The organism is Brevibacterium sp., assembly GCF_022712115.1.
Taxonomy (GTDB): domain Bacteria; phylum Actinomycetota; class Actinomycetes; order Actinomycetales; family Brevibacteriaceae; genus Brevibacterium; species Brevibacterium salitolerans.
In genome coordinates this window covers 1-54350 of record NZ_JALAHB010000076.1, presented here as the reverse complement: position 1 = coordinate 54350, position 54350 = coordinate 1, and the positions used below count along the sequence as shown (strand labels likewise).

At 68.4% G+C, this 54350-nt stretch carries 60 protein-coding genes and 2 pseudogenes (1 of these 62 running past the window's edge); 31 read left to right on the top strand and 31 right to left on the bottom strand.

Translation table 11 applies throughout. The features are described from left to right. A protein-coding gene (locus Q0A33_RS04790) for an NADP-dependent oxidoreductase (RefSeq protein ID WP_291793898.1) crosses the window boundary here: on the bottom strand, positions 1-782 show its 5' portion. It extends 151 nt beyond the left edge of the window; the window shows 782 of its 933 coding nt (coding positions 1-782); the start codon lies at positions 780-782; its stop codon lies off the left edge, out of view. Positions 783-907: 125 nt separating this feature from the next. Here Q0A33_RS04790 and Q0A33_RS04785 point away from each other — a divergent pair, with 125 nt between their 5' ends. Beyond that, positions 908-1792, top strand: a complete 885-nt coding sequence (locus tag Q0A33_RS04785) for a patatin family protein (protein ID WP_291793896.1) — start codon at positions 908-910, stop codon at positions 1790-1792. A gap of 31 nt (positions 1793-1823) precedes the next feature. Here the strand turns inward: Q0A33_RS04785 and Q0A33_RS04780 are convergent, their stop codons facing one another. The 4 genes from Q0A33_RS04780 to Q0A33_RS04765 all read right to left on the bottom strand — a co-directional run bounded on the left by Q0A33_RS04780 (position 1824) and on the right by Q0A33_RS04765 (position 7144). After that, on the bottom strand, positions 1824-3242 hold the full coding sequence (locus tag Q0A33_RS04780; protein ID WP_291793893.1) for an LLM class flavin-dependent oxidoreductase: 1419 nt from the start codon (positions 3240-3242) through the stop codon (positions 1824-1826). A gap of 140 nt (positions 3243-3382) precedes the next feature. Continuing rightward, positions 3383-4684 carry a YibE/F family protein gene (locus Q0A33_RS04775; RefSeq protein WP_291793890.1) on the bottom strand — a complete coding sequence of 434 codons (1302 nt, stop codon included), beginning with the start codon at positions 4682-4684 and terminating at the stop codon, positions 3383-3385. 27 nt (positions 4685-4711) lie between these two features. Next, positions 4712-6679 (bottom strand): BCCT family transporter, encoded by a 1968-nt coding sequence (locus tag Q0A33_RS04770; RefSeq protein ID WP_291793888.1) that lies wholly within the window; start codon positions 6677-6679, stop codon positions 4712-4714. A gap of 42 nt (positions 6680-6721) precedes the next feature. Further along, entirely contained in the window at positions 6722-7144 is a 423-nt protein-coding gene (locus tag Q0A33_RS04765; RefSeq protein ID WP_291793885.1) for a glyoxalase/bleomycin resistance/extradiol dioxygenase family protein, read from the bottom strand. Positions 7145-7340: 196 nt separating this feature from the next. Here Q0A33_RS04765 and Q0A33_RS04760 point away from each other — a divergent pair, with 196 nt between their 5' ends. From Q0A33_RS04760 to Q0A33_RS04750, 3 genes are all read left to right on the top strand, one after another. Continuing rightward, complete coding sequence (locus Q0A33_RS04760; RefSeq protein ID WP_291793881.1) at positions 7341-7847, top strand: SRPBCC family protein; 507 nt, start codon at positions 7341-7343, stop codon at positions 7845-7847. Between the two features lie 128 nt (positions 7848-7975). Beyond that, the gene (locus tag Q0A33_RS04755; protein ID WP_291793878.1) at positions 7976-8398 is read left to right on the top strand and encodes a metalloregulator ArsR/SmtB family transcription factor; all 423 of its coding nucleotides are present in this window, start codon (positions 7976-7978) and stop codon (positions 8396-8398) included. Between the two features lie 74 nt (positions 8399-8472). Next, the gene (locus tag Q0A33_RS04750) at positions 8473-9480 is read left to right on the top strand and encodes an SRPBCC family protein (RefSeq protein ID WP_291793876.1); all 1008 of its coding nucleotides are present in this window, start codon (positions 8473-8475) and stop codon (positions 9478-9480) included. 157 nt (positions 9481-9637) lie between these two features. Here the strand turns inward: Q0A33_RS04750 and Q0A33_RS04745 are convergent, their stop codons facing one another. Then, a complete protein-coding gene (locus tag Q0A33_RS04745; protein WP_291793874.1) occupies positions 9638-10138 on the bottom strand; it encodes a VOC family protein in 501 nt (166 codons plus the stop codon). Then, a complete protein-coding gene (locus Q0A33_RS04740) occupies positions 10135-10797 on the bottom strand; it encodes a DinB family protein (protein WP_291793871.1) in 663 nt (220 codons plus the stop codon). Before Q0A33_RS04740 ends, Q0A33_RS04745 begins: the two co-directional genes overlap by 4 nt. Before the next feature lie 191 nt (positions 10798-10988). On the opposite strand from Q0A33_RS04740, the gene Q0A33_RS04735 reads away from it, so the two are divergent. Together Q0A33_RS04735 and Q0A33_RS04730 are read left to right on the top strand one after the other, a co-directional pair. After that, a complete protein-coding gene (locus tag Q0A33_RS04735) occupies positions 10989-11993 on the top strand; it encodes a YafY family protein (RefSeq protein ID WP_291793868.1) in 1005 nt (334 codons plus the stop codon). Between the two features lie 36 nt (positions 11994-12029). Next, positions 12030-12968 (top strand): alpha-L-glutamate ligase, encoded by a 939-nt coding sequence (locus Q0A33_RS04730; protein WP_291793865.1) that lies wholly within the window; start codon positions 12030-12032, stop codon positions 12966-12968. 137 nt (positions 12969-13105) lie between these two features. Here the strand turns inward: Q0A33_RS04730 and Q0A33_RS04725 are convergent, their stop codons facing one another. The 4 genes from Q0A33_RS04725 to Q0A33_RS04710 all read right to left on the bottom strand — a co-directional run bounded on the left by Q0A33_RS04725 (position 13106) and on the right by Q0A33_RS04710 (position 17448). Further along, positions 13106-13831, bottom strand: a complete 726-nt coding sequence (locus Q0A33_RS04725; RefSeq protein WP_291793862.1) for a hypothetical protein — start codon at positions 13829-13831, stop codon at positions 13106-13108. Positions 13832-14033: 202 nt separating this feature from the next. Then, positions 14034-15317 (bottom strand): GNAT family N-acetyltransferase, encoded by a 1284-nt coding sequence (locus tag Q0A33_RS04720; RefSeq protein WP_291793859.1) that lies wholly within the window; start codon positions 15315-15317, stop codon positions 14034-14036. Between the two features lie 190 nt (positions 15318-15507). Next, a complete protein-coding gene (locus tag Q0A33_RS04715; protein ID WP_291793910.1) occupies positions 15508-16977 on the bottom strand; it encodes an amino acid permease in 1470 nt (489 codons plus the stop codon). A gap of 273 nt (positions 16978-17250) precedes the next feature. Then, on the bottom strand, positions 17251-17448 hold the full coding sequence (locus Q0A33_RS04710; protein WP_291793856.1) for a DUF4287 domain-containing protein: 198 nt from the start codon (positions 17446-17448) through the stop codon (positions 17251-17253). 311 nt (positions 17449-17759) lie between these two features. On the opposite strand from Q0A33_RS04710, the gene phnD reads away from it, so the two are divergent. Genes phnD through Q0A33_RS04685 form a run of 5 tightly spaced genes read left to right on the top strand, consistent with a single transcriptional unit; the run spans position 17760 to position 21815 of the window. Further along, on the top strand, positions 17760-18680 hold the full coding sequence (gene phnD / locus Q0A33_RS04705) for a phosphate/phosphite/phosphonate ABC transporter substrate-binding protein (protein ID WP_291793853.1): 921 nt from the start codon (positions 17760-17762) through the stop codon (positions 18678-18680). 9 nt (positions 18681-18689) lie between these two features. Next, positions 18690-19565: a phosphonate ABC transporter ATP-binding protein gene (locus tag Q0A33_RS04700; protein WP_291793851.1), complete on the top strand. Its 876-nt coding sequence runs from the start codon at positions 18690-18692 to the stop codon at positions 19563-19565. Next, positions 19562-20404 carry a phosphonate ABC transporter, permease protein PhnE gene (gene phnE / locus Q0A33_RS04695; protein WP_291793848.1) on the top strand — a complete coding sequence of 281 codons (843 nt, stop codon included), beginning with the start codon at positions 19562-19564 and terminating at the stop codon, positions 20402-20404. Before Q0A33_RS04700 ends, phnE begins: the two co-directional genes overlap by 4 nt. Further along, positions 20401-21162: a tyrosine-protein phosphatase gene (locus Q0A33_RS04690; protein ID WP_291793846.1), complete on the top strand. Its 762-nt coding sequence runs from the start codon at positions 20401-20403 to the stop codon at positions 21160-21162. Before phnE ends, Q0A33_RS04690 begins: the two co-directional genes overlap by 4 nt. After that, on the top strand, positions 21159-21815 hold the full coding sequence (locus Q0A33_RS04685) for a TetR/AcrR family transcriptional regulator C-terminal ligand-binding domain-containing protein (RefSeq protein ID WP_291793843.1): 657 nt from the start codon (positions 21159-21161) through the stop codon (positions 21813-21815). Before Q0A33_RS04690 ends, Q0A33_RS04685 begins: the two co-directional genes overlap by 4 nt. A 16-nt stretch (positions 21816-21831) precedes the next feature. On the opposite strand, the gene Q0A33_RS04680 is transcribed toward Q0A33_RS04685, so the two are convergent. Both Q0A33_RS04680 and Q0A33_RS04675 read right to left on the bottom strand, forming a co-directional pair. Next, complete coding sequence (locus Q0A33_RS04680; protein ID WP_291793840.1) at positions 21832-22404, bottom strand: DUF664 domain-containing protein; 573 nt, start codon at positions 22402-22404, stop codon at positions 21832-21834. Positions 22405-22497: 93 nt separating this feature from the next. Continuing rightward, positions 22498-24066: an acetyltransferase gene (locus Q0A33_RS04675; protein WP_291793837.1), complete on the bottom strand. Its 1569-nt coding sequence runs from the start codon at positions 24064-24066 to the stop codon at positions 22498-22500. Between the two features lie 35 nt (positions 24067-24101). Here Q0A33_RS04675 and Q0A33_RS04670 point away from each other — a divergent pair, with 35 nt between their 5' ends. Next, positions 24102-24677: a 1-acyl-sn-glycerol-3-phosphate acyltransferase gene (locus Q0A33_RS04670; protein ID WP_291793834.1), complete on the top strand. Its 576-nt coding sequence runs from the start codon at positions 24102-24104 to the stop codon at positions 24675-24677. A 101-nt stretch (positions 24678-24778) separates the two neighbouring features. After that, on the top strand, positions 24779-25219 hold the full coding sequence (gene arfB, locus Q0A33_RS04665; RefSeq protein ID WP_291793831.1) for an alternative ribosome rescue aminoacyl-tRNA hydrolase ArfB: 441 nt from the start codon (positions 24779-24781) through the stop codon (positions 25217-25219). A gap of 13 nt (positions 25220-25232) precedes the next feature. Here the strand turns inward: arfB and Q0A33_RS04660 are convergent, their stop codons facing one another. The 4 genes from Q0A33_RS04660 to Q0A33_RS04645 form a co-directional block, all read right to left on the bottom strand. After that, the gene (locus tag Q0A33_RS04660; RefSeq protein WP_363316534.1) at positions 25233-25967 is read right to left on the bottom strand and encodes an O-methyltransferase; all 735 of its coding nucleotides are present in this window, start codon (positions 25965-25967) and stop codon (positions 25233-25235) included. Then, positions 25960-26739, bottom strand: coding sequence for a class I SAM-dependent methyltransferase (locus Q0A33_RS04655; protein ID WP_291793826.1), 780 nt, complete (start codon positions 26737-26739; stop codon positions 25960-25962). The genes Q0A33_RS04660 and Q0A33_RS04655 overlap by 8 nt, the downstream gene beginning before the upstream one ends. Next, positions 26736-27911 (bottom strand): low temperature requirement protein A, encoded by a 1176-nt coding sequence (locus Q0A33_RS04650; RefSeq protein WP_291793905.1) that lies wholly within the window; start codon positions 27909-27911, stop codon positions 26736-26738. Before Q0A33_RS04650 ends, Q0A33_RS04655 begins: the two co-directional genes overlap by 4 nt. Positions 27912-28023: 112 nt before the next feature. Continuing rightward, positions 28024-28587, bottom strand: coding sequence for a dihydrofolate reductase family protein (locus Q0A33_RS04645; RefSeq protein WP_291793824.1), 564 nt, complete (start codon positions 28585-28587; stop codon positions 28024-28026). 128 nt (positions 28588-28715) lie between these two features. Here Q0A33_RS04645 and Q0A33_RS04640 point away from each other — a divergent pair, with 128 nt between their 5' ends. Next, positions 28716-29153 (top strand): VOC family protein, encoded by a 438-nt coding sequence (locus Q0A33_RS04640; protein WP_291793821.1) that lies wholly within the window; start codon positions 28716-28718, stop codon positions 29151-29153. A gap of 54 nt (positions 29154-29207) precedes the next feature. Here the strand turns inward: Q0A33_RS04640 and Q0A33_RS04635 are convergent, their stop codons facing one another. After that, the gene (locus Q0A33_RS04635; protein ID WP_291793818.1) at positions 29208-30131 is read right to left on the bottom strand and encodes a M23 family metallopeptidase; all 924 of its coding nucleotides are present in this window, start codon (positions 30129-30131) and stop codon (positions 29208-29210) included. Between the two features lie 183 nt (positions 30132-30314). Between Q0A33_RS04635 and Q0A33_RS04630 the strand changes: the two genes are divergently transcribed. Both Q0A33_RS04630 and Q0A33_RS04625 read left to right on the top strand, forming a co-directional pair. Next, positions 30315-30707 (top strand): VOC family protein, encoded by a 393-nt coding sequence (locus tag Q0A33_RS04630; RefSeq protein WP_291793815.1) that lies wholly within the window; start codon positions 30315-30317, stop codon positions 30705-30707. A gap of 374 nt (positions 30708-31081) precedes the next feature. Then, positions 31082-32020, top strand: a complete 939-nt coding sequence (locus Q0A33_RS04625) for an NAD-dependent epimerase/dehydratase family protein (RefSeq protein WP_291793812.1) — start codon at positions 31082-31084, stop codon at positions 32018-32020. Between the two features lie 21 nt (positions 32021-32041). On the opposite strand, the gene Q0A33_RS04620 is transcribed toward Q0A33_RS04625, so the two are convergent. Both Q0A33_RS04620 and Q0A33_RS04615 read right to left on the bottom strand, forming a co-directional pair. Beyond that, the gene (locus Q0A33_RS04620; RefSeq protein WP_291793809.1) at positions 32042-32977 is read right to left on the bottom strand and encodes an alpha/beta hydrolase; all 936 of its coding nucleotides are present in this window, start codon (positions 32975-32977) and stop codon (positions 32042-32044) included. A 61-nt stretch (positions 32978-33038) separates the two neighbouring features. Then, complete coding sequence (locus Q0A33_RS04615) at positions 33039-33932, bottom strand: LysR family transcriptional regulator (protein WP_291793806.1); 894 nt, start codon at positions 33930-33932, stop codon at positions 33039-33041. Positions 33933-34004: 72 nt separating this feature from the next. Here Q0A33_RS04615 and Q0A33_RS04610 point away from each other — a divergent pair, with 72 nt between their 5' ends. Further along, positions 34005-35027: a DMT family transporter gene (locus Q0A33_RS04610; protein ID WP_291793803.1), complete on the top strand. Its 1023-nt coding sequence runs from the start codon at positions 34005-34007 to the stop codon at positions 35025-35027. A gap of 139 nt (positions 35028-35166) precedes the next feature. Continuing rightward, positions 35167-35817 (top strand): hypothetical protein, encoded by a 651-nt coding sequence (locus Q0A33_RS04605; protein ID WP_291793800.1) that lies wholly within the window; start codon positions 35167-35169, stop codon positions 35815-35817. An 80-nt stretch (positions 35818-35897) separates the two neighbouring features. Here the strand turns inward: Q0A33_RS04605 and Q0A33_RS04600 are convergent, their stop codons facing one another. Beyond that, positions 35898-36563 (bottom strand): YdeI/OmpD-associated family protein, encoded by a 666-nt coding sequence (locus Q0A33_RS04600; protein WP_291793798.1) that lies wholly within the window; start codon positions 36561-36563, stop codon positions 35898-35900. Beyond that, the gene (locus Q0A33_RS04595) at positions 36560-37534 is read right to left on the bottom strand and encodes a WYL domain-containing protein (RefSeq protein WP_291793795.1); all 975 of its coding nucleotides are present in this window, start codon (positions 37532-37534) and stop codon (positions 36560-36562) included. Before Q0A33_RS04595 ends, Q0A33_RS04600 begins: the two co-directional genes overlap by 4 nt. A gap of 103 nt (positions 37535-37637) precedes the next feature. On the opposite strand from Q0A33_RS04595, the gene Q0A33_RS04590 reads away from it, so the two are divergent. The 5 genes and pseudogenes from Q0A33_RS04590 to Q0A33_RS04570 all read left to right on the top strand — a co-directional run. After that, positions 37638-38090: a VOC family protein gene (locus Q0A33_RS04590; protein WP_291793792.1), complete on the top strand. Its 453-nt coding sequence runs from the start codon at positions 37638-37640 to the stop codon at positions 38088-38090. 192 nt (positions 38091-38282) lie between these two features. Next, positions 38283-38588 carry a transposase gene (locus Q0A33_RS04585; protein ID WP_087625650.1) on the top strand — a complete coding sequence of 102 codons (306 nt, stop codon included), beginning with the start codon at positions 38283-38285 and terminating at the stop codon, positions 38586-38588. Continuing rightward, positions 38585-39472, top strand: coding sequence for a DDE-type integrase/transposase/recombinase (locus Q0A33_RS04580; protein WP_291793786.1), 888 nt, complete (start codon positions 38585-38587; stop codon positions 39470-39472). Before Q0A33_RS04585 ends, Q0A33_RS04580 begins: the two co-directional genes overlap by 4 nt. Further along, a complete protein-coding gene (locus Q0A33_RS04575; RefSeq protein ID WP_291793783.1) occupies positions 39417-40619 on the top strand; it encodes an IS30 family transposase in 1203 nt (400 codons plus the stop codon). The genes Q0A33_RS04580 and Q0A33_RS04575 overlap by 56 nt, the downstream gene beginning before the upstream one ends. A gap of 7 nt (positions 40620-40626) precedes the next feature. Next, positions 40627-40917: pseudogene (locus tag Q0A33_RS04570) on the top strand (integrase core domain-containing protein); the annotation flags it as partial. A gap of 25 nt (positions 40918-40942) precedes the next feature. Here the strand turns inward: Q0A33_RS04570 and Q0A33_RS16560 are convergent. Then, positions 40943-41170 carry a methyltransferase domain-containing protein gene (locus Q0A33_RS16560; protein ID WP_363316535.1) on the bottom strand — a complete coding sequence of 76 codons (228 nt, stop codon included), beginning with the start codon at positions 41168-41170 and terminating at the stop codon, positions 40943-40945. A gap of 451 nt (positions 41171-41621) precedes the next feature. Between Q0A33_RS16560 and Q0A33_RS04565 the strand changes: the two genes are divergently transcribed. Further along, positions 41622-42221: a DNA alkylation repair protein gene (locus tag Q0A33_RS04565; protein ID WP_291793780.1), complete on the top strand. Its 600-nt coding sequence runs from the start codon at positions 41622-41624 to the stop codon at positions 42219-42221. Positions 42222-42424: 203 nt separating this feature from the next. Continuing rightward, complete coding sequence (locus Q0A33_RS04560; RefSeq protein WP_291793902.1) at positions 42425-43672, top strand: ISL3 family transposase; 1248 nt, start codon at positions 42425-42427, stop codon at positions 43670-43672. Between the two features lie 315 nt (positions 43673-43987). On the opposite strand, the gene Q0A33_RS04555 is transcribed toward Q0A33_RS04560, so the two are convergent. The 3 genes from Q0A33_RS04555 to Q0A33_RS04545 all read right to left on the bottom strand — a co-directional run bounded on the left by Q0A33_RS04555 (position 43988) and on the right by Q0A33_RS04545 (position 46360). After that, positions 43988-45154, bottom strand: coding sequence for a low temperature requirement protein A (locus tag Q0A33_RS04555; protein ID WP_291793777.1), 1167 nt, complete (start codon positions 45152-45154; stop codon positions 43988-43990). A 105-nt stretch (positions 45155-45259) separates the two neighbouring features. Further along, positions 45260-45589 (bottom strand): nuclear transport factor 2 family protein, encoded by a 330-nt coding sequence (locus tag Q0A33_RS04550; protein ID WP_129314012.1) that lies wholly within the window; start codon positions 45587-45589, stop codon positions 45260-45262. A 15-nt stretch (positions 45590-45604) separates the two neighbouring features. Beyond that, positions 45605-46360, bottom strand: a complete 756-nt coding sequence (locus Q0A33_RS04545; protein ID WP_291793768.1) for an SDR family oxidoreductase — start codon at positions 46358-46360, stop codon at positions 45605-45607. 64 nt (positions 46361-46424) lie between these two features. Here Q0A33_RS04545 and Q0A33_RS04540 point away from each other — a divergent pair, with 64 nt between their 5' ends. Continuing rightward, on the top strand, positions 46425-47114 hold the full coding sequence (locus tag Q0A33_RS04540) for a TetR/AcrR family transcriptional regulator (RefSeq protein ID WP_291793765.1): 690 nt from the start codon (positions 46425-46427) through the stop codon (positions 47112-47114). Between the two features lie 281 nt (positions 47115-47395). Here the strand turns inward: Q0A33_RS04540 and Q0A33_RS04535 are convergent, their stop codons facing one another. From Q0A33_RS04535 to Q0A33_RS04525, 3 genes are read right to left on the bottom strand one after another with little or no spacing between them, the layout of a single operon-like run. Continuing rightward, positions 47396-47857 (bottom strand): GNAT family N-acetyltransferase, encoded by a 462-nt coding sequence (locus Q0A33_RS04535; RefSeq protein WP_291793762.1) that lies wholly within the window; start codon positions 47855-47857, stop codon positions 47396-47398. Between the two features lie 23 nt (positions 47858-47880). Continuing rightward, a complete protein-coding gene (locus tag Q0A33_RS04530; RefSeq protein ID WP_291793759.1) occupies positions 47881-48201 on the bottom strand; it encodes a HigA family addiction module antitoxin in 321 nt (106 codons plus the stop codon). Continuing rightward, complete coding sequence (locus Q0A33_RS04525) at positions 48176-48457, bottom strand: type II toxin-antitoxin system RelE/ParE family toxin (RefSeq protein WP_291793756.1); 282 nt, start codon at positions 48455-48457, stop codon at positions 48176-48178. The genes Q0A33_RS04530 and Q0A33_RS04525 overlap by 26 nt, the downstream gene beginning before the upstream one ends. 145 nt (positions 48458-48602) lie before the next feature. On the opposite strand from Q0A33_RS04525, the gene Q0A33_RS04520 reads away from it, so the two are divergent. From Q0A33_RS04520 to Q0A33_RS04500, 5 genes and pseudogenes are all read left to right on the top strand, one after another. Beyond that, positions 48603-49511, top strand: coding sequence for a DUF2268 domain-containing putative Zn-dependent protease (locus Q0A33_RS04520; RefSeq protein ID WP_291793752.1), 909 nt, complete (start codon positions 48603-48605; stop codon positions 49509-49511). Between the two features lie 41 nt (positions 49512-49552). Further along, complete coding sequence (locus Q0A33_RS04515; RefSeq protein WP_291793749.1) at positions 49553-50335, top strand: MerR family transcriptional regulator; 783 nt, start codon at positions 49553-49555, stop codon at positions 50333-50335. Between the two features lie 107 nt (positions 50336-50442). Then, positions 50443-51276, top strand: a pseudogene (locus Q0A33_RS04510) (SDR family oxidoreductase). Between the two features lie 135 nt (positions 51277-51411). Further along, on the top strand, positions 51412-51975 hold the full coding sequence (locus Q0A33_RS04505) for a TetR/AcrR family transcriptional regulator (RefSeq protein ID WP_291793745.1): 564 nt from the start codon (positions 51412-51414) through the stop codon (positions 51973-51975). Continuing rightward, complete coding sequence (locus Q0A33_RS04500; protein WP_291793741.1) at positions 51972-52556, top strand: hypothetical protein; 585 nt, start codon at positions 51972-51974, stop codon at positions 52554-52556. The genes Q0A33_RS04505 and Q0A33_RS04500 overlap by 4 nt, the downstream gene beginning before the upstream one ends. A gap of 137 nt (positions 52557-52693) precedes the next feature. Here the strand turns inward: Q0A33_RS04500 and Q0A33_RS04495 are convergent, their stop codons facing one another. Beyond that, on the bottom strand, positions 52694-53560 hold the full coding sequence (locus Q0A33_RS04495) for an AraC family transcriptional regulator (RefSeq protein WP_291793738.1): 867 nt from the start codon (positions 53558-53560) through the stop codon (positions 52694-52696). Between the two features lie 162 nt (positions 53561-53722). After that, on the bottom strand, positions 53723-54350 hold a 628-nt coding region (locus tag Q0A33_RS04490), incomplete at its 5' end, for a DUF933 domain-containing protein (RefSeq protein WP_291793736.1).

Here is a 54350-nt window from a genome sequence, read left to right as displayed (position 1 = left end):
CTGCGCGCGTACTTGCCCACGACGATCGACCAGAACCGCACTCCGCGGGCACGGTCGCCCTTGTCTCCCCGGATCGTGACGACGGTGGCGCCGTCCGCCGCCGCAGGCACGATCTCGTCCAGCTGCACCGCGCCGTCGATGACCCCGTCCGCTCCCGCGGGCACCAGGGCGCGCACCGCCTCGGCGAAGCCCGCCCCGCGCCGCACCACGTGGTCTGCTCCCAGCGAGCGGACGAGCTCCTCGTCCGCCTCCGCCGCGTCCGCGATGACGGTGTGGCCGTCCACCTTCGCCAGCTCCACCGCGTGGCCGCCGAAGGCACCCGCCGCGCCGGTCACCGCGATCGTGCTGCCGGCGGGCAGATCGAGCGTGTCCAGGGCGAGCCGGGCGGTGAGCCCGTTCATGGGAAGCGCGGCAGCCTCGGGGAAGGAGGCCCCGGCGGGGATCCGCACCACGGACTCCGCCGGCACCGCGACCTTCTCCGCATAGGCGCCGTGGGCGCCGCCGGGCACCACGATCGCCATCACCGCATCGCCGGGCGCGAGGTCCGTGTCCGTCTCCGGCCCCACGGCCTCGACCGTGCCCGCGGCGTCCATCCCCGGCACGAAGGGAGGCTGATCGCCCTGCGCCCTCGCACCGCCCGCCCTGCGGACGGTGTCCGTGGGATTCACCGCCGCCGCCCGGACCCGGAGGAGGATCTCCCCCGGTCCGAGAACCGGTTCGGGGAGGTCGAGGACCTCCAGCACGTCGGGGTCGCCGTTCCGTATGTATCCGATCGCCTTCATGTGGGGCGGAACACACCGGGGAGATGCCGTATTCCCCGGCACCGGCGGTGGGCGGCCTCCCGCACCTCCGGGCGGCCTCCCGCACCTCCGGACGTCCGCGCCCCCGGCGTGGCTACAGTGGGCCCATGACCGGCACCTCTCCGTCCAGCACCGCACTGATCTTCGAGGGCGGCGGCATGCGCGCCGCCTACACCAGCGCCTTCGCCGTCACCCTGCTCGAGGCCGGCATCGAATTCCCCTGGGTGGGCGGCATCAGCGCGGGAGCCACGAACACCGCCAACTTCGTCTCCCGTGACGCCCGGCGGGCCCGCCGCTGCTTCGTGGACTTCGCGGCGGACGCGCAGTTCGGCGATGTGCGCACCTGGATGCGCGGACAGGGGCTGTTCAACGCCGAGTACATCTATCAGCGGACGAGCGGACCGGACCAGGCCCTCCCGTTCGACTGGGAGGCCTTCCGCACGAACCCCGCGGACGTGCGCATCCTCGCCTTCGACGCGGAGTCCGGCGAGGAGGCCGTCTGGGGCCGGGAGGACCTCACGACGATCGACGACCTCATGGTCCGCGTGCGCGCCTCCTCCACCATGCCCGTCCTCATGCCTCCGGTGACGATGGGAGGCCGCACCTACGTGGACGGCGCACTGGGCCGCGACGGCGGGATCGCGCTCACGCAGGCGCAGGCGGACGGGGACGAGAGGTTCGTCGTGGTGCTCACGCAGGAGCGCGGCTACCGGAAGGAGCCACAGCGCTTCCCCGCCTACTTCCGTGCCCACTTCCGGAGGCACCCCGCCGTCGCCGAGGCCCTGCTCACCCGCTGGCAGCGCTACAACGCGACCCTGGAGCGGGTCTTCGAACTCGAGCACGCCGGTCGCGCCCACGTCTTCGCTCCGGAGCGCATGCCGCTGACGAACGGCACGCGCAGCCTCTCCCGGCTGGCGGCGGCCCACCGCGCCGGGCTCAGCCAGTCCCGCCGCGAGCTGCCGGCGCTGCGGGAGTTCCTGGGGCTGAGCTGAAGCGGGGGTTCGACCGGCCGCGCCGGTGCGCTCAGCGCCCAGGCCGCCCGGTGCCGGTGACGTCGTCGACGGTGGAGAGCGGCCCGCCCACCCGGTACTGCGCACCACGGTGGTGGGCGGGCAGCCGGTCACCTCTGCCGAAGAGCTTGTGCCGCAGGGTTCCCGCCGCGTACTCCTCCGGATACGCGCCGCGCGCCTGCAGCTCCGGCACCACCAGGTCCACGACGTCCTCGAAGGTGCCCGGCGTGGTGGCGTAGGCGAGGTTGAAGCCGTCGACGTCCGTCTCCTCCACGATCTCCTGCAGCGTGTCCGCCACTTCTCCGGGATCGCCCACGAAGACCTGGCCCTGCCCGCCGATCCCTCCCAGCCTGACGATGTCGCGCACCGTCCAGGTCTCGCCGCGGTCGTTCTCCCCCTGGAAGGCCTCGAGCGCGGACTGGATCGCATTGGACTCCACGTTGCCCAGCGGCTCGTCCAGGTCGTAGCGGGAGAGGTCGATGCCCAGCCAGCCGGAGAAGAACACCTGTGCGCCCTCCACCGTGGCGTAGGACAGGAGGTCGGCGTACTTGGCGCGGGCGCCGGCGGAGGTCTCGTCCGTGACGATCGAGGACAGCAGGTAGATCTTCGCGTCGTAGGGGTCCCTGCCCGCCTGAACCAGTGCGGCACGGATCCGGGCGACGGTGCTCTTCGCCGCCGCCTTGGTGGGTCCGCCGATGAAGATCGCCTCCGCGTTCTCCGCCGCGAACCGCACTCCCCGCGGTGAGGCACCCGCCTGGAACACCACCGGCGTGCGCTGCGGAGAGGGTTCGGAGAGGTGGATGCCGGGCACGTCGAAGTACGTGCCGTGGTGGCCGATGTGGTGGACCTTCTCCGGGACCGCGAAGACGCCGGCCTCCGCGTCACGCACCACCGCGTCGTCCTCCCAGGAGCCCTCGAGCAGCTTGTAGACGACCTCCAGGTACTCGTCCGCGTGGTCGTAGCGCGCGTCGTGGGCCAGCTGATCCTTCTGGCCCAGGTTCCGCGCCGCCGAGGGCAGGTATCCGGTCACCACGTTCCACCCCACCCGTCCCCTCGTGAGGTGGTCGAGCGTGGAGAGGCGACGCGCGAAGGGCACCGGGTGCTCGAACGCGGTGCCTGCGGTGATCCCGAACCCCACGTTCTCCGTGACCCCGGCACCGATCACCGCGAGCTGCAGCGGGTCGTTCACCGGCACCTGCGCCCCCTGCCGGATCGCGGCGAGGTCGTTCCCGCCGAACACGTCATAGGTCCCCAGCACGTCCGCGATGAAGACGGAGTCGAAGACGCCGCGCTCGGCGATCCGCGCGATGTTCTGCCAGTAGTCCATGTCCTTGTACTTCCAGGCCTCGTCGCCCGGCCTGCGCCAGAGCCCCGGGGACTGGTGGGCCACGCAGTTCATCTCGAACGCGTTGAACCTGATCTGCCTGCTCACGCCGTCTCCTCTCGCAGCCGCGCCGGATCCTGCGTGCGCAGGGGCGCGTGACCCGTCGAGGCTAGGGGCGCGTGCACCTGCTCGAGGAGAGCACCGTCACACCGCGCCGCACGGCGTCATCCGGCGTCACCGCCGCCGGCTCACGCACCTCCCGCGGCCCCGCCGCCCGCGCCCTCACGCGGCAGGCACAGCTTCCGGGCGAAGACGATGGCGAAGAAAGTGGTCGCCGGCATCGTCACGACCAGGCCGAAGATCCCCGCGAGCAGCTGGACGACGGTGTTCGCGACGGTCTCGGACTGGAGCAGCGCCCAGATGGGCATGTCGTAGGAGCGGGCCACCACGAAGGCCGCGAGGCTCCCGCCCACCACGGAGAAGCTCACGGTGTAGATCGCCGAGGCCGCGTGGTCGCGGCCCACCTCCATCGCCCGTCCCATGAGCGAGCGCTCGCCCGCGCCGCGGCGGGAGAACCTGCTGCCTCGCGCCCGCCGGGCGCGGCCTCGGGGACGGAGCCCGGCAACGGCGCCGTCGGCCGCCGCGGCCTGCCCTGCGGCGCCGCCTTCGTGCGCATGACCGTGCGCGTGGCCTCCTCCGCTCTCCACGTCCATGAGCGAGAAGACCGTCGAGGCCTGCGCCACCGTGATGTCGTTGAGGATGCCGATGAGGGCGATGAGGAGGGCGCCCAGCGCCAGCACCCGCACGTCGATGTCGTAGGCCGCGAACACCGCCGCCGAGGTCGTCTCGTCGAGGCCGGTCAGCCGCAGCACCGTGGACATCACCCAGCCCGCCAGCAGCGCGGACCCCACTCCGCACACCGTGCCCACCCAGGCCGCGAGCGTCTTGGCGCTGAAGCCGTGGGTGAAGTGCAGGACGACAGTGAGGACGAGCACGGAGGTGAGGCCGGCATAGGCGAGCGGGTTCCCGCCCAGGTGGATGCCGGTGACGAGGAACATCCAGATGAAGAGGGCGGAGACCACGAGGGAGGCGAAGGCCCGCAGGCCCTTGCCGCCTACGCTGAGGGCGACGAGGACGAGGACGACGGCGGCGATGACGAGCATCCCCGTGCCCCGCTCCACGGAGTGGAAGGAGTAGATGGTCGCCTCGCCGTCCGCCGTCGTGGAGACGGAGACCACCACCGCGTCCCCGTCGCCCAGGTCCGCGGAGGCTCCGTCCTTGGTGATGCCGATCTGGTGCGCGGACCCGTCCTCCAGATGGGCCACCGCCTGTCCGCAGAAGGAGTCCGAGTCCACCCACTGGGCGCAGTCGCCCAGCTCCACGTCCGTGAGCTCCGCGCGCTCGTAGGCCACGGTGGTGCCGTTGGGCAGCCCCGTGGGCTGCTGGCTCGGCCACAGTGCGATGACGACGGGCAGTGCGAAGACGAGCACGCACAGGGCGACGAGCAGGGAGACGTACTGTTCGCGGGTGGGCCGCAGACGGGTGCGCATGGACAGGATTCTTCCCTGCTTCGGCCCTCAGCGCGAAGCGGGCGCGCCACCTCCCTCCGCCGCCTCGTCACGAGCGGCCTCCGCGGGGGCCGCGGCGGGGTCGTCCTCCGGGGCGTCCCGGCCCGCAGGAGCGTCCTGGGCACCCGGAGAGCCATGGTCTCCCGGAGCGTCCTCGTCGCCGAGGCCGTCCGCACCATCCGCACCGTCCGATCCGTCCGCACCGCCCGCCTCGGACCGCTCCTCCTCCGTGTCCACGACCGGCAGCTGGTGCGTGGAGAGCGTGAACGGCCCGTCGTGCGTGTCCACGGCCTGCATCACCGAGTCCTCGAGCAGCTTCGAGGCGAGCCGGCCCTGCAGCACCAGCGGATCCGTCCGCAGGTCCCGCCACAGCGCCACGCACAGCAGCAGCATCACCAGCACGAACGGCAGCGCGGAGACGATCGTGATGTTCTTCAGGCCGTTGAGCGCCTCCGCCGGGTCCTCACCGCCGGCCAGCAGCATGACGGCGGCGACGGCACCCGTGGCGACTCCCCAGAAGATCACGGACCGCCGGGTGGGCTCCTCGGCGCCGTTCTCCGCGAGCGAGCCCATGACGATGGATGCGGAGTCCGCCCCCGTGACGAAGAAGATCGCGATGAGGAGGACCGTGACGACCATGAGCACGATCGCGACGGGGCCCGGGACGGGGAGGGCATCGAGCAGTTCGAAGAGGATGAGGTCGAAGTTGATGTCCGGCGCGCCGTCGACCATCGAGGCGAGCGCCTCGACGTTCCCCTCACCCCGTTCCGCCCGCTCCTGGATGCCGATGGCACCCCCGCCGAAGATCGCGAACCAGAGGAGGGAGATGGCCGAGGGGACGAACAGCACGCCCGCGACGAACTGGCGGATGGTCCGGCCGCGGGAGATGCGGGCGATGAACAGGCCCACGAACGGGGACCAGGAGACCCACCAGGCCCAGTAGAAGATGGTCCAGGTCGACAGCCACGTCGCCACGGACTCGTCGCCCAGCGCCGTGGTGCGGGATGCCATCTGCGGCAGCGCCTCCACGAATGCGCCCACCGAGGACGGGATGACGTTGAGGATGAAGAGGGTGGGTCCGCCGATGAACACGATGAGCGCCAGCACCACCGCCAGGACCATGTTGATGTTCGACAGCCACTGGATGCCGCGCTCGATCCCGGAGACCGCGGAGGCGACGAACGCCGCGGTCAGCACCGCGATGATGATCACGAGCACGGGAGACGAGACGGACGACATGATGCCGGCGGACTGGATGCCGCCGCCGATCTGGATGGCCCCCAGTCCCAGGGAGCAGGCGGACCCGAACAGCGTCGCGAGGATCGCGAGGATGTTGATGACCCGCCCGCCGGTGCCGTTGACGACCCTCTCGCCGAAGATCGGGGTGAACATCGAGGAGAAGAGCTGCGAGCGGCCCAGCCGGAACGAGCCGTAGGCCACGCCCAGGCCCACGATGGCGTACATGGCCCAGGGGAAGAGCGTCCAGTGGAAGAGCGTCTGGCCCATCGCCGTCCCCATCGCCTCCGCCGTGGAGCCCTCGACGGTCGACGGCGGCGGGGACATGTAGAAGAAGAGGGGTTCGCCCACCCCGTAGAACACCAGGCCGATCCCCATCCCCGTGGCGAACATCATCGCGATCCACGAGGAGGTCCGGTACTGGGGCCGCTCATCGTCCTTGCCCAGCGGGATCCTGCCGAACCTGCTCATCGCCACCACGATCACGAAGACCGTGAAGACCGCCGAGGCCACGACGAAGAGCCAGCCGAACCGGTTCATGGTCCCGTCGAGCAGCGTCTGCGCGACCTCGCCGAGGTTGCTCGGGGAGGCGAAGCCCCAGACCACGAACGCGACCGCCAGCACCCCGGCGGTGCCGAACACGGCCTTGTCCAGCCCTATGCGCCTCCTCCCCCGCTTCTTGTGCGTGGACTGCTGCAGCTGTTCGATCAGATCCTCTGCGGAATCCGGCTGTGCGCTCATGTCTCCTCCTGCTCTTCCGTCGGTGCGCCTGGTGTCACTGCCTCACGCAGGCACGGACAGGGACCACATCACTCCGAACCGGTCGAAGACCTGGCCGTACCAGTCGCCCCAGGGGGCACGGTCGAACGGCAGGTTCACCTCACCTCCCCCGGCGACGAAGGCCTCGATGATCGCCCGGGCGCGCTCCGGCGAGTCCGCCGTGTAGAGCAGCGAGTACGCAGTGCCCCGCACGGGGTACTCCTCGTCCTGGCCCATGGCGTCGCCACCGGCGATCTGCCCGGCCGGGGTGGTGAGCACGGCGTGCGCGACGGCCTGGGGGTCCGGGGTGAACGGCATGCCCTCCATCGGCGGGCCGTCGCCGTAGCGGAGCATGTCGAGCTCGCCGCCCAGCACCTCCCGCCAGTGCACGAAGGCGTCCCCTGCGGTTCCGGGCAGGGCGATGTACGGGGCGAGGGTCTCAGACATGGCGTGTCCTTCCGTGGAGCAGGATTCCGGCAGGCCCCTCCGGCGGGGCCCGCGATGGAGCCTTCCTGCCGCGCAGGCCGCGCGACTGCACCAATGATGCGCCGCTCGCCTGAGCTGTGGTCCAGCTCACCGGCGATTCACCGGTATGACTCAGAAACGGACAGCGCTCTGCGCAACAGGGCTCTACACTGCACAGATGCTGCACCAGCACCCGGAGCCGCGGCCCGGCGAGTCCGCGCCCTTCCACTTCGAGTCCCGCTGGCTCCTGGACGCTCCGGCGCAAGCAGTCTGGGACGCCTTCGCGGATCCCGCCGCCTGGCCCCGCTGGTGGCCGGGTATGGAGCGGACTGTCGCGCCGGCCTCGGGCACAGGCGACGGCAGCGGCGCCCGCGTGGATCTCACGGTGCGCAGCCCGCTCCTCCCGGGACCGCCCGCCGGAGCTCTGCGCCTCTCGCTCCGGATCGTCGAGGCCGCACCTCCCCGGCGGGCACGCGTCGCCGTCCGCGGGGACCTCCGCGGACACGGTCTGTGGCTCGCGCACGAGGCCGGAGGGATCACTCGCGTCGACATCGTCTGGTGCGTCGTCACCGCACGGCCCCTGCTCCGGCTGCTGCGACCGCTCTCCGGACTCTCGCACCGCACGGTGATGCGGGGAGGCGCACGCGGCCTCGCGCGGGAGCTGAGCACCCGCACGCGGAGGTGAGGCAGGTGTGGACGCGCGGGGCGCGGCAGGCGTGGCCCCCGCAGGGTGCGTGGGGACTCCACAGCACACCTGAGAACCTCCCGGGGAACCCTTGACCTCGCGCTCTCACGGTCGTAATGTACAACCACATGGTTGCACAAGAGGCGGAGCACCCGATGCTCACGGACGACGAGGTCAACCGGATCTTCCGGGCACTGGCCGATGCGACCCGCCGCGACATCGTGCGCCGCACGCTCGCGGCACCGGCGAACGTCTCCGCGCTCGCCGGTGACTACGAGATGTCCTTCGCAGCCGTGCAGAAGCACGTGAGGGTCCTGGAGGAGGCAGGACTCGTGAGGAAGACCCGGAACGGCAGGGAGAGGGTGGTGAGCGGAAGCCCGGAGACCCTCTCGCTCGTGCAGCGCATGCTCGACGAGTACGCGCGCATCTGGCGAGGGAGGATCAGCAGGCTCGACTCGCTGTTCGAGGAGGAGGGGACCACCGTCGACGAGGACGAGACCCCATCCGACCGCCAGGGGCGCCCCACCCGCCCGCAGGGCTTCCCGCGCTGAGCACACTGCTCCGCCCATTCCCGGGCGGCGCATCCGAGAACGGACCCGGAGCCTCCGGGAGAAGGGGCAGGACCATGCCCATCACGCAGATCGACACCCGCACCGAGGACCTCACGCTCACGATCGTCGCGGAGTTCCCCGTGCCGCTGGCCCAGCTGTGGGACGCCTACGCGGATCCCCGGAAGATCGAGCGGTTCTGGGGGCCACCGGAGTATCCGGCGACTTTCACCCGCCACGACATGGTGGCGGGCGGACACTCCCACTACTACATGACGGGACCCGACGGCGACACGCCCGGCGGCTACTGGGAGTTCGTCGCCGTGGACGCACCGCACTCGTTCGAGGTCCGCGACGGCTTCGCCGATGCCGAGGGCAATCCCAACACCGAACTGCCCTCCATGCGGATGGTCTTCTCCTTCGAGGAGACCGCGGACGGTTCGCGCCTGACCACCACCACCCATTTCAACTCCGAGGAGGAGCTCTCGCAGCTCCTGGAGATGGGCATGCTCGAGGGCACCAAGGCCGCCATGGGCCAGATCGACACGGTGCTCGCGGATCTCGAGTCGTTCGCCGCAGGACGCGCGACGGAGGCCCAGCTGCTCAGCGACACCAGGGTGCGGGTGTCCCGTGTGATCCGCGGGGACGTGGAGCAGGTCTGGCGCGCCCACCACGAGGCGGCGCTGCTCCAGCGCTGGCAGCTGGGCCCGGACGGCTGGACCATGCCGGTGTGCGAGCCGCCCGCCGAGGTCGGCGGCACGTACCGCTTCGAGTGGGAGTCGGATGACGGGGAGAACCGGTTCGGCTTCACCGGTGAGGTGCTGGAGTCCCAGCCGCCGCACCGCGAGGTCACCACCGAGCGCATGGTGGGCGGGGATCAGGTGGCCGACGGAGTCAATGACGAGCAGTGGACCTCGGTCGTCAACGAGATGACGCTGACGCCGGTCTCCGGCGGCACCCTCCTCTCGCTGCTCATCACCTACCCCAGCCAGGAGGTGCGGGACGCGATCCTCGCCACCGGGATGACGAACGGCATGGAGGACAGCTACGCCCGGCTGGAGCGGGAGGTGCTGAGTCCGGCCTGAACCCGGCCCTCACCCACGCGGCCTCCGGAGGCGTTGTGCGCTTCCGGAGGCCGCGTGCCGAGCGACAGGGTCCCGACGCGGTGCGGTCCGAGACCCTGCGCAGCCGAGACCCTGCGCAGCCCAGACTCAGTCAACCGGGACCCAGCGCGGCCGGAGCTCAGTCGAGGCAGAACTCGTTGCCCTCGGGATCGGCCATGACGATGAAGCCCGCCTCCAGCGGCGGAGCGGGGTCCACCCGTTCGAGCCTGGCGGCGCCCGCGGCGACGAGGCGCGCGCATTCGGCCTCGAGGGCCGCCATCCGCTCCTCGCCCACGAGCCCCGGTGCCGCGCGCACGTCGAGATGCACGCGGTTCTTCACCGACTTGCCCTCCGGAACGCGCTGGAAGAACAGGCGGGGCTCGAGGCCCGCCGGATCCTCGGCTGCGGCTCTCGCGTTCCACTGTCCGGACGGCACTCCGGCGCCCGCGAGGAAGACCTCCCAGACACGGAAGGGATCCCCCTGCTTCGCGGCCTCTTCCTCCCCTCCCGGAGGCGCTGTCTGCTCACCGAACGGCAGCGGCACGGCGTATCCGAGCGCCTCGCACCAGAAGAGCGCGAGGGCGCGGGGATCGCGAGCGTCGACGGTGATCTGGACGGTGCGCGCGGCTGTGCCGGTCATGGCCTCTCCCCTGCATGTGCATCGACTGCATGGCTGTGGACGTAGAGGTCGCGGAGAAGACAGATCTCCGCGAGGTGGTGGATGAACTCGCGGTTGATGTGCAGGACGAGGGCGGACATGGGCAGATGGCCGAACTGCCCCTCCGCCTCCCCGCACGGCTGCGCGAGGTCCTCCTCCGTGAGGGCGGAGACGCCCGCGATCCAGGCCGCGTACTCCGCGTCCAGCTGCGCCAGCGCCTGCGCGGCGTTCTCCGCGTACTCGTAGGTGAAGTAGTCCCGCGGCTCACCGCCGAAGTGCGCGGCCGTGCGCGCGCCCAGCACGCCCACGAGCACATGGCCCAGCCGCCAGGCGATGGTCGTGAACGGGGCGGGCTGCGGCTCGGGGAAGGCGAAGTCGATCGTCATCGCCCCGGAGCCGCCCTGCAGCGGCGCCGTCCCGGTCCCCCGCGGGCGCACGGTCCAGCAGTCCGGCACGGGCTCCCAGAAGAGCTCCTCGTCCGTGAGCCCCTCCAGGCGTGCACGCAGCTGGTTGCGCCAGTGCCAGTCGAGCTGGTCCACGAGCTGCGCGGCCCAACCGCCCGCAGGCCGTCCTCCGTCCCCGTTCTCCGCCGCCTGGCCGGGCCCTCCCGCTGCACCGAGCACGTCGTCTCTCTCCGGCATACCGGACTCCTCTCTCCGCCGGCGGTTCCGCACCACCGGTCGCGGACGTCCCGCGTCCCTCCAGTCTTCCCCCTGCTGCGGACAGATCCGGTCCGCAGAGTATGGGAGGCTGAGCGGAAGGGCTCATCCGCCGCCGGTGGGGCACTCGTGAGGTGCGTCCACCGGGAGAAGAGCCTGCGAAAGGAGCACGCATGAGCACGGAGGACACCGCCGCACGGGTGCTGCGCCTGCTCTCGCTCCTCCAGCAGCGGCACTCCTGGTTCGCCCAGGAGCTCGCGGCTGAACTCGGCGTCACCACCCGTTCCGTGCGCCGCGACGTCGCCCGCCTGCGCTCGCTGGGCTATCCGGTCGTCTCCGCCGCGGGCGCGAGCGGCGGCTACCGGCTGGGGCGGGGCGCCCGGATGCCGCCGCTCCTGCTGGACGACGACGAGGCGGTGGCCGCAGCACTGTCCCTCCGCCTCTCCTCCACCCACGCCGTCGCCGGCGCGGGCGAGGCCGCGCTGCGCGCGCTCGCCACACTCGACCAGGTCATGCCGCCGCGTCTCCGCGCAGAAGTGCGGGCGGTGCACGCGGCCACGGATCCCCTGCACCGACCGGTCGCAGAGGTGAGCCCAGACGTCCTCCTCACCCTCGCCCGTGCCTGCCGCGACGGCGAGCGCGTGCGCTTCTCCTATGTCTCCGGGACGGGGACGGAGAGCACGCGCACCGTCGAACCCGTCCACATGGTCACCACCGGACCGCGCTGGTACCTCATGGCGTGGGACCTCGACCGGGACGACTGGCGCACCTTCCGGCTGGACCGCGTGCGCGGCCTCGAGCCCACCGGGCAGCGTTTCCGCCGCAGGGAGCATCCGGATCCGGTCGAGTACGTCTGCAGCTCCGTCACCGAGGCGCCGTACAGTCGCACGGCCCGGGTGCGGGTCCGCACCTCGCCCGAGGAGCTCGCCGCACGGGTGCCGCCGCAGGTGGGCAGTGTGGCGCCGGACGCGGAGAGGGGCTGGAGCCTGCTCACGGTCTCCGGCGACGGCCTGGAGTGGATCGCCTGCCACCTCGCGATGCTCGGCTGGGAGATCGTCGTCCTGGAGCCGGCGGAGCTGCGCGAGGCCGCTCGCAGCATGGCGGCGCGGCTCGCGGCGCTGGCCGAGGGCACTGCGCACGATGACGGTGCCGGCGCACGCGAGGGTGCGGAGGCATAGAGTGGGCCGGGCAGATCCGCCAGGAGGAGGCCCGCCGTGACCGCAGTCCACATCATCCACGACAATCCCGAATGGCTCCCGCCGTTCCGGGAGGCGTTCGCGGCCGAGGGGGTCCCGTTCGAGGAGTGGGAGCTGACGGGCGGCGCCCTCGACCTCGGCACGACACCGCCCGAGGGGGTCTTCTGGTCCCGGCTGTCGGCCTCCTCGCCGTCACGCGGACACGACCACGCCAAGGAGTACGGCCGCGCGGTGCTGCGCTGGCTGGAGGCGCACGGCCGGACCGTCGTGAACGGCTCGGCGGTCCTCGAACTGGAGGTCTCGAAGGCCGCCCAGCATCAGGCGCTCGCGCGCAGCGGCATCGCGGTGCCGCAGACGGCGGCGGTGTTCGGGCGAGCGGGCCTCGTGGAGCGCTCCGGCGAATTCGCCGCCCCGTTCGTGTACAAGCACAACCAGGGAGGCAAGGGGCTGAGCGTGCAGCGCTTCGACGACCACGCATCCTTCGCCGCATGGGCGGCCTCGGAGGAGTTCGAGGAGCCGAACGACGGAATCTCACTGCTCCAGGAGTACGCGCGGCCGGCGGACGGGTTCATCACACGGGCGGAGTTCGTCGGCGGCCGGTTCCTCTACGCCGTGCGCGTGGACGTGTCCTCCGGCAGCTTCGAGCTGTGCCCGGCCGACGCCTGCGCGCTCCCCGGTCAGCGCCCGCTGTTCAGCCTGCGGGAGGATGCGGGAGAGCTGCCGGTCATCGCCCAGTACGAACGCTTCCTGGCGAGTGCCGGGATAGAGATCGCGGGCATCGAGTTCATCGAGACGGCGGACGGACGCGTGCTCACCTATGACGTGAACACGAACACCAACTACAACCCGGGCGTCGAGGCCGTGGCCCCCGTCTCCGGCCCGCGGGAGATCGCCAGATACACGGGGAACCTGCTGCGCACGGCGTATCCCGCAGACGTCACGGCTGACCGGGCATGAGAGGAGGGTGTGCACCCGCGGGTGCACACCCTCCTCTCCTCGCGCCCCGGGCCGGCCCGCTCAGCACACCGGCTGCGTCCGCGGTTCCCGCTGCGCCTGCGGCCCGGTCCGACCACGGGCTCAGGCTCAGGCGAGGGTCACTCGATGGTGCCGGTCCCCTCGCCCTCGATCTTCTCGTCGTGGAGGAGCTCTCCCTCGGCGTCCACCGGGGTGATCGTCACCTCGAAGCTGATGCCGGAGCCGGGCTGGTAGTGGAAGTTCTCGCCGTAGCTGAAGTGCTCCCCGGTGCCGAAGGTGTAGACGGTCGGATCCGCCGTCTCGCCCACTCCGCTGGACTGCACGCCCATCTCCTCGGACAGCGCGCTGTCCGTGATGCCGCCCATGCCCTGCATGTACTCCCAGTCGTCGTACTCCGCCGTGACGCTCACGAGGCTGGAGCCCAGATCGATCGGATCGCCGTTGTTCGTGATGACGTAGTTGACGAAGACGAGGTCGTCACCCTCTGCGATGAGCGGCTCGTCCGTGTCCGGGTCCACCCAGTTGCCGTCCTTGGGCGCCGGGGCGGTGCCCATCTGGAAGACGTCAACGGTCACGTCGCCGGCCTCCACCGTCGCGATCTGGTCACCGCCCTCGGTGGGCTCCTTGGCCCAGCTGGGCACGCCGCCCTCAGCGGCGGGTGCGTCCTCCTCTGCAGCCGGTGCGGCCTCGGCGGCGTCCTCCTGCGCCTCCTCGGCCGGAGCCTCCTCCTGGGCCGGCGCGTCGTCCGCCTCCGCGTCGCCGCCGGAGCACCCGGCGAGGACGAGGGAGACGCCCAGAACAGCGGCGGTGGCGAGTGTGGGGCGCAGTGCGAGCTTCCTGCTCATGATGATTCCTCAACTGTCGTTGCCTCTACGGATACGAAACAGTCTAAAGTCGGAAACAGGTGTCCCTGCACTTTCCGTGTGGCAGGACGGCCACAGCGGATGCGGGCCTGTCACAGGAAGCCCTGCCGCAGCCGGGCCTTCGCGCCGGCCGTGCACGCCGTTCCGAGGGAACCGTCACGCGGTGCCTCCGTGGGATCCTGCCTCACGTGCGGCCGAGCACCTCGATGTCCTCGAGGAACTCCGCGACCACCTCCCTGCTCACCGTCGGCCTGATGGTCTGCAGCGCCGCGAGGTAGTCTCCGGTCGTGGGCCCGGGCTGCGCCTCCTCCCCGTGCTCCACCGCCCTCTCCAGCGCGCTCTGCGCCGCCCGGCGGGCCGCATGCTCGATGTCGGCCGGCGTGAGGCCGTCGCTGACGGCGACGAGTTCGGCGACCTCCACCTCCGCCTCCCGCGGGATGTACCGCTCCCAGATGGCCCTGCGCGCCGCGGCATCGGGCAGACCGATCGGCAGCACGTAGTCGAAGCGGCCGTGACGCAGCAGCGCGGAGTCGAGGGAGCGGATGAAGTTGGTCGCACAGATGAGGAGCCTGCCGGACTGCTCCCGGAGGTCGGGGATGATCTTGAGCAGCTCGTTCGTCACTCCCTGCAGGGGCGAGGGCGGATCGCCTCGCCGGTGGGAGGCGATCTCCTCCACCTCGTCGATGAACACCACGGCGCGCTCCAGCTCCGCGATGCGGGCGAACGTCTCGCGCAGCGCCGCGGCGATCCCGGCCGGGTCGCCTCCCAGGCGCGAGGGGAACACCTCGACGAACGGCCATCCCAGCCGTGAGGCGACCGCCTTGGCGAACGTCGTCTTCCCGGTGCCCGGCGGGCCGAACAGGATGGCCGAACGCGGCGGGACCACTCCATAGCGCTCCGCGAGCGCCGGCTGCGCCAGCGGCATGACGAGCCGCCGCTCGATGAGTGCCTTCTCCTGCTCCATGCCGCCCACCGCGTCCCAGTGGTCCGGCGGCAGGATCCGCCCGCCCAGCTCACGCAGCAGGGTGAGATCGCGCCCCTGGACGGGAATGCGCCGTTCGACGTAGCGCAGTTCGTGCTGGAGACCGAAGCCGTTGCCGAGGAAGAGGTCGAGGCCGTCCGGCACCTGGCTGTCGACGAGGGCGGACATCGTGCCGATGCCTGCGCCCGCCAGCCGGCGTTCGAGGGCCGTCAGCAGACGCCCTCCCAGCTCCTCCGTGCGGTGCTCCGGCACGATTCCGAGGAACACCACCCACCCCTGTTCGTGTGCGGCACGACCGACCGCGGCACCGATGAGCCGGTCCTCCCCCTCGACGGCCGCGACGACGACCTCATCGGTCTGGCAGGAGGCCAGCACCTCCGCCAGTCCGTAGACGGGCTCGACGCCCGCTGTGCGCGTCTCCTCCCACAGGTTCACCATCCTGCCGAGATCGTCCGTGCGGAAGTCCCGCAGTGTCACCGATGCCATGGATGCTCCCTGCTGTCCTCGTCCTCATCGTCGCACTCCGCGCCCGCGCCACAGCCTTCCGCTCCTCGGATGAGCGGCACCGCATGCACCCCACCGCAGGAGCCGCGACGCAGGGGCTGCACCGGGATGCAAGGAGACGTGAATCACAGACGTGTGCTGAGGGTACGGTACAGCACGGAGGCGCCGGTGCTCAGTCCGGCGAGGCCTCGGCCCCGGAGAGGTCCACCGCCTCCAGCGGCACCTGACGGGACGCGCGGCCGGTGACCGCGCGGTGCACGCCCCAGACGGCCAGGAACACCGGCAGGCCGATGTAGGCGGAGACCACCTCGAGCACCTGGCCGTTGACGACCGCCTGCGTGTTCTGGCCGATGATGACGACCAGGAGCAGCACGATCGCGAGCAGAGGCCCCAGCGGGAACAGCGGGGCGACGTAGGGCAGCTCGCTCACGTTCCTTCCCTGCCGGATCCACGCGCGGCGGAATCTGAAGTGCGACCAGGCGATGCCCACCCACACGATGAAGCCGGAGAGGCCGGAGACGTTGATGAGCCAGGTGTAGGCCGCGCCGTCGCCCATCACCTCCGTGAGGAAGCCGAACAGCCCGATGGCCGCAGTGGCGAGCAGTGCCATCACCGGCACGCCCCGTTCGTTGAGCCGGGCGAAGAGCCGGGGCGCCACGCCTTCCTTCGCCATCGCGTAGAGCATGCGCGTGGAGGCGTAGAGGCCCGAGTTCCCTGCGGAGAGGATGGCGGTGAGGATGACGGCGTTCATCACCCCGGCGGCCAGCGCGATGCCGGCGCGCTCGAACACGAGGGTGAACGGCGAGGCGGTGATGTCCTCGCTGTTCGCCGCCGCCAGCAGCGAGGGGTCCGTGTACGGCAGCAGGAAGCCGATCACGGCGATGGCGCCGATGTAGAAGAGCATGATCCGCCAGAACACGGAGCGGATGGCCCGCGGCATGTCCCGCCGCGGGTTCGCGGACTCCCCTGCGGCCACGCCCACCAGTTCCGTGCCCTGGAAGGAGAAGCCCGCGATCATGAAGACGCTGACGACGGAGACCCAGCCGCCCACGAAGGGCCCGTCGCCGTGCGTCCAGTTGGAGAAGCCGGGTGAGGGACCGCCCAGCACGCCCAGGATCATGAGGACGCCCAGGACCAGGAAGACGAGGACTGTGACGACCTTGATGAGCGCGAGCCAGAACTCGCCTTCGCCGAAGGCCCGGGCGGAGAGCCAGTTGAGGCCGGTGAGCAGGGCGAGGAACACCGCGGCCCAGATCCAGGCCGGCACGTCCGGGAACCAGAAGGACATGATGACGCCGGCGGCCACGAGTTCCGCGGCGAGCGTGATCGCCCAGTTGAACCAGTAGTTCCAGCCCATCGCGAATCCGAAGGACGGGCTCACGTAGCGCGCGGCGTAGGTGTGGAACGAGCCGGCGACCGGCAGGTGCGTGGACAGCTCGCCCAGCGACTGCATGACGAAGAGGACCATCATGCCGACCACTGCGTAGGCGAGGAGCGCCCCGCCGGGGCCGGCCTGGGAGATGGTGCCTCCGGATCCCAGGAACAGACCGGTGCCGATGGCCCCGCCGATCGCGATCATGCTGAGGTGGCGCGAGGTGAGGCGACGGCGCAGACCCGCGCCCCCGCTCTCGCTGAAGGTCACCTCCGCCTCGGGCTGCCCCGGTGGCGCATCCTGTTCCGGTGGCTCGTCCTGGGCGGTGGCGGGGCTCTCGGGCACGTTCTTCACACCTCATGGTTCGGGGAGGGAACAGGAGGTCCTGCTCACCGTCGCCCTGCGCCGAGGGGACGACGGCAGGGCGGAACGAGCCTAGGACAGATTCCCGCGCGGTTCGACCCCGGGAGCAGGCGCGGTGCCGCCGGCGACCTCGGTTCCGAGGCCTCAGTGGTCTGTGACGGCGGCGGAGCCGGGCCGCGGCTAGGCCCCGGAGTGCTCGGTCCGGAACACGTGGACGAGCGCATTCGCGTGCCCGTGTCCCATGCCCATGTCCTTGAGGACCTCGACCTGCTCCATGTGCTTGAGCCCCGCGTGGGGACGGAGGACGTCGATCCATTCGTCGATCGGCCTGCCGTACTTCTCCTCGATGGAGGGGAAGTAGGACTTGGGGCCCTTCATCTGTCGGCCACGCTGCTCTCCTTCGACGCCCGGCGTCCGCTCCTCCTCAGTATGCGCGGCAGGAGTGCACAGCGCCAGGCCCCTCGCCCCGGCCTCCGCTGCCTGAGGAGACAGCCGCGCGCGGCAGCGGCGGTCTGCGCCCGCGGCACAGGGCAGCACCCGCTCCGAGTGGCGAGCGCCACAGTCCTCACCGATCGTTCACCCTCCCTTCCTCTTCGAGACCGGCGTTCTCGTAATTCGCGGACACCTCGGCGGCCTTCCATGGTGCCGTCACCTTCGATGACACCGCTGAACGAAAGGCCTCCGCCACCATGCGAACCCGTGCCGTGCTCACCGCCTGCGCACTGTCCTCCGCCGTCGCCGTCCTCGCCTCCGGATGCGCCTCCGCCTCCGGCGGCACCGCCTCGGACGACGACGTCATCCGCTTCGCCACCATGCCCGTGACCGACGATCCCTCCGTAGCCACCCCCGTCGAGGAGCTCAAGGCGCTCATCGAGGAGGAGTCCGGGATGACCGTCGAGATCACCGATGTGCCCAACTACTCCGCCGTCATCGAGGCCGTCCGCGCCGGCCACGAGGACATCGGCCTCATGAGCGGCTTCCCCTCCGCGCTGGCCGTCAGCACGGGCGAGGTCGATTCGCTCGTCGCCTGGCCCGGCACCGAGGAGCCGGTGTCCAGCTGCATCGTCCTCGACGACTCGCCGCTCACGAGCCTCGAGGACATCACGCCCGAGACCACCGTCGCGTTCGCCGATCCCGCCTCGAGCTCGGGCTACTTCATGCCCACCCACATGCTCGACCAGGTGGGCCTGCGTGCGGACGAAGGCGATTTCGAGGAGCTGTTCTCCGGCGGTCACGACCGCAGCTTCGTCGCACTCCGGGAGGGCCAGGCCGATGTCGCGTGCACCTCGACGATCTTCACCGCCATGGCCGGACAGGACGACCCCATGTTCCCGTTCGAGGAGGGTGAGACCCGCTCGATCGGCGAGAGCATCTCCATGCCGGTCTCCGTCTCCGTCCTCGGCAGCCAGCACATGAGCGAGGAGAAGCGCGCAGCGCTCCTCGACGCGCTTCCGCGGGTGTACTCGGACGCCAACCGCGAGACGCTCGGCGTCTACATGGAGGCGATCCCGGAGGGCGTCGGGCCCATGGTCGAACCCGCGGACGACGTCTTCACCCCCTTCGTCGACATCGCCTCCGTCGCGGACGTCGACATCTCGGACCTGGACTGAGGAGGAACCATGGCCGCTCCCGCTCTCGCTCCCATGCCCCGCGACGGGGTCTCCCCCGCGACTGCACCGACCGTCGTGGCCGCGCGGGCCCCGACTTCTGCTGCGGTGTCGTCCTCCTCCGCGACCGGCACCGCCCTCGCCCGTGTGCGCGGTCTGCAGGTCCGCTACTCCGCGGACGAGCCGCTCGTGCTCGACGGCGTCGACCTCGACCTGTTCCGCGGGGAGACGGTGGCGCTGCTGGGCTCCAGCGGCTCCGGCAAGTCGACCCTCATGAAGGCGCTCACCGGCTTCGCCCTGATCACCGGCGGCACCGCTGAGGTGGCCGGCTTCGACGTCGCCGGTCTGCCGCAGCGCCGGATGCGCGCCCTCCGCGCCCAGGTGGGCCAGGTGTTCCAGCAGTTCAACCTGGTGGGCCGCCTCAGCGTGCTCACGAACGTGCTCACGGGCTCGCTGCACCGCGCCGGCACCGCGAATCTGCTGGGCACCTTCCGCAGCGCGGACCGTGCCCGCGCCCTCGAGCTCCTCGACCGCGTGGGCATCGCCCACAAGGCCGGGGCCGAGGCCCGCTCACTGTCCGGCGGGCAGCAGCAGCGGGTGGCGATCGCCCGCGCGCTCATGCAGGATCCGCGGCTCATCCTCGCCGACGAGCCCGTGGCCTCGCTCGATCCCCGGATGAGCCACACCGTCCTCGGACTGCTCCGCTCCATCGCCCGCGAGGAGCAGATCCCCGTCCTCGTGAGCCTGCACGTACTCCCGCTGGCGCTCGAACACACGGACCGGATCATCGGCCTGCGCCACGGCGAGGTCGTCGTCTCCGGAAAGGCCTCCGACCTCGATGCGGAGAGCCTGTCACCCGTCTACGACACGGAGGAGGAAGCAGAGTGACCGCCGCGACCACCGTCTCCCGCACCCGCACCTCGGCCCCGCAGCTGGACGCACGGGACCGCGCGCGCATGGAACGGGCCTTCCGCCTCCCGCGCGCCCGCGTGGGCATCAGCGCCGTCGCGGCCGTGGTGCTGTTCGTCTGGTCCGCCAACGGCGCCCAGTTCGACTTCCTCAAGCTCGGCGAGGGCGCGGCCAACATGGGCGAGTTCCTCGGCCGGATGTTCCCCCCGGACTTCTCGAAGATCGGCCTCATCCTCTCCCTCCTCCTCGAGACCCTGCAGATGGCCGTCGTCGGCACCGTCATCGGCGCGGTGCTCTCACTCGTCGTCGCGTTCGGGGCCGCGAGCAACATCGCCCCGACCTGGCTGTACTACCCGTGCCGGTGGACGATGAATGTCATCCGCGCGCTGCCGGACCTCGTCATCGCGCTCATGTTCGTCTCCGCCGTGGGCCTGGGCCCCTTCGCCGGCATCCTCGCGATGACGATCGGCTCCATCGGCTCGATCGGCAAGGTCTTCGCCGAGGCGATGGAGGCGGTGGACCGCGGTCCCGTCACCGCGATGGAGTCTGTGGGCGCCTCCAGGCGCCAGATCATCCAGTACGCGATCGTGCCGCAGGCGCTGCCCATGCTCACGAGCTACACGCTGCTCCTCTTCGAGGGCAACATCCGCGGCGCCACGATCCTGGGACTCGTGGGCGCCGGCGGGATCGGCCTCGAGCTCACCACCGCCATGAACCGCTACGAATACGGCCACCTCAGCGCGATGGTCCTCTGCATCATCGTCCTCGTGACGATCATCGACCAGCTCAGCGCACTCATCAGAAGGAAGATCACATGACCGCCCCCACCCTGAGCATCCCGCTCACCGCGCCCGTCAACCTCCGCGATCTCGGCGGGATCCCGGCGGCCGCAGGCCCCGTGCGCCCCGGCTTCGCACTGCGCGCGGACGACCTCTCGACCGTCGACCCCGACACGGCTGCAGGGCTCGTGAGCGAGGGCCTCACCACGGTCATCGACCTCCGCACCCCCGCCGAGGTGCGGCTCACCGGCCGCGGTCCCCTGGCCGCTCAGCCCGTGACCTATCACCACGTCCCGTTCCTCGCCTCCGTGGACGAAGGACAGGAGGACGGTGAGACCCTCACGCACCAGCCCTCCTTCGAACGGATGTACATCCGCATGTACGAGCAGGCGGCACCGCGGATCGTGCAGGCGCTGGCGATCGTCGCGGCCTCCCCGGGTGCGACGGCCTTCCACTGCGCGGCAGGTCAGGACCGCACGGGGGTGCTTGCGGCCTCTCTCCTCCTGGCCCTGGGCGCGGAGCCCGAGGCGATCATCACCGACTACGCCCGCACCGGCGGCAACTCCGCCCGGATCAGGGAGCGGATCGCCCCGGTCATGGAGCCCCTGCTCGCGAGCACGGGGATCCGCATGGAGGATGCCGCGAAGGCTGCGATGCGCGCGGAGTTCTCCCCCGCACCGATGGCGGGGCTGCTGAGCCACCTCACCCGCACGCACACGGACCCGCTGGCACCGCTGCGGGCGGCGGGCCTCACCGACGGCCTCGTCTCCACGCTCAGGGAGCGTGCGCACGCATGAGCACCGCCGCCGCTCGCGGCGGGACGCGCACCGGCCGGGCCCCGTGCACCGCAGCGACACGCGCGGCGTCCGGGCCCGGCCGGCCGCGCGATCCCCAGCACGACGAACGGATCGTCGACGCCGTCATCGGACTCATCGATGCGGGTGAGCGGATCAGCGTGAATGCGGTGGTGGCGGCGAGCGGGGTCTCCCGCGCCGCTCTCTACCGGCGCTGGCCGAGCCTCGCAGCCCTCATCGCGGCGGCCCTCGACCGGGGGCGGGCGCCGATCCGGCCCGACACCTCGGGAACCATCAGGGAGACCTTCCTCGCGCTGCTCTTCGGTGACCCCGAGGCGACGCGGGGCCGGGGCTACAGCGACCGCCGGTTCCGCATGAGGCTCATGCTCGTGCTCGAGAATCCCGAGCTGCAGCGGGCCTACTGGGACTCCCACGTGCAGCGGCGGCGCGCGCCGATGGTCGAGGCGCTGCGCCTGGGGATGGAGCGCGGCGAACTGCGCGCGGACCTCGACCCGGAGGCGTGCATCGACCTCATCAACGGCGTCTTCTACTACCAGGTGGTCGTGCGGGGCGCGGACCTGAGGGAGGCTGACACGCTCGCACGCTGCCGTGCGGCCTTCGACACCGCCTGGCGTGGGATGGCGGCGGAGGGCTGAGCCGCCGGCGGCAGGATCAGTCCGCGCGCTGCTGGTCGAAGTACGCCTCGGGCCCCTGCTCGGCGGCGAGGGGGTCCATGGACTCGCGGCTGCTCCCGTGCGGGTCCCGGGGCCGCGCACCCAGCACCAGGTCTCTGGTGACCTCCGCGTGCCCCAGGTGCTGGCTGAGCTCCTCGAGCACGTGCAGGAGGACGCCCTCGCAGGACGAGGTCCAGTAGTCGTCGTGGTCCGGCGGGGAGACCCGCGGTGGTGCCGCGAGATCCGTCGCGGCGATGTCGGCGAGGAATGCCGGACGCGTGCGCGCTGCCAGCGCCAGGGCCTCTGCCACCGGCATCACCGCCTCGAACTCCGCGCTGCGGTCCCGCTGCACCTCGACGCCCAGGTTCACGGTCGAGGACCAGCGCCGCAGGAGGCCGCAGCAGTGGACGAGGAGCTGCACCGCGGAATTGCTCCCGGCAACCGGGAGCACTGCATTCGCAGCGGTGTCGTCGAGCTGCGCGGTCAGCTCCACGAGCGCGTCGAACTTCTCCAGGATGAGCCGGACAAGGTGGGTCTCCGCCGCCGTCCCGGGAGCTGTGCCGGTTTCCATTCGTCGTCCTCTCTGCGATGGGCTGGTGTCCCGTGCCGGTCCCCGCGGCTCGTAGCGACCCGCCTGGCTGTCTCGAAGCGCTCCTCTTGGTGGTCAGGCGTGGGCGGGCGCTTTCCTCCAGGCCTCTTCCTCGCCGACGTCGTGGAGCTCCCACTGCACGGATATGCCGCTGAAGCCGACTGCAGGAGAGAACCAGAAGGTCTGGTCCGGGTTCCATCCGGCGATGACGCTGGCTGTGTCCGGCCCCACCGAGATCGCCGTGCCTGCCGCAGCGAGATACGTGAGAGGGGTCAGGTGCACCCCGTCGAAGTGCTCGGCCACCTGTGCCCAGTCTGGCACCACCCATCGGCCGTTCCTGCCCGTCGTGCGGAACCAGTCATGCCGCATCGAGGCGGTGACCTCGAGAGGGAAGCGTCGGCAGAGATCCGCCCAGACCTCGGGCCCGTCGATCTCGAGGATGTGCAGATGGGAGGGGACGTCCCACGCGTGGGCCGCGGCCCTCTGCCATCCGAGCCCGTCTTCGACGAAGCAGAGTCCCGCCGGTGTGCCGTCGACGAATTCGCCCGTGGTGGAAGGGACTGAGTGGGACGGCGTGGACCACCACGCGCCGCTCCAACCCGCAGTGGGATCCTCGGGGCGCCCCTGCGCGGCCTCCGCCTCGTCCTGGAGCAGCCGCACGGATGCGTCCCGCAGCGTGGAGCTCGGATCCGTCAGCGGAGGAACGGCGGGCGCGTCCTCCCACTGAATGGACCACTGCCGCCTCGCGGCCACCGAGGCGGTCAGCCACTGCGCGTACGGGGAGGCCGCGATGTGCACAGCCACCCGACGCAGCTGCGTGCGCACCGGCTCTGCTGCGGCGAGGAGATCCTCACCGTCCGGCTCCTGCCAGTAGCGCGCGGATTCCGTCGCGGACGTCAAGGCGCTCCGGAGTGCCTCGGCTGTGGGTTCGGCGAGGCGGACATCGGCGAGCATGGCCCCGACGGTGTCGGTTGTGGCAGGTTCAGCCCCCTCCGCGAAGCCGGTGGCCGCCGCATCATAGGCGCACATCGTCACGGTGTGGGCGGGCTCCGGATCGAGTGCCGCAGCCGCGAGGAACACTGCTGAACTGAACTCAGGCTCCGCAGAGGCGAGCGCGAACTCCAGCAGCAGCCGACGGCCGCGCGGGCCCGCCAGCAGCAGGTCAGGATCAAGTCCAGCCAGTTCCATGTGCAGCAGCGGGTACGGGCGGCCCTCACCGTCGAGTTCGCTCCTCCCCACCACTCTGAAACCGCTGTAGGCGTAGAAGCCCGCCGCCTCCGTGTTCTGCTCATTCACATCGACGCGTGTCACCGCCTCCGTCCGGAGCACATGCGCGAGGAGCGCGCCGCCGATGCCCTGCCCGCGATGACCGGCGTCGACGAACAGCATCTCGAGACTGCCTTCCGCGGTCCCGGCGAACCCCACCGCCTCCCCCGCGAGCTCAGCCACGTGGAGTCGCACGTGTGGGAAGTACGCGGAGGCGAGGCGCGCCTCGATCGCATCTCTGTCCCGCGCGGAGAGGAAATCGTGGGTGGCATCGACGGCGCTGCGCCAGATCTGCACCAGCCGCGGATGCTCGGCCGGGCCGTCCGCTCCGCGGATCACCACCTCGGGCACGGGTTCGCTGCACTTCGTGGACACCATGCGCAGACGGTACCGCAGTCCTCTACCTTGAGGGCATGCTCCGCTCACTTCTCGCCCGCGCGTTCTGGCTGGTCAGCCCCTGGAACCTGAGCACACAGCCCGCGCCTTCGCGTCCCACCGTGCTGATCGGGGCTCCGCACACCTCCAACTGGGACTTCGCTCTCATGCTCGCGATCGCGTGGCGCCTGAGCATCGACATCCGCTGGATGGGGAAGAAGAGCCTGTTCCGCGGGTGGAGGGGTCCGCTTATGCGCGCACTCGGGGGCATCGCCGTGGACAGGGAGGATCCTTCGCGCACCGTCGCCGAGGTGGTCGCCCGGGTGCGCACGGGTGACGGCTTCGGTCTGGTCATCACCCCGGACGGCACGCGGTCCGGGCACACGCACTGGAAGTCCGGCTTCTACCGGATCGCGCGGGAGACCGGGCTGCCCGTCACGCTGGGCTACGTCGACCGCTCCACCATGACCAGCGGGCTGGGGCCCACCTTCGAACTCAGCGGCGATGTCGGTGCGGACATGGATCGGATCCGCGCCTTCTACGCGGACAAGGCCGGACTGCGTCCGCACCGGCGGGTGGAGCCCCGGCTGCGGGAGGAGGGCAGGGCATACTGACGGCCGGGAACGCCGGCTGCGGGGCGGAGTGCGCCCGGGTCAGATCGTTCCGCCGGCGCCCCGCGCCTGCACATCGTCCCCGGCTGAGGCACACTCGTCCTGTGGACGATCTGCGTGTGCTCCCCGGACCCGGCGCTCCCCGCGGCCTCACAGTGCCGTCGAGGGAGCTCGTCGAGCAGTTCTCACACGCGTCCGGGCCGGGAGGGCAAGGAGTCAACACGGCGGACTCGCGGGTGCAGCTCAGCCTCGACCTCGCTGCGACGACGGCGCTCTCCGAGGAGCAGCGTGCGAGGGTCATGGACCGGTTGTCCGGTCGCCTCGCCGGCACTGTGCTGACGGTGAGTGCGGAGGAGCACCGTGCGCAGCGCCGCAATCGCGCCGCCGCGCGGGCCCGGCTCGCGGAACTGTTGCGTGAGGCCCTCGTGCCACCGGCGGTCCGCCGACCCACCCGACCCACGAGAGGATCACGACGCCGGCGGATCGAGAGCAAGCGCCGCCGGTCGGAGACGAAGCAGTACCGCAGGCGGCCGGGAGCGGAATAGGTGTGGGGGCCGCTCACCGCCGCAGGGCGAGGAGCAGGCCGTCCCACCCCTTGACGCCGACCGTCTGCAGCGCGGTGGCTTCGAGGGCCGGATGTGCGGCGACCGCGTCCACCACCGCGCGGACCCCTCGGACCCTGAGATCGTCGCTCGCGGAGTCGAGCACCGCACCGGACCGTACCACGTTGTCGATGACGATCAGGGCCCCGCGCCGGGTCAGGCGGAGAGCGGCGTCGAGGTACTGCGGGTTGCTCGGCTTGTCTGCGTCGATGAACACCAGGTCGAACGGCGGCACGTCCTCCGCGATGAGGCGTTCGGCTGACTCGGCCGCCGAGCCCACCCGCACCTCCACCCGCTCGGACACCTGTGCTCGCGCGACGTTCTCGCGGGCCACCCGGGCGTTCTGCTCCTCCAGCTCCAGGCTGACCACGCGTCCCGCGGGCCCCACCGCCCGTGCGAACCAGAGCGCGGAGTACCCGGCGAGCGTGCCGAACTCGAGGACCCGCCTCGCGCCGGTGAGCCGCGTGAGGAGGGCGAGGAACGCGCCCTGGGCAGCCGAGACGGCGGCGTGCGGCATCGTGGTGGCGCTGCTCGAGAGGCGGGCCGCTGCGAGGGCAGCATCCTCGTCGACGAGCGCGTCCGCGAGATACGCGTCGACGGCGTCCCAGGACGCCTCCGCCTCTTCCCGGGTGAGCTGCACGTCCTCCGGCCGCGCTTCCACCTGTCTGGTGCGCCGCGTCTCCTCAGTCATGTGCGTTCCTCTCTCCCGGCGAGCTCTCGCCGGGCCGTCGGGCCACGAAGACGAATTCCCGGCCGGGGCGGTCCGGCGCGTCTCGCACCTCCTCCACTGTGAACCCTGCCCTCTCCACCGTCTCCGCCAACGCCTCGCGGCTGCGGAAGCGCAGGGTCGAGGACGAATCGATCCGCTCCCCGTCCCGCCGGAACACGGTCACGGTCTCGAAGGTCACGAACTCTCCGTCGACGGAGCGCAGCTGTTCCCAGCGATCCGCCTCCCCCTCCGCAGCGGTGCGGACCGAGCGATGCGTCCGTGCCCGCGTCCAGTCCTCCCACGCGCGCCGTCGCGGATCTCTGGACTCGAAGACGAGGCGGCCACCGGGACGAAGCGCCGCCCGGATCGCGTGCAGACAGGACATCCACTCAGCGTCCGTGAGGAACACCTGGGCCACGTTCGCCGTCATGAAGGCCAGGTCCGCCTGCAGAGGCAGGACGTCCTGGGCGGTGCCGTGCACCCAGCGGACTGCCGCTGCACCGGGCTTCCCCTGCGCGACCGTGAGCGAGGCTTCAGCGGGATCCGCTGCGGTGACGCGCAGACCTCTGCGCGCCATCGAGGTCGCGAAGGCTCCCGTCCCGCAGCCGATGTCCAGGATGTGTGAGGCCCGGAATTCCTCCGCCATCGCCGCATAGGCCGCAAGATCGTCTCGGTCGCCTTCGAACGCATCGTAGACCGCGGCGAGCCGCGCATCGGCGAAGATCGCATCGGGTCCCGAGGCTGCAGAGGTCATGCGTCCTCGCCCTCCTGCGCGGTCTCCTGCTCGGTCTCCTGCTGACGCCATACGAGCACCGCGACGACGGCGATGAGGATCGCGGTCGTGAGGGCGAAGGGCACGGGCAGCAGCGGGTCGACGAGCACCAGCAGACTGCCCAGGGGGACGGCCGCGTTCACCCATCCGTCCGCACACGGGCGGATCGCAAGCGCCCAGACGCCGAACACGAACACGGCCAGGGGGATGGTGTAGGAGAACGAGGCAAGAGGCTGATGCAGGGAGCTGTGACCGGTGAGGAGGTCGATCTCCACCTCGATCCCGGCGGAGAACGCTCCGGCCGCGGCGAAGATGAAGTAGTGCCCGTAGCCGTAGAGCAGAGAGCCCCGGAGGCCTCTGATCGCATGGTGGTGGGGCGGCCAGAAGTAGATCCACCACAGCGCCGCGGTGGCGGTGAGCGTGAGCGCGGACACGGCGATGAGCGGGCCCAGCGTCTCCGCCTCATGCACGGCCTCGATGATCGCGTTGGCGGAGGCGAGGAGGCTCTCGCCCAGCAGGATCAGGGTGAACAGGCCGTAGCGCTCGGTGATGTGATGAGGATGCCAGGGCGTTTTCCCGGTGCTCTCGGCGACAACGGGCACGGCAAGCTCCGCGACGACCAGCAGGAGCATCGAGGGAGTGGTCAGCTGCGCGGGGAGCAGCAGGGACAGCAGCCAGAGCACCTGGACGACGGTCACACCCGCCGCGTAGATGTGCGTGGCGCGGCGGGACGGACCCGCGTGGCGGGATGCGCGCAGCCACTGCGCCACGAGAGCCAGACGCATGACGACATAGGCGAGGACGAGGACGGTGTAGTCACGCTCTTCGAAGGCCGGGCGGATCCCCGAGGCCAGCACGAGCACGCCGCCCATCTGCAGGACCGTCAGCACCCGGTAGAGCCAGTCGTCCGTGTCGAAGGAGGTGGCGAACCACGTGAAGTTCATCCACGCCCACCAGATGCCGAAGAAGACGAAGCCGTAGCTGAGGATCCCCTCGCGCACATGCCCCTCGGTGAGCGAATGGTGAAGCTGCACGGCTGCGATGCTGACGGCGACCACGAAGACGAGGTCGAAGAACAGTTCGAGCGACGACGCGACTCTGCCGGGTTCGTGCGGGTCCCGCGGACGCATGGGGCGGAGGCGCGCACGGGACAGTGCGGTCACGGGGCAGTCCCCTCGCGCATGCACCGGAAGGGACATGCGGAACCGCCGGGACGCACGGTCCGGCGCCGATCCGTTCCGCCGGAGCGGCCACGTGCCCGCCGCCTCATCGTGGCGCGTAGTGCAGGTAGACGGTGCCATTGCCGAAGACGCGCTGCTCCCTCAGGTCCAGCTCGAGGCGTGCGTCAGAGGGAAGGGCCGGCAGACCTCCGCCGACCACCTTGGGGACGACGAAGAACCGGAAGTCCTGCACCAGGCCCGCACGGATCGCCGCACTCGCCGTGGTGGGACCGAAGATCTCGACCTCACCATCCGCCTCCGCCACGATCCGCTCGAGCTCAGCCAGATCGAGGTGCGGTACGAGGCGGCTGTCCCCCGGGCCCAGGTCGGTCCGGGCGAGGGTGGACGAAGCGACGATGTGCTCCACATGCCGCCACCTGCGGGCGAACTCGTGCTCGGCAGCGGTCCAGGCCTCGGCCTCGGGCTCTGCTTCCCAGTACCGCATGAGCTGGTAGGTTCTGCGGCCCAGCACCTCGGTCGAGACCGCGGCCATCCGCTCGATGTGGAACTGGAACACCTCCCCGTCCGGAGCCGACCACTGGAAGTCCCCGCTCGCGTCAGCGGCATAGCCGTCGAGTGACACGGTCGCAGTGAAGCTCAGCGTTCCCATGATTGCTCCTCCATCGGATGCGGCTCACAGAGAGCTCAGTCCGAGCGTAGAACCACGGCGTCGCTGCGACAAGGAGAATGCGCCGACAAACCCGAGAACTGCGGCAGAGCGGGAGTAGCATTCTCCGCATGGGCATCAAACTGGAGAACGTGGGCATTGCGGTCCGCGATCTCGACGAGACCATCGCCTTCTTCACGGACCTGGGCCTCGAGGTCGTCGGCCGTGACACGGTGAGCGGCGAGTGGGCGGACACCGCGGTGGGCCTCGACGGCAACCACGCGAAGATCGCCGTGCTGCAGACCCCTGACGGGCAGGGGCAGATCGAGCTCTTCGAATACCTCCATCCGGACGCCATCGAGACGGAGCCGGTTCTCCCCAACGAGATCGGCATGCATCGCATCGCGTTCTCCGTCGATGACATCGACGAGGCGATCGCCACCGCTGCCAGGCACGGGTGCCGTCCGCTGCGCGGGGTGGCGGACTACCAGGGCGTGTACAGGCTCTCGTACTTGCGCGGCCCCAGCGGCATCCTCGTCATGCTGGCGCAGGAGCTGCAGAAGGACTGAGCGGGCTCATCCGGAGGCGCACCCGCCCCGGCAGCCGTCGAGGTGAGAGGTTCGTCAGCCCGGCAGTTCGCGGTCCAGGTGTGAGGCCGTCATGTGCTGATCGTTCTGCGGCAGGCCGTCCTGCTCCTGAGCCTCATCGTCCAGGACGATGGCCCGGAAGGCGAGCGGGAGACCCTGCGCCGTCAGCGGAGAGGGCCGATCCATCAGCTGCGCATGCACATGGGGTTCGCTGCTGTTGCCCGAATTGCCGCATCGGCCGACCTGCTGGCCGGCCCGGACCACATCGCCCCGCCGCACATTCAGCGAGTGCTGCTGCAGATGTGCGAGCACGGCGAATTCCCCGTCGTCGCCCCGGATGATGACGTGGTTTCCGAGGATGAACCCGGGGCCGCCCAGCTCCCGGACCATCCCCTCGACCATCAAGTAGACGAGGCCGAACCCGTTCGAACGGGCCCGATGGTCGCGTCGCCATCCCGAGGCGCGCACCACTGTGCCGCCGATCATCGCACGGACCGGCTGCCCGAACGCCGGATACTCCTGCGGCCTTCGCATGGCGGGTCCGCTGCCGAAGACCGGGCGGACTCCGGCTGCGGTCTCCGGCCCGCCCACCGCCTCGGCTCCGGCACTGGGGCCGGCCTCGGGCTCATGCACGAGATCGATCGCGTACGCCTGCCCATACATCCGGACGCCGTGACTGGGAACCTTCGTGGCGGGGCTGTTCATACCCAGCCAACGCCCCCGCACGGGCGAGGAGACCACACGGACCTCATGCGCCGGAAGGACGCGCGGGCCCAGGAACATGAGCACGACACTCAGAATGAACAGAGCCAGCGCAACGAACGCCAGCGGAGCCAGGACGCGGTGCACGCGCTCGTCCAGAGGAGCGGAGGTGGACAGCCCCACTGCGACGAGCACCACCACAGCAACGGCATACGCAAGAGCGCGGATCCGGTACGCGCCGATCACCAATCGTCTCACAGCTCCACCTCGCACAGCATCCATACTTCGTCAGTGTACGTTATTACGTATCAACGTAGTAGCAGAGAATGGATGCCGCCTGGAGCGGCGGGAGTCAGCCGTACCCACATCGAGGCGGGTGGCCTCGGGCTGCCTGTGCAGCTCCCCTTCCGCACGCCTGCACCCGGCAGTACGCTCATTGCCATGAGCGCATCGATTCAGACGACGAAGCACGTCTTCGCACTCGACTGCCCGGATGCCGCCGCACTCGGCGCCTTCTACGCACGCCTGCTCGGGTGGCGCACGCGCTCCTCCGAGGACGATCCCGGCTGGGTCAGCGTGGTCCCTCCGGCGGGATCCGAGAACGGCTCCGAGATCGCGTGCCAGCAGATCGAGGGATACCGCTCCCCCGACTGGCCCACCGGCCCCGTCCCCCAGCAGGCGCACCTCGACTTCTACGTCGAGTCCATCGCGGAGGCCGCACCCCTCGCGGAGGCCGCCGGGGCGACGAAGCACCCGGCCCAGCCCAGCGAGGACGGGAGCTTCATGGTGTTCCTCGACCCAGCGGGCCACCCGTTCTGCCTCTGCGAGAACTGAGGCCCGGCAGCGCGCGCCTCACGCAGCTCGAACCTGCCCCGCCCGGCCCGCGCCACCGAGGGGATGAGTCCTCAGCAGCAGACCAGCCACGCGAGCCCACGCGGCCGCACACATGGGATGACGATCACCCGAGGGCGGGTCAGCCGCGACCCTCAGGCCCCTCCCCCGCATCCACGCGGCGCAACAGGAGCACAGACACACGACACGCAGGCGCATCGCGGCCAGCCATCTCGCCCGCACCCCAATGTTGACACCGCACACTCCCGCCTTCTACCGTAATGTGTGCACTGACAACATTGCGTGCGGCGTGTGATGGAACCACCTCGGGAGCATCCGTGACGTCCCGACAGGACAGGGAAGGGCAGAGATCTGCGATGCAGACGATCCTCGGAGCCAATGGGCAGATCGCCGTCGAGCTGGCGCGCGAACTGCATCGAATGCAGACCGGAGAGCTGAGACTGGTGAGCCGGAGCCCTCACCCCGTCAATGCCGACGACGGCGTGGTGGCGGCCGATCTCCTCGACCCTGAGCAGACCAGGGCGGCGGTCGCGGGAAGCGACGTCGTCTACTTCGCGGCAGGGCTGCCCGCGAAGACCGAGCTGTGGGAGAGCCGGTTCCCGACCATGCTGGGCAATGCGCTCGACGCCGCCAGAGCTGCAGGCGCGAAGTTCGCGTACTTCGACAACACGTACATGTATCCGCAGGACGAGCGGATCCAGACGGAGGACACCGGCTTCGCTCCCGTGGGCCGCAAGGGCAGGGTCCGGGCAGCGATGGCACGGATGGTGCTCCAGGAGATGTCGCACGGGGACATCCCCGTCCTCATCGCCCGCGCCCCCGAATTCTACGGCCCCGGCCGCACGCAGGGCTTCACGAACTCCCTCATCATCGACCGCCTGCGGGCAGGCAGACGCCCTCTCATACCGGTGCGCGACGACCGGCTCCGCAGCCTCATCTGGACTCCGGACGCCAGCCGCGCCCTCGCGATGCTGGGCAGCACGCCTGACGCCTATGGACAGACGTGGCACCTGCCCATCGACGAGAGCAGACTGACCTACCGCGAGTTCGTGGACGCCGCGTCCGCGGCGTTCGGCACCGATCCTCGGTACACGGTTGTGCCGCAATGGGCACTGTATGCCGCCGGGATCGCGTCTCCGCAGGTGCGGGAGCTCCGGGAACTGCTGCCCCGCTACGCTCACGACAGCCTCTTCGACTCCGCGAAGTTCCGGAGCCGGTTCCCGGACTTCACCGTCACCAGCTACAGGGAGGGCCTCAGAGCCATCAGCGCGGAAGCGGGTGCCTCACGCTCATGAACCGGCTCCTGAGTATCGAGGTCAGTCACCGATGACGCGTTCGACGAAGGAGACGATCTCGCCCTCGACCTCGTCACGGATCTCGGGCTCGTTGTGCACCTCGTGGCGGAATCCCGCCCAGACGCGGGTGCGGACATCCGGATGGCCGGTGGCGGCGAGGGTGTTCGCGACGTGGTAGGCGCCCTCGCCGAAGTTGGCGACCGGGTCCTCGCTCCCCGCGAGGATGAGCACGGGCAGATCCGTTCGGACGGAGTCGTACCACGCAGCGCTGTTGACCGCGTCGTAGAGCGCCACGAAGCCGCGCAGGAACCGCACGCTCATGGGTGCACCGAAGTTGTTGAACGGATCGGTGGCATGGTCGCGGACCACATCCGCGTTGCGCGCCACCCAGTCGGTGGGGCCGGCATCCGGGCCGTAGCGCGAGACGAAGCCGTCGAACGTCTGCTGCACGAGCGCGTCGTCCACAGGCGCCTCGGCCTCGGGCGCAGCTGCCAGAGCGTCCCTGTCGAGGACATGCTCGATCCCGTGGAGCTGAGCCGCGATCCCGCCCAGCACGAGCGCGTCGATCTCACCGCTGGATTCCGCCGCCATCCCGCGTGCAATCATCGAACCCCACGAATGCCCGAAGACGATGTACGGCAGGTCCGGGTGCAGCTGCCGGACCCGCGTCCGGAGCTCCTGCTCATCGGCGACGACCACACGGTCCGCGTCCTCGCCGGCATCGGCCCAGATGCCGGTCGCCATCGCCGTGCGGCCGTGCCCGGCGTGGTCGTCCGCGACGACGACGAAGCCCTCGTCGAGCAGACGGACGATCAGGTGCAGGTACCGGCGCGAATGCTCGCCGAGGCCGTGGATCAGGTGCACGACGGCACGCGCCTGCACCGTGGGCTGGTACACCCAGGCGTGGATCATGTCCCGCCCGTTGTTCGAGGGGAAGCCGATCTCGATGAGCGCCATGGTGAGCTCCTTCGTGCATCTTCATGCGTCGGCGGATGAGAGCGGGCGAGCTGGCCGCACTCTAGCATCCGTCCGGACCGGTCAGATGCCGGATGAGGGCGTCGACGGGGCGTGGCACAGGCCGCCCGCCCGCAAGAAGCAGAATCTGACGATGCAGATCCACCGCCAGTGGGCGGAAGACGACCCCCTCACCGTCTTCCGGCTGCGCGGACGAAGGGATGCAGGCGACCGCGAGCCCTGCTCGCACGAGAGCCATCTGCGTCGACCGGTCCGCCACGAAATGGCGGACCTCGAGCTCAACGGCGGTGATGCGGGCCGCCTGGACGAGCGCACGGTGGCCGTCGGAATCCCTGGCGCAGGTCACCCAGCTCTCCGCGGCGAGGTCGACGAAGTCCAGCCGCTCTCTGCCGCGGAGGCGGTGCTGCTCCGGCAGAGCGATCCATGCGGTTTCACGACTCAGCGTCCGCGCGGTCACGCCAGTGGGAAGCTCGAGCGGCGAGATGCTCCACGACTCGGCGCACACGAGGTCGAGACGGCCGCCGGTCAGCAGGGCGAGATGGGCTGCAGTCTCGCCATCCTCGACGCGCAGCTCAACTCGCGGGTGCATGCGCTGGAACGATGCGAGCGCATCCGCAAGAGGCGTCCGGAGGAACGAGGCCAGGACCCCCATGCACACCCGCCCGACCAGTTCCTCGCCGTGGTGCAGATCATTCTCTGCTCGCGTCATGAGATCTGCGACTTGTGCCGCATATCCCGCGAGCACCCGCCCCTCGCTGGTAAGACGCACCCCGCGCCCGTCCGGAATCACGACCCGGATCCCCGCCTCGGCCTCGATCCGACGGAGCTGCTGAGAGACCGCGGGGCCTGTCATATGCAACAGTGCCGCTGCCCGTCCCACCGATCCTGTGCGTGCGACCGCATCCAGTATCCGCAGCCGGCTCCATTCCAGACTCATACGTCATACTTATCAGCACAGGGCAGATATGTGAACTAGTGCTAATCGTTCGGCGCTGACTACGGTCGATCCATGACACTCTTCCCTCCCGGCTCAGCCCGCGTGCACACTGTTTCCACAGCGTCGGTCATGGGCGGCGCACTGTGTCTGTCGGTGTCAGCGATCTTGGTCAAGCTCGCCGGTGTGGATGCAGCCACGACAGCGATGCTCCGCTGCGCTCTCGCGGTCCTCGTGCTCGTGCCGTTGGCCATCGGTGAACAACGCAGACGCGGGTGCCTCTCCCGGCCGGGCATCGGCTGGGCAGCCATCGCGGGGGTGGCGCTGGGCATCGACTACGCCGCATGGACCGCTGCGATCTACCAGGTCGGCGCAGGGATCAGCACCGTGCTGATCAACGTGCAGGTGATAGTGCTTCCTCTGCTCGCACTATTCATCGACCGCGAGCCGATAGCGAGGCGGTTTCTCCGGGCCCTGCCGCTGATGCTGCTGGGGATGAGCTTCGTCGGAGGCATCTGGGACGTGGCTGCGCTCGGCATGCGAACCGTCACGGGGACACTGCTCGGACTGCTCGCGGGTCTCAGCTACGGCGCCTATCTCTTCCTCACCCGCCGCGCCGCCCTGGACGAGCCCGGACGAGTCATCCAGCCACTGACGTGGGCGACTGCGTCGGCGGCTGTGACGACCGCACTCCTCGCGACATTCACCGGCGGTCCCCGTCTGACAGGCATCGGCGTGCGCTCATGGATGCTGCTGATTGTTCTGGCAGTGCTGGGTCAGGTCGTCGCGTGGCTGCTGGTCCACCACGGCAGCGCGAGGCTCGTTCCCTCCACCACTGCAGCGCTTCTCCTGGTCCAACCGGTGCTCGCGCTCGCGCTCTCGGCCGCAGTGCTGTCCGAGCATCCCACACGCCTCCAAATTCTCGGGGCGATCATCGTCATCGCCGCCGTAGCCGTGGCGAACGGACTCTTCAGACGTCGAACGGAAATCCAGCCCGGTCGAACGAAGTCGCAGCCTGTACACACGGACGATGCGGGCATCACTCGTTTCAGGGATTCGACGGGTCCGTCGCCGCGTCGCGGTGACGGACCCTTCTAGGAAAAAGTATGAAAACGTATCGCCCGGACCGGCTCCTCTGGCTCAATGGCGCATTCGGTGCGGGGAAGACGACCACGGCTCGGCTGCTCGCCCGAGCCGTGCCAAGGGCGGTCATCGTCGACCCGAGGAGGTCGGCTCCATGTTGAGGCCGGTTCTCAAGCCGGTCGCACCTGTGCGGGACTTCCAGGACTGGAGCGCGTGGCGGGAGATCACCGCAGTGACGATCGACTCCGTGATGAGGGAATTGCCTGACAGGGGCCCGCGACTGGTCATCGTGCCCCAGACGATCACCGCCGAGGTGCACTGGTCGCAGATCACCGCATCTCTCGATCCCGACACCACCCTCCTCCCGGTCGCACTGCATGTCACCCCGGAGGAGCATCGTCGCAGAGTTGCGGGTGGCACCGAGGAACCTGATGCCCAGAGATGGAGGCTTCGACGTTTCGAGAGGTCCCAGACACTCCTGCCGCCCGCGCCAGTGGGCAGGTGCGTTCGATCCATGGCACGATCGCGATGCGCAGTGGTCGGCATCGCGCCGGTCGGAGCGGTGTCGTCGCGAGCGACGCAGGCGTCGGAGCCACTTCCACCGGGTCACGGGACGAACGCCGAGGTCCTCGATCGTGACGCCGGGCACACGGTTCTCCGCGACGCGCACAACGACGTCGCGGAACTCCTCGGGGCAGGAGGCGGGCATGGTGTCATCCATCCAGACGCACCCCGCAGGCACGCCACCTCAGACGTCACCTATTCGCGCAGCAGAGCCATTGGACTAGAACTCACACTCACATGAGTTCCAAGCTGCACCGAGTTCCGTCATGGAAGACCATCTGCGGGTGGAGGACACGTGACGGTTACCTGACCGCGGGTACGTCACTCTCCTGCTCCCGTCGCGGCCGCGACCGCACGCGCCAGCCACGCCGGGGCGCGGCCGTGACGCTGGGGCGGGATCAGTTCACCGGCCTCGCAACACGCGACGAGTTGATGCGCCCGCCGCTCCCGCGTGGCAAACTGCTTCGCAGACATGATCCAGTGGCGAACCGTCTTGCGGTACCCCGGTGTTGCCGCGTCGAGAAACGCAACGGACCGCGGTGACGCGTCGATGATCGCCTGCAGCACAGGAGCGAGCTCCGCATCGGCGTTCTCGTGCGTGTAGACACCCGATCGGTCTGTGGAACGCTGCTCGTACGCCGCGATTCCCGCCGGATGCATACGACCCTGCGACATCAGCCGCTCGACATGCGCGATGTTCACGTTCGACCACGTGCTCCGGGAACTGCGCGGTGACCAGCGTTGACGGCGTGAGTCGTCGTCGATCTTTTGCGAGACCGAATCGATCCACCCGAAGCACAGTGCCTCGACCACCGCGTCAGCCCAGGTGAGACCGCGATCAGCGACATGGGCGAGACGGAGTTCCATCCACAGTTCGCTCTCGGTGTCGTGATAGTGATCGAGCCACGCGCGGAATTCGTCGGCGTCACGGAAGAAGACGGCCGGACGCTCGGCCGACCCGCCGGGGGTCCCCGGTCCGTGCTTCATGCGCACACTCCACTCGCCACGTGCGCGCGGCGTGCGAGAGCCGCGAAGGCCTCGGCGAGAGGAGGAGGTTCGACGTCGCCGATCTCGGCCTCGAAACGGAGGAACGCAGCGGCAAGCGCGCCCCATGACCACGATCCTGCGCGCAGTCGGCATCGCTCGTCGCCGAGTTCCTCGACGATTCCGTCGCCGGCGAAGGGACGCACGTCGCGTGCCGGCATCTCGAGGACCACCGCTCCCTCGCACGGCCAGCGATCGACGTGGTCCGAGCCTTTGAAACGCGCCGAGACGAACGCGGCAACGGAGCCGCCAGGAATGGCCCGCGGAGTGAAACGCGTCCCGTGCGGAGGGCGCAGCACCAGACGGTCCGCACGCAGCGTGCGCCAGTCGTCCAGATCGACGTCCCACGCGAGCAGGTACCACCGCCCACCAACGGTGACGAGACCGTGAGGCTCCAGGCGATACCGCTCGAGCGTCGCGTCCGCCCTGCTGTAGTCCACACGGAGGATCCGACGGTCGCGAACCGTGGCCGACAGCTCGACGAGTGCCTCGGGCGGCACGACGGGCGGAGGAGCATCGCCGGGGCGCACCGACAGCGACGTGACCGACATGCCGTCGAGCCGATGGCGCAGCCGGCTCGGCAGCACTTGACGCAGCGTGGCGAGTGCGCGCGCCGCACCCTCTTCGATGCCGCTTCCAGGGAAGACGTTGGACTCGAGCGCGATCGCCAGGGCGACCGCCTGGTCGTCGTCGAACAGCAGCGGTGGCAGGTCGGCACCTCCTTCGAGGCGGTAACCGCCGTCCGGGCCGGTGAGCCCGCCGATCCGATACCCCAGCGCGCGCAGCCGCTCGATGTCGCGACGTACGGTGCGCTCACTGACCTCGAGCCGCCCGGCCAGTTCGGACCCCGACCAGTCACGGCGCGCCTGCAGGAGCGAGAGGAGTTGCAGCAGTCGGGATGTTTGTTCGGCCATGACACCACGGTAAATCGAATTGCGGACAGAAGCTGACCTAGTTGGGGCGGATCGTGATCTGGTGCCGGGACAACCCGGCGGAGAACTCTCAAGGAGCTGAACCATGAGCATCATCACCACCACGCACCTGAACTTCCGCGGCGATGCCCGTCCGGCGCTCGACTTCTACCGGTCGGTGTTCGGCGGCGACATCACCGCCTCCTCATATGCCGACTTCGGCATGCCCGCCGATGCGCCCGGCGCAGAAGGACTGGTGTTCGGCATGCTCGCTTCACCGTCAGGCTTCCGGCTTATGGCGTATGACATCCCGAACCAGACGGGCGACTCCGTGGCCCATGCCGGCTCGACGACCCGAGAGAACGGGATGACCATCACCGACCAGCCCGCCTTCGTGTCCGTGCGCGGCGAAACTCTCGACGAGATCCAGCACTACTGGGGCAGCCTCACCGAGGGTGCAACGGTGATCGAGCCGCTCGCTACCTCCCCATGGAGTGCCGGATTCGGCATGCTCACCGACCGTTTCGGCGTGACCTGGATCCTCGACGTCGCTGCCTGATGCTGCGAACTCGTCGTCGGGGCACCGCACAGAGCGGCCCCGACGACCAGTCGTTGGGATCAACGATGCCGCGACCTCCACCGCACTCTAAGGAGGAGATCGCGTTGATCTTGCCACGGCGTCGGGCGTGAGGAACGGATCGGTGACAACTGATCGTTAGTGCCGGGAGGCGCTGGCGGGAAAGATGTCATCATGCCCGGTCCCTATCCGAGAGAGTTCCGCGAAGACGTCGTCGCGGTCGCCCGCCGCCGTGAGAGCGGCGTCACCATCAAGCAGATCGCCACTGACTTCGGAGTCAGCGAGGCGACGCTGCAGAACTGGCTCCGCCAAGCAGATGTCGAGGAAGGCAAGCGTCCCGGTCAGACGGCAGACGAGGCCGCCGAGATGCGAGAGCTGCGCCGCCGTAACCGTCTCCTCGAGCAGGAGAACGAAGTCCTCAGGAAGGCAGCGGCATATCTGTCGCAGGCGAACCTGAAACTGGGTGGCTCCCCAAAATGACGTACCCGCTCGTTGCCGAGCTCGCCGAGGCGGGGATCCCCGTCACGGTGTCGTGCCGGGTCCTGAAGCTCACAAGACAGCCCTACTACCGGTGGCGCAATGACCCGATCCGCGACGCGGACGTCCTCCGCGCGTATCGGATCAACGCCCTCCACGACGCGCATGAGGACGACCCGACGTTCGGTTACCGATACCTCGCTGACGAAGCACGCCGCGCAGGGTGGCGGATGAGTCGCCGGACGGCGTGGAAGCTGTGCTCGCAGGCTGGGATCCTCTCCTCCGCGCAACGCCGCCGGCGCGGGAAGGGCAAGAAGGCCGGCCCACCCGTGTTCGACGACCACGTGCAACGCGTCTTCCGGGCCGATGCCCCGAACCGGGTCTGGCTCACCGACATCACCGAGCACCGCACGACGACCGAAGGCAAGCTTTACTGCTGCGCGATCAAAGACGTCTTCTCAAACCGGATCGTGGGGTACTCGATCAGCGACCGGATGACCTCGAAGCTCGCGGTCGACGCACTCCGCAACGCCGTCGCCCGCCGCGGCGATGTCGCCGGATGCATCTTGCATGCCGACAGGGGCAGCCAGGGCGGATTCAACTGGTCGTCGCAACACCTCGAATCGGAGGTGTGTGATGGTACGTCGTCAGCAGGATTCGGATCGGGCGATCAGACCCAAGCTCTGCTCGCCGGGGCACCCGAAGTTCCAACGCCACGTCGAGGTCGCGTTCTGGGAGCAGATCGCGAAGGGTCTGCTTGCGGAGGAAGGCGCGGCAGTCGTCGGCGTCGCGCAGGCGGTAGGTGCACGGTGGTTCCACAAGGCTGGCGGCATGCCGCCATTCGACATCAAGCAGCAGCATTCGGGCAGGTATCTCTCCTTCGCTGAGCGTGAAGAAATCGCCCTGCTGCACGTCCAGGGCAAGGGCGTTCGCGCGATCGCCCGCTCCATCGGACGTGACCCAGGGACCGTGTCACGGGAGCTGCGTCGCGACGCTGCCACCCGCTACGGATCGAGCGGCTATCGGGCGTCGGTGGCGCAGTGGAAGGCCGACATGGCCGCCAAGCGCCCGAAGGTCGCCAAGCTCGTCGCCAACCCTCGACTACGCGCCTACGTCGAGGAGCGCCTGACGGGTCAGATTTGCTTGCCCGACGGCACGGTCGTGCCTGGCCCGACACCACCGCGCTTCACCGGGCGGGGCAAGCCGCACCGCAAGGATCGGGCGTGGACGCGTGCATGGAGCCCCGAGCAGATCTCGAACCGTCTGCCGATCGACTTCCCCGATGATGATTCCATGCGCATCAGCCACGAAGCGATCTATCAGTCACTGTTCATCGAAGGGCGTGGTGCGCTCAAGCGCGAGCTGGTGTGGTGCCTGCGCACGGGGCGGCCGCTGCGGGTGCCTCGCGAGCGGTCGCGCCGCAAGACATGGGCCCACGTCACCCCGGAGACGCTGATCAGCGAACGCCCTGCCGAAGCCGACGATCGGGCTGTACCCGGCCACTGGGAAGGCGACCTTCTCATCGGGCTCGAGCGGTCCGCGATCGGCACCGTCGTGGACCGCACTACCCGGTACACGATGCTCGTGCACCTTCCCCGCGAGGAGGGCTACCGGCACAAGGAGACACCGAAGAACGGGCCCGCGCTGGCCGGCTACGGTGCACTCACGATGGCGAAGGCCCTGACGAACACCATGTCGACACTGCCCACCGAACTGGCCCGGTCGCTTACCTGGGATCGCGGCAAGGAGATGTCCGCGCACGCCCAGTTCAAGGTTGCCACTGGCATTCCTGTCTTCTTCGCGGACCCGCAGTCGCCGTGGCAACGCGGCACGAACGAGAACACCAACGGGCTGCTGCGCCAGTACTTCCCCAAGGGCACCGACCTGTCGCGCTGGTCCGCCGACGAGCTCGCGGCCGTCGCGCACGCCCTCAACACCCGGCCCCGCAAGACCCTCGGCTGGAAGACCCCGGCCGAGGCCTTCAACGAGCAGCTACTGTTGCTTCCACAAGCCGGTGTTGCATCGACCAGTTGAACCTGGTCAGTTTCGGGCTCGGAAGACGATCCGGGCGCTCGCCCGTCACGGGCTGGTCGGATCGATGGGGCGCGTGGGCGCGGCCGGCGACAACGCCGCGATGGAATCGTTCTTCAGCCTGCTGCCGAAGAACGTTCTGAACCGCCGCTCCTGGGCGACCCGTGCCGAGCTCCGGATCGCGATCGTGACCTGGATCGAGCGCACCTACCACCGGCGCCGCCGTCAGGCCGCGCTCGGGCGTTTGACGCCCATCGAGTTCGAGACCATGATGAACCCACCCCTGGCCCTCGCGGCCTAAACAACAACTGTCACCCATTCCTGCATCAGACCCCGGTCCACCAGACCGTCGCTGGATGCCTGCTCGTCACGAGATCGAACGCATCATTGGCGTATGGAAGGGGAGGCTCATCAGGGTCGGCGACCACCACGACACCTCGCGGATGCAGTTTTCGAGCCGCCTTCGCGACATTAGGCGGCCATGATTCGGTCGCCACCGCTGTGCGAGGGAAGACCTCTGCCTCGGCGAGAACCTCTCCCCCGCCCGTTTGGATGTCGAGGCTCGCGTACGCGCGCCCCAGACGCTTCGACAGCTGCCGAGCGTAACCCCACGGCGGCCGCTCTTCGGTCGCGCGCCCATCAAGCCAGGAGAAGTCTCAGCCCGACACGTCTGCTGATTCGCCCAGGTCGACGAGCCTGTCGAAGTGATCCATCACTCCATCATGACACGTCGGGGACGATCAGGTCCGTAGCGCCATCGCGCCCCAACACAACCACACGAGAACAATGAATTGCACTGACAAGACATTGAATCCGAATTCAACCACGTTCCGGCACGGAACAACGTTAGCGGGCTGGACAGGCGGGCGTGCCCATCGCTCCGACCGGTCGAAGCATCTGTCGAATGTGCAACGCCGCCTAGGATCGCCATGAAGGATCTAACGCTGCCCCGCTGCTCGCGCTGGGCTAAAGACGCAGCCCTGAAGCCCTTGCTAAAATCCTGCCATGCGAAGGCGTCTGAGTACTGCTGACGAGCTCGTCACGGCACTACAGAACGCGTCGGACCCACGTGAGACCGAGCGGATTCGAACCCGAGTCGCAACTAATGAATCGGTCATCGGTGTCCGGATGAGCACGTTGTTCGCGACGGCGAAGCTTGCCACCGACATCCCCGCAGCAGAACTCGAAAGACTATTCATCCATCCTGCGTATGAGCCGCGCCTCGCCGCATTCTGCATCCTCGATTTTCGCGCCCGTCGGCGCCTCTCCGCCAAGGAACGTGAGGACCTCGCCGCAATCTATCTCGACCACCACGACGCCATCACGACATGGGACATGGTTGATCGAGCAGCACCCCGGGTAATCGGGTGGCCGATCCTAAGCGACGTGATCGAGTTTAGGGTCCTCGAAGACCTTGCACGATCCGACGACCCACTTCGACGACGGTCTGCGATCACCGCGCCATTATGGTTCATCAAGAAAGGAACAGATGGCGACGTCGCGCGTGGACTTGTCATTGCAGACCTGCTTGCTGACGACCCGCACCCTCGCGTCGCCGCCGCCGTCAAGATCTACCGCAAGCATGCAGCACGGCGCGATCAATGAACCGGGCAACTAAACGGGCTCTTCGGACATCCGGTGGGGGGAGGGCGCGCCGGGTGAGGTTCGGCGGGTAGGGGTCGAGGTCCCCGAGGATCAGAAGCGCTAACTCCCTGATCTATCACGAGGACCTCGACGTGCTTCACCCTACTTCGGGGTGCGCTTCCGCGCGCTCTGCCGCTGATTCGTGTTCCCGCTGCGACGTTCTGCTGGGTCTTCCCGATGTCCATGTCGAGCGCGTCGACCGTCGCGACGGGCTGCTGGTGGTGACGGTCTCGACACCAGCGGCGCCGACCGGCTGCCCCTCGTGTGGGGGCGTCGCGACCGGCCGCGGACGCCGCCGACGGGTGCTTCACGATGTGCCCGCGACGACGCGGGTGCGGATCGTGTGGCGGCAGCGGGTCTGGCGATGCGACGAGGTGGGATGCGCGCGGCGGACGTTCGTGGAGCAACTCCCGGGTCTGGTCGCCCGGCGCGGGTCGATCACCAACCGAGCCATCGGCTGGGCGATCGGACAACTGCGGCGCGAACACGCCACGATCGCAGGACTTGCCCGGCAGCTGGGGACGTCGTGGAAGACGGTGTGGCGCGCTGTCGAGCCCGAGCTCGTCACGTTGGCGGCCGATGAGTCCCGGTTTGATGGGGTCACCACGCTCGGCGTCGATGAGCACATCTGGCATCACGTCGACCCCCGCAAGCGCGGCCCGAAGGAGCTGACCGGGATGGTCGATCTCAGCCGCGACGAGCGCGGAAAGACGCGGGCGCGGCTGTTGGATCTGGTGCCCGGCCGGTCGGGGAAGGCGTATGCGTCCTGGCTCGAAGGCCGCGGCAACGGCTTCCGGCGCAACGTGAAGGTCGCAGCCCTTGATCCGTTCGCGGGCTACAAGACCGCGATCGACGACAAGCTCGAGGACGCCACCGCGGTGCTCGACGCGTTCCACGTCGTGAAACTCGGCACGCAAGCGGTCGACGAGGTGCGCCGCCGCGTCCAGCAGGACACCCTCGGACATCGCGGTCGGAAGGGCGACCCGCTCTACGGGATCCAGACCATCCTCCGCGCCGGCGCCGAGAACCTCACCGAGAAGCAGCGGATCAGGCTCGCGACGGCGATCGAGGCCGATCCCGCGCACGACGAGGTGTTCGTCGCATGGCAGTGCGCGCAGCAACTCCGCTCCGCCTACCACCAGAAAGACCTCGCCGAGGGGCGGCGGATCGCGCAGAAGGTCGTCGACTCGTTCCGCACCTGCCCGATCCCGGAGATCGCGAGGCTCGGCCGCACCCTCCGCCGCTGGCGGGCTGCGTTCCTGGCCTACTTCACGACCGGGAGGTCATCGAACGGCGGCACCGAGGCCGTCAACGGGATCATCGAGCTGCACCGCCGCCTCGCCCGCGGCTACCGCAACCAGCACAACTACCGCCTCCGCGTGCTCCTCGCCGCCGGCGGACTCACCCCATGACCCCCACCCAATGTCCCAAGAGCCACTAAACGTTGAAGCGGAGCTCCACCGAGTTCCGCTACAAACCAACCTCTGACGATGAGTAGTCAAGTTGCCAGCGCTAATCATCCCGCGGGTCAGAGCGTTGCTCTGATCCGTTCGTACAGTGCACGGCCGAGACCAGGTGCGCATAGCCGCCGGCGACGCAAAGGAGCATTCTCACCGCGATGCGGTCGGCCAGCTATGACCGAGGATCGCAGTTGAAAAGCAAAGCGCGTCGCTCGCTCCTGAGCACCGCGATCGGGCGCAGAAGGATCTCAGATAGAGTTTGCCAGGTCATCGCCGGTTATCGAGCGCCGACTGTTTCGATGTCGTGTACGCGGTGTGGGCGGCGAGAATAGCCGTCACGGAGAGTACAGCGACGCTCAACGCAATCACCGGCAGGTGATCGATCAGCAGCATCGCGGCGATCATGATCCCCACCAGCACGGCTGCTGCGATGAATCGTGACCGTGCGAGGCGTCCGAATCGGGACCGGAGGAACAGCAGGTTCCCCGCCAGGTAGACGAGCGGACCTGCTGCCGTCACGACAACGATTGCGGGCGTGAGGTGGTCATGGGAGAGCCGCAGCTCGATGGAGACGGCGACGAGGATCGCGCCCAAGACCATAAAAGCATGCGCATAGGCGTAGGCCGATCGGAGAGCCCCAGTTGACGAGTCCCCGCCGTGAGTATCAGGGCCAGCAAGGGCGAAGTAGTTCCACCAGAGCACGAACAGGGACGCGAAGCCGACGATCAAGCTCAGAGCGAGGCCGGGGGTGAGCTGCCCGTGGGACACGATGCTGCCGCCCATGAGCAGGATGGACTCGCCCAGGGCGATGATGAAGACGAGACGGTTGCGCTCGGCCAGGTGCTCGGCGTCGGTGTCCCACTGGTGCATGGGGGCTGCACCGATACCGGGGATCCGGTAGTGGGCGAGCGGGGCCGCGTAGTCGATGAGCACCGCGATCAACCAGAGACCCAGCCGCCACTCGAGGGGCAGTGCCGCACCGAGGACCCAGAACATGCCGGCCAGCAGGGTCCACAGCAGGAGCATGCGGTAGTTGGCTGCGAGCTGGTGGCCGCGGTAGGCGATCATCATGAAGACTGGACGAAGGATGCCCATGAACAGGTAGCAACCGACGAACAACCAGGCTCCGTCGCCGAAGGCACTAGGAATGGCGATCGACATGCCCAGCGCGGCAAGCATGAGCACCCCGGAGAGCAGCTGCACCGGAGTGCGGCTCGGATCCAGCCAGTTCATCGCCCAAGCGGTGTAGTTCCAGCCCCACCACACCGCGGCGAACACCACGATGGTCTGGGCTGCACCCTCCCAAGAGAGGTGCTTGATGAGCAGGTGCGAGAGCTGGATGATGGCGAAGACGTAGACCAGGTCGAAGAAGAGCTCGACAGGGCCGACCTCGGATCGACGTTGCCCGGTGCGGGCGAGCGGGACGGTAGTCATGGTTGACGAACCTCGTATATGCGTGTCGTGCGTTTGCTTCGAAGGCGACAACACCGAGCGGGCGTCCATCTGGCTGGACGCCCGCTCGAGATGCCAGTGTCGGTTCTAGCCTTCGCGGATCGTCATCTTCGCGAGCTTGTCGCCGTCGACGTCGAAGATAAATTTCGAGCGGCCGTTGGCGTGGTTGGAGCGCCAGTCGCCGACGACGGTGACCGTCTCGCCTGCAGCGTCTACCTCCTCGACGGCAAGCGTGCCGCGGGAGCCGATGAACTCCCTGTCGCTCCAGGCCTTGATTGCATCGCGGCCGGTGAAGATCCGCCCCCAGTCGTCGACCGCGCCGGCGGCGGTGAAGGCGTCGAGGAACGCGGCCTCGTCATGGCGATTGACGGCGTCGATGAAGGACGCCACTGGCTCGGGAATAGTCTGATCGGTCATGAGTCTGCTCCGTTCTCAGCGGGTGGTGTAGCCGCCGTTGGCGAAGATCGTCTGGCCGGTGATCCACCAGCCCTCGGAGGCGAGGAAGCGGACGATCGGGGCGATGTCCTCGATCTTCGTGAGCTGACCGCCCATACCCTGCGACTTGTGGAACTCGACCCGCTCCGGGGTCTCCTGGCCGTAGAAGAACGGCGTGTCCATCGGACCGGGCGCGATCGCGGTGACGGAGATGCCTCGGTCGGCGAACTCCTTGGCCGCGGCGCGAGTGAAGTGCTCCACCGGCGACTTGCCTCCGGCGTAGGTGGAGTAGCCGTCGGTGAACGCGGCCAGCAGCGCGGTGACGATGGTGATGATCTTGCCGCCGTCGGCGAGGTTCTTGCCGGCCTCCTGGATGAAGAAGTAAGCGGCCTTGGAGTTGATGTCGAACATCGAGTCGTACTCGTCCTCGGTGGTCTCCACGATCGGCTTGCGCAGCACCTTGCCCGCCGTGTTCACCGCGACATCGATCGTCCCCAGAGCCGCCTCAGCGTCGGCGAACAGTTCGGCCACGTTCGCCGGAACCGTGAGGTCCCCCTGAAACACCGCGCCCTTGCCTCCAGCCGCTTCGACGGCGGCCAGCGTCTGCTCCGCGTCCGCGCGACTGGAGTCGGAGTTGTAGTGGATCGCGACGTTCGCGCCGGCCTCGGCTGCTTGACGAGCGACCAGCCCGCCGAGGTTCTTCGCGCCGCCCGCGATCAGAACGTTCTTGCCCTTGAGTGTGTGCTCAGCCATGAAGCCCCCTCTGTATCGTCACTATGCAACTGTATCTCTCTGATACATAAGCTAACGTAGCACTATGACAGGAGCACCGACAAGCGATACACGGGAGCGACTGATAGCGGCAGCCGCCGACCTCATCGCCGCCGCCCCCGGCGAGGAGTTCTCCCTGCGCGCGGTGTGCGACGCAGTCGGGGTGAAGATGCCGACGCTCTACCACTTCTTCGGCTCCAAGCAAGGGCTGATCGACGCTGTCATCGAGCACGGGTTCGACCTCTACCTGAATGAGAAGTCGTCGATGGAGTCCTCGGGCGATCCCATCCAGGACATCCGTGCCGGCTGGGATGCCCACGTCGCCTTCGGTCTGGCCAACCCCGGGTTCTACACGCTGATGTACGGGAAGGTCCGCCCTGGGCACTCCCCCGAGGCGCAGTCGCGTCCCAGCGAGATCCTACGCGCGCTCACGGCGCGGGCCGCCGAGCAGGGCAGGCTTCTGGTGCCCTCTGAGCAGGCTGCCGCGCACATCCTAGTGACCAACATCGGCGTCACCCTGCGCCAGATCATCCTGGCAGCGCCGGATCCTGCCCTGTCTCAAGCTGTCCGTGAAGGCGCTATCTCGGCGATCACCGGCAAGGGAACACGAGCCAACGACTCGCTCACCACTGCCATCGAGCTCGCTGCAGCACAACCAGATGTCCTCGGCAAGGCGGAGACCCAGCTCCTCATCGAATGGCTCGGCCGGTTGAGCAGGGTTGAGAAGCTGCAGTAGGCGAGTGCCACGAGCTTCGGAGAGGCACAGCGGTTCAGGAGGTAGACAAGAGACCTTCTTCGATCAAACCAACGCCGTGCCAGCGGGCAGGATTCGCGCCGCGCGTACAGAGTGCCTAACTCAACACTAGGCCGTCGTAGATGCGCTCGGACGGCTCGACGTCCCAATCGACGGGGACGTGGAGTGTGGCGATGTGCAGCCGTTGCCCGTCAGACCTCACCAGACGTTAGTTTGAAAAGCGGAACTCCACCGAGTTCCGGCACAGACCAACCTCTCGACTTTCACGTCAGGTCGAACCGCATCTGCGGGATCTGCCGCCCCGGGATCGACCCGCTTGCGACGCTGCCGATCGTCTCTGCTCCGTATTTCGCATAGAAGCTCTCCGCGCCCGGATCCGCGTCGAGAACGAGGCATCGAAACCCCAGCTCAGCGGCTTTCGTCAGCGCGTGGCGCAGGAGCGCACCTCCCACACCCGCGCCGATCCACACAGGATCTACGAACAGCGCTGCGAGCTCGCCCTCAGGAGGTGAGCCATCGAGGAGGTAGAAGCCAACGATGCACCTGTCCGACTCTGCGACGATCAGCGCACCTGACCTGCATTGCTCCGGCGTGAAAGTGAGCTCCGCACGACACGCCGCCAAGAACGCGTCCGAGCAGCCCCAGTAGCCCTTCGAACGCAACGCGACGGCTGAGACCTCTTCCGCTTCGTCCGACTGTGCTTTCCGAAGCTCGATGCCATTCACCGCTCCGATATGCCCACACCCCGTCAGGCCGACTGCAAAGGCGCGATCGCGTCGATCTGATCGCGCAGCGCCCGACGCTCGAGCCGCAGCTCGTAGTTCGACTGCAGGTTCATCCAGAACTCCTCTGACGTGCCGAAGTAGCGCGCCAGTCGGATCGCCGTATCAGCGGTGATCCCCCGCTTGCCGTGCACGATCTCATTGATCCGCCGCGGCGGGACGCCGATCGACACCGCCAGTTTGTTCTGCGTGATCCCGAATCCCTCGATGAAGTCCTCCATGAGGATCTCCCCTGGGTGGATGGGCTCGATCAGGTCGGTCTCAGTGGTAGTCGACGAGTTCGACATCTTCCGCACCTCCCTCTCTCCAGACGAAGCAGAGACGCCATTGCGCGTTCACGCGGATGCTGTGCTGTCCGCGACGGTCGCCGACCAGACGCTCCAGGCGGTTGCCTGGCGGAACCCGGAGGTCTTCGACATCCTTCGCCGCATGGATCAGCTCGAGCTTCCGCAAGGTCGCGCGCTGCACCGTCCGGTCGACGCGCTTGACGTACTGCTCATGCCAGATGCGCTCGGTGTCCTTGCTGCCGAACGATCTGATCACGAGACGAGCATATAACGCGGACCGTCATTAACGCTAGACGTTAAACCGGAATTCCACCACGTCGCCGCAGATACCAACCTCTGGAGAAGTTAGCTACTCCCCGGGTTTGACCTTGTCGTAACGGCAAGGTTTACCGTCTCTTGCTATGACTATTTCAGTGATTGACAGCGCGTCGAGCATGCGCCGAGTGCTCGCAGCGACACCCGATGACCGCGCCGATCTGGTCCGTGAGATGTGGTCTCCCCTGGCTGGGATGTACCACTTCATCCCGGGAGGGATCGACATGGCCACCGTGCACCGACAGAACTTCGGCTTCGACTGGGAGGGCGCAACCGAACCGATCCAGGGGGCCCTCGAGCGTCTCGTCGAGGCAGACGCCTGGAACCGCATCACTACGGCGCTCGAGTCCGGAGCCGCGGCACTCCGGGCAGCTGCCCCGGGCATCGAGGTGCCCGATCTGCAGGTGCTCCTCGTGTTAGGCGATCCCGACAACAAGCACTTCGTCGACGAGATCCAGGGGCTGTCCGCATTCGGTGGAATCAGCGGCTACATCACCATCACCGTCTGGCCCACGCCCCAGGTTCTGGAGCGACTCGAAGCGATTGCCGTTCATGAACTGCACCACAATGTGCGGTACTCGCCGGGCGGAGTCGTATGGGACCCGATGACGGTCACCGTCGGCGAGCAGGTAATCTCGGAAGGGCTTGCGGACGTGTTCGCTGCGGAGCTGTTCGGCGACCGCGGGTACACGCATTTCGTCAGTGAAAGCACCCACAACGATGCCGAAGTCCTTGCGAAGGTCGCAAGCGGGCTGCACGTCACAGGCATGCAGAACTTCACGGCGTGGGTGCATGGTGACGCGAGCGCGCGCCTCCTCGGCGCAGAGCCAGTTGGTCTGCCCACGGGTGCTGGCTACGCAGCCGGCATACGACTAGTTCGCGCCTACCTCGATGCCACAGGAGCCACCGCGGCACAGAGCATTGCCGTGCCTGTGGACGAGGTTCTGCGTGTCGCCGCGCCTCAACTGGGCTTGCGCCTCAATCGGGAAGAATGAGAACGACGTCAACCAGCTGGAGGCAGTCCGTGGAGTGGACCGTGCACGAGCTCGCAGAACGTGCGGGCATCAGCGGGCGAACGCTGCGTCACTACCACCAGATTGGGCTGCTCGAGCCAGACCGCGTCGGGTCCAACGGTTACCGGTACTACGGGCCCGACGCAGTCTCCCGCCTGCAGCGAATCCTGCTGTTGCGAGAAACGGGCATGCCGCTGGCCGACATCGCGGACGTACTTGATGTGCCCACAACTCCTGAGGTGGAAGTCCAAGCGCTCACCGGGCACTTGGAGCATCTCGCTAGGGAACGCGTCTCTCTGAATCGACGCATCAACGCGGTGGAGCACACCTTGTCCATGCGTCGCCAGGGCCGCGAACCTCGCATGGATGTCATGCTCGAGGGATTCAACGACCGATATGAGGTTGAGGTCGTCGAGCGCTGGGGCCGCGACGCATTCGACGCATCGAATCAGTGGTGGCACGGGAAACCGGTCCAGCAGCAAAAGGCATGGAAAGTCAGAGCCGACGCCCTACTCACCCGGTGGCGTGTGATCCAGCAGGAAGGACATGAACTGGACTCCGCGATAGCGCAGGAGCACGCGGCCGTTCACGTGGAGTGGTTCAAGGAGATTCCGGGAACTCCTACCCATGCAGGCGACACGGCGAAGTCCGTCGACATGATCCGTGGTCTCGCAGACCAGTACGAAACGAACCCCGACTTCCATGTCGCCTTCGGAACCCCGGAGGCCGCAAGTTTCGCTGCAAACGCGTTGCGACTTCACGTGCGAGGACTAAAGCCTTCTCCTGCGGATGACCTCAGAGGTTAATTTGAAAATCTAAACTCCACCGAGTTCCGGCACGGAGCAACCTCTGCACAGCTGACAGCCGCGCAGAACCGTCGAATGCGACCGGGCATTCTGTTTCACTGGAGATCATGAACCTCGAACCGACGGATCCTTTGACGCGCGTCCCGTTCCCCTTGAAGGGCAAGTCCGCTGTCGTGACCGGGGTCAGCCGCCGCGCGGGAATCGGGTACGCCATCGCATGCAGACTCGCCGCATACGGAGCCAACGTGTTTTGTCACCACTTCTCCCCACATGATGCCGAGCAGGAGTGGGGCAGCGACGACATCACCGCTGTACTCGAAGGCGTTCGATCACACGCCGTGGGCGATGCACGAGTTGCTGACTTCCACGCCGATCTGACCGAGCCAAACGCCGCCGAGCAGGTGATCGACGCAGCCGTGAGCGAGTTCGGCCATGTCGATGCATTGGTCTGCAATCAAGCGCTATCAGGATCCGACGGCCCCATCGGTGAGTTGAGTGCCGCAGATCTCGACCAACACTGGGCAGTCGACGCACGCGCTTCGATTCTGCTCGCCCAGTCCTTCGCTACACATCACGTCCCGGGGACGCCGGCGTCAATCGTCTTCCTCACATCGGGACAGGACCTCGGCCCGATGCCCGGCGAGGTCGCATATGCAGCAGCCAAGGCCGCGATTGCCGGAGTGACGACGACGATCGCCGATCAACTCGCCGACGACGACATTCGGGTGAACACCATCAATCCAGGCCCCGTCGACACCGGGTATCTCACCGACGACATGTAGCAGTTCGTGAAGCCCATGTTCCCGTTCGGGCGATACGGACAACCGGACGACCCTGCGCGCCTTATCGCGTGGCTCGTAACCGACGAGGCATCGTGGCTCACAGGCCAGATCATCAATACCGAGGGCGGGTTCGGGCGCTGGCGTCCCCGCGGAAGCTAACCTTCAGACGTTGAACCGGAACTCCACCGAGTTCCGGTACGGACGAACATCTGGCACACCTGCCTCGCAATCCGATACACTCGTATCGATTAGGAGGTGCCAGTGAGCCGAGGTGTGGGGCGGGACCACGAGACAGTGCGCGACACTATCGCTGCCGCAGCGTGCGTACTGGTGGCGGAGGAAGGTGCCGGCGCGTTGACGGTGCGACGAGTTGCTGCCGCTGCTGGGGTCTCGCCCGGCCGGGTTCAGCACTACTTCCCCGACCGCACTGCTCTGATGCTCGCGGCCTTCGACTCGGTACAGCACGCCGTTGCCGCAGAGGTGGCCACGGCCGTCGGGGAAGCCGCCGCGCCGGAACAGGTGTTGACCGCCGTCCTGCGCGCGATGATTCCCACCGATGACACAGCGATGCGACGACTGCGGGTGGTGGCGCAGTTCGAGTCGCTGGCGCTCACGGAGGACATCCTGGCGACGAGGATCCGCGAGGGGCACGCCGAACTTCTCGCCTTCCTCGAACGCCTCCTGGAATCCAGCAGGATCCGCCTCGACTCGAACAACACCGAAGGCACTCTTCAGGGACTCCTTGCTACGGCCGAAGGGCTCAGCGGGCAGGTTCTCCTCGGCCAGTCCTCGCCCGATCGGGCGCTCGCGCTGCTGCAGACATCCATCGACGACATGTTTCGAGGAGTCGCATCGTGACCACGCAATCATCAACGACGCTGAGGCCCCTCCGGTGGGGAGCCGGCCTCATCCGGGGGAGATTCGAGGTGCACCGGAACGGACATCACTACGTCGTCGACTCCGGGTACCTCGATCTCGATGAGCGCATCTCCCTGTACCGCGACGGTCGCCTCGTCGACACAACGCGACGCAAGGCCTCCTTCGCCATCGAAGACGGCGCGCACATCGAGGCAGCTGTCGCAAAGCTCGGGATGAAGTACGTACGCATCCGCGAGGCGAAGGCACGGGAGACCCAGCCGCTGACCCCTGCTGCGGGCACCGCCGAGGCTTGGCGAGCGAACCTCGACCGACAGCACCCCGCAACCAGTCGAGCAGTCGGAATCGTCGCCACCCTCATCGTCATGGGGGTGCTTCTGCTCGAGCTTCCTCAGCTGATCAACCTCGTCGGTCTGCTGACGTCGTACGTCGGGCTCCCAGTATTCGAGATCCCGGCGATCCGCCTCGCGGGTTGGCAGAACCTCCTCGTCATCATCGCCGGAGGCCTCGCGGCGATCGAACGAGGGCTGAGCATGAGATACAACCCACTCTTGGACGACTGAACCCCCGCTGGTCAACGCGATAGGCAGCCAATCGCCTCACACATTGAAGCGGAACTCCACCGCGTTCCGGCACGGACCGACCTCACGGCTTCACGGCGGACGTCCGCCACGTGTCTGCGCCCGTGCGCCCGATCAGGTCACGCCCGCTCGATCGGGAACCACAGCTCACACGCGGCCGTGCGGAAGTCGTCGGCATGCTCCAGAATCGACACGATCGACGGGCCGGGACGCAACCGCCACGGATTCGACGGGAACCATTCCGACGCCGACGCCGCGTAGGCGTCCTGCAGGGCGGCCGGGTGCGGCCCCGAGGTACGGAACACGACCCACTCCCCCTCGTCGACGTCGATCACATCCAGGCCCGCCGGGGTCTCGGTGCCGTGCTCGACCGCGACGCCGTGGAGATAGGTGAGTTCGCTCCCCTCCTGATAGTCGGGCTCGACATCGGCGCTCACCGCGAGGATCCCACGGGGGTCCGTGCTGCTCATCGCCTTGAGTCGCTGATGCTCTTCCGCCGGAAGCGACGCGATGTGCTGCTGGATGTGCGGATTGACGCCCTCGTAGATCAGCGGCACGCGCGCGGCGTGACCGATCAGGCGGAAAGCGGGTCGTTCGATGATTCGGGCATCCATGGGGACGCTCCCTTCGACAGTCAGGCGGAACCTGAGGGTGGGTTGAGTACGAAGGGGGCCACCATCACGACGAACGTCTCCGTGACTTGCGCCGTGTACGGAGCGGAACGCACGCCCGAAGGCTTCGACGGATCCATACCCATACCGCACCGCGATCGTCAGCAGATCCTCCCCACCGACCACGTCCGCCGCCGCGACAGTCATCCGCCGTCGGCGCACGTACTCGGAAATGGGCATGCCCGCCAGCGACGAGAACATTCGTCTGGCGTGATAACCCGTCGTGCCCATCGACTCAGCGAGCGCATCGACGTCGATGTCCTCGTCGATGCGGCGCTCGATCTCATCGACCAGCCGATTGAGGATCTCGATCATGGTTGCTCCCTTCGCCATCCACTCTCATCCCGATGACATGACGCCCGCCCGATCGTTCCGGTCCGATTCTGTCGGGTTCACGACCACACCGAGCGCACTGGACAGCGAAAGCCCCGCCGATCACGAGGATCGACGGGGCCCACAGTGCAGGATCAGCTCACGTCACACATTGAAGCGGAACTCCACCACGTCCCCGTCCCGCATGACGTAGTCCTTGCCCTCCATGCGCACCTTGCCCGCAGCTTTGGCATCGGCCATCGATCCAGCGGCCACGAGGTCGTCGAAGCTCACGATCTCCGCCTTGATGAAGCCGCGCTCAAAGTCGGTGTGGATGACGCCTGCGGCCTGCGGTGCGGTCGCGCCCTGCGGGATCGTCCAGGCCCGCGACTCCTTGGGACCCGCCGTCAGATACGTCTGCAGCCCGAGCGTCTTGAAGCCCACGCGCGCCAGCTTGTCCATGCCGGACTCGTCCTGGCCCGTCGACTCGAGCATCTCCTTGGCCTCGGCCTCATCGAGCTCGATCAGCTCGGACTCGAACTTGGCATCCAGGAAGATCGCCTCCGCCGGCGCCACGAGCTCGCGCAGCTCCTGCTGCATGGCCTCGTCCGCCAGCCCGTCCTCGTCCGTGTTGAACACGTAGATGAACGGCTTGGCCGTCATCAGCTGCAGCTCCCGCAGCTCGGAGACGTCGATTCCCGCACCCGCCGCACCGTGGAAGAGCGTCGTGCCGTCCTCCAGGAGCGTCTTGGCCTTCTGCACGTTCTCCAGCACGCTCGGCTCGATCGTCTTG

Coding starts and splice junctions, on each gene's coding strand:
- Q0A33_RS04785 (WP_291793896.1), top strand. CDS start 908: ATGACCGGCACCTCTCCGTCCAGCACCGCACTGATCTTCGAGGGCGGC.
- Q0A33_RS04775 (WP_291793890.1), bottom strand. CDS start 4,684: ATGCGCACCCGTCTGCGGCCCACCCGCGAACAGTACGTCTCCCTGCTC.
- Q0A33_RS04770 (WP_291793888.1), bottom strand. CDS start 6,679: ATGAGCGCACAGCCGGATTCCGCAGAGGATCTGATCGAACAGCTGCAG.
- Q0A33_RS04765 (WP_291793885.1), bottom strand. CDS start 7,144: ATGTCTGAGACCCTCGCCCCGTACATCGCCCTGCCCGGAACCGCAGGG.
- Q0A33_RS04760 (WP_291793881.1), top strand. CDS start 7,341: ATGCTGCACCAGCACCCGGAGCCGCGGCCCGGCGAGTCCGCGCCCTTC.
- Q0A33_RS04755 (WP_291793878.1), top strand. CDS start 7,976: ATGGTTGCACAAGAGGCGGAGCACCCGATGCTCACGGACGACGAGGTC.
- Q0A33_RS04750 (WP_291793876.1), top strand. CDS start 8,473: ATGCCCATCACGCAGATCGACACCCGCACCGAGGACCTCACGCTCACG.
- Q0A33_RS04745 (WP_291793874.1), bottom strand. CDS start 10,138: ATGACCGGCACAGCCGCGCGCACCGTCCAGATCACCGTCGACGCTCGC.
- Q0A33_RS04740 (WP_291793871.1), bottom strand. CDS start 10,797: ATGCCGGAGAGAGACGACGTGCTCGGTGCAGCGGGAGGGCCCGGCCAG.
- Q0A33_RS04735 (WP_291793868.1), top strand. CDS start 10,989: ATGAGCACGGAGGACACCGCCGCACGGGTGCTGCGCCTGCTCTCGCTC.
- Q0A33_RS04725 (WP_291793862.1), bottom strand. CDS start 13,831: ATGAGCAGGAAGCTCGCACTGCGCCCCACACTCGCCACCGCCGCTGTT.
- Q0A33_RS04720 (WP_291793859.1), bottom strand. CDS start 15,317: ATGGCATCGGTGACACTGCGGGACTTCCGCACGGACGATCTCGGCAGG.
- Q0A33_RS04710 (WP_291793856.1), bottom strand. CDS start 17,448: ATGAAGGGCCCCAAGTCCTACTTCCCCTCCATCGAGGAGAAGTACGGC.
- phnD (WP_291793853.1), top strand. CDS start 17,760: ATGCGAACCCGTGCCGTGCTCACCGCCTGCGCACTGTCCTCCGCCGTC.
- Q0A33_RS04700 (WP_291793851.1), top strand. CDS start 18,690: ATGGCCGCTCCCGCTCTCGCTCCCATGCCCCGCGACGGGGTCTCCCCC.
- Q0A33_RS04690 (WP_291793846.1), top strand. CDS start 20,401: ATGACCGCCCCCACCCTGAGCATCCCGCTCACCGCGCCCGTCAACCTC.
- Q0A33_RS04685 (WP_291793843.1), top strand. CDS start 21,159: ATGAGCACCGCCGCCGCTCGCGGCGGGACGCGCACCGGCCGGGCCCCG.
- Q0A33_RS04680 (WP_291793840.1), bottom strand. CDS start 22,404: ATGGAAACCGGCACAGCTCCCGGGACGGCGGCGGAGACCCACCTTGTC.
- Q0A33_RS04675 (WP_291793837.1), bottom strand. CDS start 24,066: ATGGTGTCCACGAAGTGCAGCGAACCCGTGCCCGAGGTGGTGATCCGC.
- Q0A33_RS04670 (WP_291793834.1), top strand. CDS start 24,102: ATGCTCCGCTCACTTCTCGCCCGCGCGTTCTGGCTGGTCAGCCCCTGG.
- Q0A33_RS04660 (WP_363316534.1), bottom strand. CDS start 25,967: ATGACTGAGGAGACGCGGCGCACCAGACAGGTGGAAGCGCGGCCGGAG.
- Q0A33_RS04655 (WP_291793826.1), bottom strand. CDS start 26,739: ATGACCTCTGCAGCCTCGGGACCCGATGCGATCTTCGCCGATGCGCGG.
- Q0A33_RS04645 (WP_291793824.1), bottom strand. CDS start 28,587: ATGGGAACGCTGAGCTTCACTGCGACCGTGTCACTCGACGGCTATGCC.
- Q0A33_RS04640 (WP_291793821.1), top strand. CDS start 28,716: ATGGGCATCAAACTGGAGAACGTGGGCATTGCGGTCCGCGATCTCGAC.
- Q0A33_RS04630 (WP_291793815.1), top strand. CDS start 30,315: ATGAGCGCATCGATTCAGACGACGAAGCACGTCTTCGCACTCGACTGC.
- Q0A33_RS04625 (WP_291793812.1), top strand. CDS start 31,082: ATGCAGACGATCCTCGGAGCCAATGGGCAGATCGCCGTCGAGCTGGCG.
- Q0A33_RS04620 (WP_291793809.1), bottom strand. CDS start 32,977: ATGGCGCTCATCGAGATCGGCTTCCCCTCGAACAACGGGCGGGACATG.
- Q0A33_RS04615 (WP_291793806.1), bottom strand. CDS start 33,932: ATGAGTCTGGAATGGAGCCGGCTGCGGATACTGGATGCGGTCGCACGC.
- Q0A33_RS04610 (WP_291793803.1), top strand. CDS start 34,005: ATGACACTCTTCCCTCCCGGCTCAGCCCGCGTGCACACTGTTTCCACA.
- Q0A33_RS04605 (WP_291793800.1), top strand. CDS start 35,167: ATGTTGAGGCCGGTTCTCAAGCCGGTCGCACCTGTGCGGGACTTCCAG.
- Q0A33_RS04600 (WP_291793798.1), bottom strand. CDS start 36,563: ATGAAGCACGGACCGGGGACCCCCGGCGGGTCGGCCGAGCGTCCGGCC.
- Q0A33_RS04595 (WP_291793795.1), bottom strand. CDS start 37,534: ATGGCCGAACAAACATCCCGACTGCTGCAACTCCTCTCGCTCCTGCAG.
- Q0A33_RS04590 (WP_291793792.1), top strand. CDS start 37,638: ATGAGCATCATCACCACCACGCACCTGAACTTCCGCGGCGATGCCCGT.
- Q0A33_RS04585 (WP_087625650.1), top strand. CDS start 38,283: ATGCCCGGTCCCTATCCGAGAGAGTTCCGCGAAGACGTCGTCGCGGTC.
- Q0A33_RS04580 (WP_291793786.1), top strand. CDS start 38,585: ATGACGTACCCGCTCGTTGCCGAGCTCGCCGAGGCGGGGATCCCCGTC.
- Q0A33_RS04575 (WP_291793783.1), top strand. CDS start 39,417: ATGCCGCCATTCGACATCAAGCAGCAGCATTCGGGCAGGTATCTCTCC.
- Q0A33_RS04565 (WP_291793780.1), top strand. CDS start 41,622: ATGCGAAGGCGTCTGAGTACTGCTGACGAGCTCGTCACGGCACTACAG.
- Q0A33_RS04555 (WP_291793777.1), bottom strand. CDS start 45,154: ATGACTACCGTCCCGCTCGCCCGCACCGGGCAACGTCGATCCGAGGTC.
- Q0A33_RS04550 (WP_129314012.1), bottom strand. CDS start 45,589: ATGACCGATCAGACTATTCCCGAGCCAGTGGCGTCCTTCATCGACGCC.
- Q0A33_RS04545 (WP_291793768.1), bottom strand. CDS start 46,360: ATGGCTGAGCACACACTCAAGGGCAAGAACGTTCTGATCGCGGGCGGC.
- Q0A33_RS04540 (WP_291793765.1), top strand. CDS start 46,425: ATGACAGGAGCACCGACAAGCGATACACGGGAGCGACTGATAGCGGCA.
- Q0A33_RS04530 (WP_291793759.1), bottom strand. CDS start 48,201: ATGTCGAACTCGTCGACTACCACTGAGACCGACCTGATCGAGCCCATC.
- Q0A33_RS04520 (WP_291793752.1), top strand. CDS start 48,603: ATGACTATTTCAGTGATTGACAGCGCGTCGAGCATGCGCCGAGTGCTC.
- Q0A33_RS04495 (WP_291793738.1), bottom strand. CDS start 53,560: ATGATCGAGATCCTCAATCGGCTGGTCGATGAGATCGAGCGCCGCATC.